This is a genomic window from Klebsiella sp. CN_Kp104 (genome assembly GCF_040064515.1).
In the GTDB taxonomy this organism is placed as follows: domain Bacteria; phylum Pseudomonadota; class Gammaproteobacteria; order Enterobacterales; family Enterobacteriaceae; genus Klebsiella; species Klebsiella aerogenes.
On record NZ_JBEAII010000029.1, the window covers coordinates 229,064 to 280,115 of the forward strand.

45 protein-coding genes, 1 tRNA gene and 1 pseudogene (1 of these 47 only partly in view) are annotated in these 51,052 nt (G+C 54.0%); 28 read left to right on the plus strand and 19 right to left on the minus strand.

Annotation, left to right across the window (positions count from 1 at the left end):
* Positions 1-480 carry the 3' portion of an RNA polymerase sigma factor RpoD gene (gene rpoD / locus ABLU80_RS16030; protein ID WP_015369628.1) on the plus strand. It extends 1,365 nt beyond the left edge of the window, so only the last 480 of its 1,845 coding nucleotides appear in the window; its start codon lies beyond the left edge, outside the window; it ends in the stop codon at positions 478-480.
* 69 nt (positions 481-549) lie between these two features.
* On the opposite strand, the gene mug is transcribed toward rpoD, so the two are convergent.
* Positions 550-1,056: a G/U mismatch-specific DNA glycosylase gene (mug, locus tag ABLU80_RS16035; RefSeq protein ID WP_045359807.1), complete on the minus strand. Its 507-nt coding sequence runs from the start codon at positions 1,054-1,056 to the stop codon at positions 550-552.
* 125 nt (positions 1,057-1,181) lie between these two features.
* Here mug and ABLU80_RS16040 point away from each other — a divergent pair.
* From ABLU80_RS16040 to ABLU80_RS16055, 4 genes are all read left to right on the plus strand, one after another.
* Positions 1,182-1,257 (plus strand) — tRNA-Ile (locus tag ABLU80_RS16040).
* A 360-nt stretch (positions 1,258-1,617) separates the two neighbouring features.
* Entirely contained in the window at positions 1,618-2,550 is a 933-nt protein-coding gene (locus tag ABLU80_RS16045) for a hypothetical protein (RefSeq protein WP_348850184.1), read from the plus strand.
* Positions 2,547-3,101 (plus strand): hypothetical protein, encoded by a 555-nt coding sequence (locus ABLU80_RS16050; protein ID WP_348850186.1) that lies wholly within the window; start codon positions 2,547-2,549, stop codon positions 3,099-3,101. The genes ABLU80_RS16045 and ABLU80_RS16050 overlap by 4 nt, the downstream gene beginning before the upstream one ends.
* Before the next feature lie 139 nt (positions 3,102-3,240).
* Positions 3,241-3,858: a hypothetical protein gene (locus ABLU80_RS16055; RefSeq protein ID WP_348850187.1), complete on the plus strand. Its 618-nt coding sequence runs from the start codon at positions 3,241-3,243 to the stop codon at positions 3,856-3,858.
* A gap of 59 nt (positions 3,859-3,917) precedes the next feature.
* On the opposite strand, the gene ABLU80_RS16060 is transcribed toward ABLU80_RS16055, so the two are convergent.
* From ABLU80_RS16060 to ABLU80_RS16090, 7 genes and pseudogenes are all read right to left on the minus strand, one after another.
* Positions 3,918-4,118, minus strand: coding sequence for a helix-turn-helix domain-containing protein (locus ABLU80_RS16060; RefSeq protein ID WP_348850188.1), 201 nt, complete (start codon positions 4,116-4,118; stop codon positions 3,918-3,920).
* A gap of 107 nt (positions 4,119-4,225) precedes the next feature.
* Positions 4,226-4,819 (minus strand): hypothetical protein, encoded by a 594-nt coding sequence (locus tag ABLU80_RS16065; RefSeq protein WP_348850189.1) that lies wholly within the window; start codon positions 4,817-4,819, stop codon positions 4,226-4,228.
* A pseudogene (locus ABLU80_RS16070) lies at positions 4,816-6,227 on the minus strand (integrase family protein). The gene ABLU80_RS16065 and the pseudogene ABLU80_RS16070 overlap by 4 nt, the downstream one beginning before the upstream one ends.
* Positions 6,228-6,582: 355 nt before the next feature.
* A complete protein-coding gene (locus ABLU80_RS16075) occupies positions 6,583-6,882 on the minus strand; it encodes a DUF1889 family protein (RefSeq protein WP_015369626.1) in 300 nt (99 codons plus the stop codon).
* A gap of 360 nt (positions 6,883-7,242) precedes the next feature.
* Complete coding sequence (locus ABLU80_RS16080) at positions 7,243-8,532, minus strand: anaerobic C4-dicarboxylate transporter family protein (RefSeq protein WP_348850190.1); 1,290 nt, start codon at positions 8,530-8,532, stop codon at positions 7,243-7,245.
* Between the two features lie 185 nt (positions 8,533-8,717).
* A complete protein-coding gene (locus tag ABLU80_RS16085; RefSeq protein ID WP_032709182.1) occupies positions 8,718-9,647 on the minus strand; it encodes a dihydrodipicolinate synthase family protein in 930 nt (309 codons plus the stop codon).
* A gap of 253 nt (positions 9,648-9,900) precedes the next feature.
* Positions 9,901-10,929, minus strand: coding sequence for a LacI family DNA-binding transcriptional regulator (locus ABLU80_RS16090; protein WP_032710029.1), 1,029 nt, complete (start codon positions 10,927-10,929; stop codon positions 9,901-9,903).
* 437 nt (positions 10,930-11,366) lie between these two features.
* Here ABLU80_RS16090 and ABLU80_RS16095 point away from each other — a divergent pair, with 437 nt between their 5' ends.
* The 5 genes from ABLU80_RS16095 (at position 11,367) to ABLU80_RS16115 (ending at position 19,582) form a co-directional block, all read left to right on the plus strand.
* Positions 11,367-12,764 carry an MFS transporter gene (locus ABLU80_RS16095; protein ID WP_348850191.1) on the plus strand — a complete coding sequence of 466 codons (1,398 nt, stop codon included), beginning with the start codon at positions 11,367-11,369 and terminating at the stop codon, positions 12,762-12,764.
* A gap of 125 nt (positions 12,765-12,889) precedes the next feature.
* Complete coding sequence (locus tag ABLU80_RS16100; RefSeq protein ID WP_045364163.1) at positions 12,890-14,230, plus strand: carbohydrate porin; 1,341 nt, start codon at positions 12,890-12,892, stop codon at positions 14,228-14,230.
* Positions 14,231-14,600: 370 nt separating this feature from the next.
* Positions 14,601-15,683, plus strand: coding sequence for a glycoside hydrolase family 88 protein (locus ABLU80_RS16105; RefSeq protein ID WP_348850192.1), 1,083 nt, complete (start codon positions 14,601-14,603; stop codon positions 15,681-15,683).
* 32 nt (positions 15,684-15,715) lie between these two features.
* Positions 15,716-18,199 (plus strand): hypothetical protein, encoded by a 2,484-nt coding sequence (locus ABLU80_RS16110; RefSeq protein WP_348850193.1) that lies wholly within the window; start codon positions 15,716-15,718, stop codon positions 18,197-18,199.
* A gap of 36 nt (positions 18,200-18,235) precedes the next feature.
* Positions 18,236-19,582, plus strand: a complete 1,347-nt coding sequence (locus ABLU80_RS16115; protein WP_080758894.1) for an MFS transporter — start codon at positions 18,236-18,238, stop codon at positions 19,580-19,582.
* A 26-nt stretch (positions 19,583-19,608) separates the two neighbouring features.
* Here ABLU80_RS16115 and ABLU80_RS16120 read toward each other — a convergent pair whose 3' ends face one another.
* The 3 genes from ABLU80_RS16120 to ABLU80_RS16130 form a co-directional block, all read right to left on the minus strand.
* Complete coding sequence (locus ABLU80_RS16120) at positions 19,609-20,649, minus strand: LacI family DNA-binding transcriptional regulator (protein ID WP_032709190.1); 1,041 nt, start codon at positions 20,647-20,649, stop codon at positions 19,609-19,611.
* 387 nt (positions 20,650-21,036) lie between these two features.
* Positions 21,037-21,333: a hypothetical protein gene (locus ABLU80_RS16125; protein WP_015703534.1), complete on the minus strand. Its 297-nt coding sequence runs from the start codon at positions 21,331-21,333 to the stop codon at positions 21,037-21,039.
* Between the two features lie 228 nt (positions 21,334-21,561).
* A complete protein-coding gene (locus tag ABLU80_RS16130) occupies positions 21,562-21,732 on the minus strand; it encodes a hypothetical protein (RefSeq protein WP_015369621.1) in 171 nt (56 codons plus the stop codon).
* Between the two features lie 36 nt (positions 21,733-21,768).
* Between ABLU80_RS16130 and ABLU80_RS16135 the strand changes: the two genes are divergently transcribed.
* Positions 21,769-22,005, plus strand: coding sequence for a hypothetical protein (locus ABLU80_RS16135; protein WP_348850194.1), 237 nt, complete (start codon positions 21,769-21,771; stop codon positions 22,003-22,005).
* Positions 22,006-22,265: 260 nt separating this feature from the next.
* On the opposite strand, the gene ABLU80_RS16140 is transcribed toward ABLU80_RS16135, so the two are convergent.
* The gene (locus ABLU80_RS16140; RefSeq protein ID WP_059444211.1) at positions 22,266-22,958 is read right to left on the minus strand and encodes a helix-turn-helix domain-containing protein; all 693 of its coding nucleotides are present in this window, start codon (positions 22,956-22,958) and stop codon (positions 22,266-22,268) included.
* A gap of 323 nt (positions 22,959-23,281) precedes the next feature.
* Here ABLU80_RS16140 and ABLU80_RS16145 point away from each other — a divergent pair, with 323 nt between their 5' ends.
* The 8 genes from ABLU80_RS16145 (at position 23,282) to ABLU80_RS16180 (ending at position 32,045) form a co-directional block, all read left to right on the plus strand.
* Positions 23,282-24,850, plus strand: a complete 1,569-nt coding sequence (locus ABLU80_RS16145; RefSeq protein WP_087876716.1) for an arylsulfatase — start codon at positions 23,282-23,284, stop codon at positions 24,848-24,850.
* Positions 24,851-24,932: 82 nt separating this feature from the next.
* Entirely contained in the window at positions 24,933-26,228 is a 1,296-nt protein-coding gene (locus ABLU80_RS16150) for an anaerobic sulfatase maturase (protein ID WP_143830311.1), read from the plus strand.
* Positions 26,225-27,223, plus strand: coding sequence for a MoxR family ATPase (locus tag ABLU80_RS16155; protein ID WP_086557637.1), 999 nt, complete (start codon positions 26,225-26,227; stop codon positions 27,221-27,223). The genes ABLU80_RS16150 and ABLU80_RS16155 overlap by 4 nt, the downstream gene beginning before the upstream one ends.
* Positions 27,223-28,125, plus strand: coding sequence for a DUF58 domain-containing protein (locus tag ABLU80_RS16160; RefSeq protein WP_063444759.1), 903 nt, complete (start codon positions 27,223-27,225; stop codon positions 28,123-28,125). Before ABLU80_RS16155 ends, ABLU80_RS16160 begins: the two co-directional genes overlap by 1 nt.
* A complete protein-coding gene (locus ABLU80_RS16165) occupies positions 28,126-28,566 on the plus strand; it encodes a DUF4381 family protein (RefSeq protein WP_348850195.1) in 441 nt (146 codons plus the stop codon).
* A complete protein-coding gene (locus tag ABLU80_RS16170) occupies positions 28,559-29,536 on the plus strand; it encodes a VWA domain-containing protein (protein ID WP_348850196.1) in 978 nt (325 codons plus the stop codon). Before ABLU80_RS16165 ends, ABLU80_RS16170 begins: the two co-directional genes overlap by 8 nt.
* Positions 29,533-31,056 carry a VWA domain-containing protein gene (locus ABLU80_RS16175; protein WP_348850198.1) on the plus strand — a complete coding sequence of 508 codons (1,524 nt, stop codon included), beginning with the start codon at positions 29,533-29,535 and terminating at the stop codon, positions 31,054-31,056. The genes ABLU80_RS16170 and ABLU80_RS16175 overlap by 4 nt, the downstream gene beginning before the upstream one ends.
* Positions 31,053-32,045: an oxygen tolerance domain protein gene (locus ABLU80_RS16180; protein WP_348850199.1), complete on the plus strand. Its 993-nt coding sequence runs from the start codon at positions 31,053-31,055 to the stop codon at positions 32,043-32,045. Before ABLU80_RS16175 ends, ABLU80_RS16180 begins: the two co-directional genes overlap by 4 nt.
* A gap of 112 nt (positions 32,046-32,157) precedes the next feature.
* On the opposite strand, the gene ABLU80_RS16185 is transcribed toward ABLU80_RS16180, so the two are convergent.
* From ABLU80_RS16185 to ABLU80_RS16195, 3 genes are all read right to left on the minus strand, one after another.
* Positions 32,158-33,153 (minus strand): HAD family hydrolase, encoded by a 996-nt coding sequence (locus tag ABLU80_RS16185; protein ID WP_045414279.1) that lies wholly within the window; start codon positions 33,151-33,153, stop codon positions 32,158-32,160.
* A gap of 36 nt (positions 33,154-33,189) precedes the next feature.
* Positions 33,190-34,452, minus strand: a complete 1,263-nt coding sequence (locus ABLU80_RS16190; RefSeq protein ID WP_348850200.1) for an anaerobic sulfatase maturase — start codon at positions 34,450-34,452, stop codon at positions 33,190-33,192.
* Positions 34,453-34,523: 71 nt separating this feature from the next.
* Positions 34,524-36,212, minus strand: a complete 1,689-nt coding sequence (locus ABLU80_RS16195) for an arylsulfatase (RefSeq protein ID WP_015369607.1) — start codon at positions 36,210-36,212, stop codon at positions 34,524-34,526.
* A gap of 516 nt (positions 36,213-36,728) precedes the next feature.
* Here ABLU80_RS16195 and ABLU80_RS16200 point away from each other — a divergent pair.
* The gene (locus tag ABLU80_RS16200; RefSeq protein ID WP_015369605.1) at positions 36,729-37,424 is read left to right on the plus strand and encodes a helix-turn-helix domain-containing protein; all 696 of its coding nucleotides are present in this window, start codon (positions 36,729-36,731) and stop codon (positions 37,422-37,424) included.
* A 10-nt stretch (positions 37,425-37,434) separates the two neighbouring features.
* Here ABLU80_RS16200 and dhaR read toward each other — a convergent pair whose 3' ends face one another.
* A complete protein-coding gene (gene dhaR, locus ABLU80_RS16205) occupies positions 37,435-39,366 on the minus strand; it encodes a dihydroxyacetone kinase operon transcriptional regulator DhaR (protein WP_348850201.1) in 1,932 nt (643 codons plus the stop codon).
* A 113-nt stretch (positions 39,367-39,479) separates the two neighbouring features.
* Positions 39,480-40,577 (minus strand): glycerol dehydrogenase, encoded by a 1,098-nt coding sequence (locus ABLU80_RS16210; protein WP_007372182.1) that lies wholly within the window; start codon positions 40,575-40,577, stop codon positions 39,480-39,482.
* Positions 40,578-41,133: 556 nt separating this feature from the next.
* Here ABLU80_RS16210 and dhaK point away from each other — a divergent pair.
* The 4 genes from dhaK (at position 41,134) to ABLU80_RS16230 (ending at position 46,000) form a co-directional block, all read left to right on the plus strand.
* Positions 41,134-42,204, plus strand: a complete 1,071-nt coding sequence (gene dhaK, locus ABLU80_RS16215; protein WP_032709201.1) for a dihydroxyacetone kinase subunit DhaK — start codon at positions 41,134-41,136, stop codon at positions 42,202-42,204.
* A gap of 10 nt (positions 42,205-42,214) precedes the next feature.
* On the plus strand, positions 42,215-42,847 hold the full coding sequence (gene dhaL, locus ABLU80_RS16220; RefSeq protein ID WP_007372179.1) for a dihydroxyacetone kinase subunit DhaL: 633 nt from the start codon (positions 42,215-42,217) through the stop codon (positions 42,845-42,847).
* A gap of 10 nt (positions 42,848-42,857) precedes the next feature.
* Complete coding sequence (dhaM, locus tag ABLU80_RS16225) at positions 42,858-44,276, plus strand: dihydroxyacetone kinase phosphoryl donor subunit DhaM (protein WP_348850202.1); 1,419 nt, start codon at positions 42,858-42,860, stop codon at positions 44,274-44,276.
* A 74-nt stretch (positions 44,277-44,350) separates the two neighbouring features.
* Positions 44,351-46,000 carry a glycerone kinase gene (locus ABLU80_RS16230; RefSeq protein ID WP_348850203.1) on the plus strand — a complete coding sequence of 550 codons (1,650 nt, stop codon included), beginning with the start codon at positions 44,351-44,353 and terminating at the stop codon, positions 45,998-46,000.
* 103 nt (positions 46,001-46,103) lie between these two features.
* Here ABLU80_RS16230 and ABLU80_RS16235 read toward each other — a convergent pair whose 3' ends face one another.
* Positions 46,104-46,877 carry a siderophore-interacting protein gene (locus tag ABLU80_RS16235; protein WP_348850204.1) on the minus strand — a complete coding sequence of 258 codons (774 nt, stop codon included), beginning with the start codon at positions 46,875-46,877 and terminating at the stop codon, positions 46,104-46,106.
* A gap of 229 nt (positions 46,878-47,106) precedes the next feature.
* On the opposite strand from ABLU80_RS16235, the gene ABLU80_RS16240 reads away from it, so the two are divergent.
* Entirely contained in the window at positions 47,107-47,625 is a 519-nt protein-coding gene (locus tag ABLU80_RS16240; protein ID WP_020077887.1) for a PadR family transcriptional regulator, read from the plus strand.
* A 263-nt stretch (positions 47,626-47,888) separates the two neighbouring features.
* The gene (gene ygjG / locus ABLU80_RS16245) at positions 47,889-49,268 is read left to right on the plus strand and encodes a putrescine aminotransferase (RefSeq protein WP_020077886.1); all 1,380 of its coding nucleotides are present in this window, start codon (positions 47,889-47,891) and stop codon (positions 49,266-49,268) included.
* Between the two features lie 42 nt (positions 49,269-49,310).
* Here the strand turns inward: ygjG and ABLU80_RS16250 are convergent, their stop codons facing one another.
* Positions 49,311-49,643: a tRNA-binding protein gene (locus tag ABLU80_RS16250; RefSeq protein ID WP_020077885.1), complete on the minus strand. Its 333-nt coding sequence runs from the start codon at positions 49,641-49,643 to the stop codon at positions 49,311-49,313.
* A 207-nt stretch (positions 49,644-49,850) separates the two neighbouring features.
* On the opposite strand from ABLU80_RS16250, the gene ebgR reads away from it, so the two are divergent.
* On the plus strand, positions 49,851-50,834 hold the full coding sequence (gene ebgR / locus ABLU80_RS16255) for a transcriptional regulator EbgR (protein WP_348850205.1): 984 nt from the start codon (positions 49,851-49,853) through the stop codon (positions 50,832-50,834).
* A 27-nt stretch (positions 50,835-50,861) separates the two neighbouring features.
* Positions 50,862-51,052: hypothetical protein (locus ABLU80_RS16260; protein ID WP_348850206.1), on the plus strand; the 191-nt coding region annotated here is incomplete at its 3' end.

The following is a 51,052-nucleotide window of genomic DNA, read 5'->3' on the forward strand; positions in this document are numbered from 1 at the left end:
CATATGATTGAGACTATCAACAAGCTCAACCGTATCTCCCGCCAGATGCTGCAGGAAATGGGTCGCGAGCCGACGCCGGAAGAGCTGGCTGAGCGCATGCTGATGCCGGAAGACAAAATCCGTAAGGTGCTGAAAATCGCCAAAGAGCCTATCTCCATGGAAACGCCGATCGGCGACGATGAAGATTCGCATCTGGGTGACTTCATCGAGGATACCACCCTCGAGCTGCCGCTGGATTCTGCGACCACCGAGAGCCTGCGTGCGGCAACGCACGACGTGCTGGCGGGCCTCACCGCTCGTGAAGCGAAAGTGCTGCGTATGCGTTTCGGTATCGACATGAACACCGACCACACGCTGGAAGAAGTAGGTAAACAGTTCGACGTTACCCGCGAACGTATTCGTCAGATCGAAGCCAAGGCGCTGCGTAAACTGCGCCACCCAAGCCGTTCTGAAGTGCTGCGTAGCTTCCTCGACGATTAATCGTCGCGCTGCAAAGAGAGTAAAAAGCTCCCCGCGGGGAGCTTTTTTATGCCTGCGATTCAGGTGTCATCAGCGCCCTCGCCCCGCCAGCGCCTCATCCAGTTCGCGATAGGCTTCAACCAGCTTGTCCAGCGTCGCCCGGTTTAAACCGCTGGGATTGGGCAGTACCCAGATTTCGGTTTCACCGATGGTCGCTTCCTGCTTTCCCCACTTTGCGCCACGCACCCTGAACGCCTGCTCATAGGCCTGCTTGCCGAGTACCGCCAGCACCTGCGGCTGATAGTCCTGGATTTTGCTTATTAGCTCCTGCGCGCCATTACGCAGCTCCAGCAGGGCAACCTCGCTGGCCTGTACCGTCGGCCGCTCAACCAGCATGGTGATACCGCAGCCGGTATCCAGTAGATGCTGCTCCTCTTCCGGCTTCAGCTGCCGCTCAGTGAACCCCGCCTGGTGAATGACCTTCCAGAAACGATTGCCGGGATGGGCAAAATGAAACCCCGTATGCGCGGAGGACTTCCCCGGATTGATCCCGCAAAAGACCACCCGCAGCCCCGGCGCCAGGATATCGCTAATCATAATTTCTCCGGCTGAATGACTAAAAAGCTGATTATAAAGGATTGAAAATGCATTGTTTATAAAAACAGCAGCCGAGCGCTTTACGCTGGATTGCAGCGTGCAGTTACATTATAATCCCTCGCCACGGCCCCTTAGCTCAGTGGTTAGAGCAGGCGACTCATAATCGCTTGGTCGTTGGTTCAAACCCAACAGGGGCCACCAATTAAAACAAGGAGTTACGACAAAATGCGTAGCTCCTTTTTGTTTTAGGGATATGCCAGGGATATCGCAGACAGGGATTGATGGTGATTCATGAGGTCGTCAGGCAAGGCCACATGTGTAAAAAAGTAAGTTACAGATGTTCTATAGTGTGATTTTGCCTATCGATTCTCAATTTCAGATTCTTTCCCAGCGCTTAGCTTTACGCCAACTCATTATGGTGTAATCTTCCTTAAAACTATCTAGCCTGATAACACATATCATTTGGGTGACAGCACTCGGGCGGTAGCATTTCCTTTCTCGCTTTATGTTCCCAAAAATTCATATAATTTCCGATATTTTCAAGAAAAGGGTTAATTTTTTATGCACAGCGTTAATTTCTATTCTTTCAGAATTCTGACCCATAAAGGTAGTAGACAAAGTAAAAAGCTTGGAACTCTAAATTTAAGCAATAAGAAAACAGCATATGACATACTTGAAGAATACTTAATAAAACATAAATTCAGCCCAATAGAATATGGGTTGTCTAAAACAAAAATATCTTTGGAAGGACATAAAAAACTAACTTTCAATAAATCTAAAGGTTTAGTGCATGGATACATAAAGGTTGGTAAGTACGGTGAAAGTAGTGAAATAAAAGATATTAAACTTAAAACAACTCAATATACTACCAAGGTTGATGACGTCACATTAAGAGAACGTTATGTCCTTATTTATCTACCTAACTCTTTAGAAGAAGGTATTATAGCCTTCCATTCCTCAGATAATGTTAGTGCTAAAGGAACTATATCTGATGCTTTGGTCGAGTATTTTAAAAAACAATACCAACTTGAAGCCCGAATAAATCCTCTTTGTCATAAAAACATCCCACAATACATACTTGACTCAGAAGTAAAACAAATCAAAGCCCTCGGATATGAAGCTCCCAAAGATATAGCCGACTCCTTCGGCACAAATAAAACCAATGTTAAAACTGACTTGGTCATAAAGTATAACGAAGGATATATGGGTAGCTTTAGAGATTTAAAAAACAAAAAAATATCTAATGTAATTGAAATTGTTGAAGATAAATGCGAACAAATAAAGGTTACGTTACAATTAGGTAATAGAGTTGTTGTTTTCAAATATGACACTATTCTCAAAAAAGGAATTTCTGTTGAACTTGAAGATAGTACACTCAAGATTGATGCATCTACCGGCATCCCTGAGTTAAAAGCACTACATGACACAGTGCGCTCATTGACTAATGATATACTCTTAGAGATCCATAGCGGAAACAAAGGGGTTAGGATATGAATAAAATAAATATATGGCAAGTGCTCCTAAAACATTACAGAACCATGACGGATCAACGAGGAGTGACATTAAGACAGGATATATTTATACACTTCATCCTGCCAGGAATAATATCCATCGTCGTTTGTTTACTTTATGGGACAATGAAACCAACCATTTCAGCAGTTTTTGTGAATTTTGGAGCAATCACGACAGCTTTACTAATGAGCGCTGTCATTATGATATATGATCAAAAGCAAAAAACTATTTTTAAAATATCTGACATTGTAGATAACAACAAACCAACAACTAATTTACCTACATTGGAGAATAATAAAAAAGTATATGAGCAATTATGTCACAATGTGGCATATGCTATATTAACATCGGTGATATTAGTCATTGCATCTGTAATAATATCCTTTTTCCCAGAGAAAAAAGAAACTCTTGAACTCCTATATTTCTCAGTTCCCGCCTATCTGCTCAGTTTCATAGCTTATACTGCATTTTTCACCACAGTGATAACATTTTTAATGGTTATTAAGCGATTCAGCTTTATTCTTGACAATTAAACTTCTACAGCTTCAAAACTACTGGCCTACAAAATCAGTAGGCCATACTCACTGACTCACCATTTATATTTTCTACTTGGGAATCATTACAACACTTAGTCTAATAATAACTAAATTCACATTGACGTAAGGGATAACAATGTCAGCTCGTATCGTAACCATCTGCGCAGTCATGGGTTTATTGATTGCTGGAGCAACCTTCTATTTTCAGTTTCGCAACGATATCTACGACAGTCTTTATCAGAAAAATTTTCTCACTGGTAAATGGTCCAATGATGCTGGCCTAATTATTAACAGCAAGGATCTCGGACTGAACAACGATGAACCATTAGTAACGATACAGATGGATGTTGATGATGACGGTTCTATTGATGGTGAAATTATTACCGAAGGGTTATGTGATGGTATGCCTTTAACATGGAATATTACGTTCAATAGTGAGGCCCCATCACTCAAGAATTTTGTGCTTGCTCGAAAGTTTCATGTTCGCCAACTCGTTGACGGTGCAATGGACAAAAGTCCAGTAGTCGCAACATTGAAACTAATTGAGGAAGATCCCAAACATAAATCAATCACCTTTGAAGTTGTTGACGATCCTGCGGGTATGCTGCCTAAAAAATTTACTGTTGCTAAAGGCCTGCCAAAGTTTGAAGACAATTATAATTACTTACAGGAATACTGCGCTAATTCGACGCAGGAATTTTTCAAAAAAAGAGATATCGAAAAAAAATTAATGGATAACCCAAATCCATCTTAAACCGAGTCTTCCGAGCCTTAGAAACATGATCTTGCCTGACAGACTGAAGCTACTGTTGATTAAGCACCCTGACGAACTGAAACCAGATACGCATCGAGATCTGATTTCAAATAGATGGTTTTTTTACGACCGACTTTATAGAAAGGAATTTTTACGCGGCCTGAGCTATGCCAATTTGCCAACGTTCGTGGGGCAATTCCTAGATAGCTTGCAGCTTCTGGCCGAGTCATTTTTTCTTTTAAAATAGGTAATACATTCATAACGCTTCACCGTGTTTTATGGTTAACAACGATGAAACTATGGAACGAAATGATATCAGCGGGAAGATTGCAGAACGATTTTGCACCTTGCATAGCCGCTATGCCCCCTATTTAGAGGTTGGAAATATAAGCGTTATTCGTTCGTACTTTTTTGGTTTAGGTGGCTGCAATGCAGACTCTTTGATCCAACGTTTTATACTATCCTCACTAACCTTACTCTGGTAATGAGCCATCAGTTTTCGGATTAACTCTTTCTTACTTCCAGCAGGATATTTTTCCCACGTGGCTTGTATGACTGCCATTATCTCATTGTAATTTTGATTTCTAGGTCCTGATGCAGCTTCTCTGTATTTATTCTTAACTGACAAATCCACAGCTAAGCACCTGTTATTTCTCTCGATATTGAACATTCTACGAGCCATAAAAAGCTCTCTCGCTGCTTGATCATAACCATTGAGCATTAAAATCATCGCGGATTTAAACATCGCGTTTTGTATATAATCTTTTTCATCATCCCATTCACCGTCAATTTTTAGATTCTGAATTAAACCTGCAATAGTAGTGTTTTCTTCAGTAGACCTTTCATTTCTTACGCCCAATAAAATCTCAAATTTTTCTGATGGGATTTTACCTCTGGAAACAGAAACCATATCCAAAAGTTCAAGCATGAAAGCTGTTTGGTCTTTTTTTCCATTATTCATTTTGTTTTCTTCTCCTCCTGAGAAGTTAAAAAATAGTGAAGCAACTTTCGTTTATCATCTTCAGTCATTTTTTCATGACCACTCTTAACTGTTTATCAATGTCCGTGTTTTTTTCAGCCAACCTAGCGTGCTCTAGAATCGCGTGTTCTATCTTTGCGGCAGGTTCTAGCAACTCGTCAGCGGAGAAATGGAGATAACCTTGTGTAACGTCAGCGCTTCGCATGGTCTTATGGTTCATCAGGCGTTTCAGTATGTACGACCCGACCCCCACCAGCTCGGCAATGCTGCCGAACGTGCGCCTTGCATCATGGCAGCTGAATGCTATTGGAGACTCAGCCCCGTTTTGCACAGTTGCCTCACTTATCTGCTCTATCACCCTTCGTGGGTCGGTAATAATGCCACCCTGAGCTGCTGGAAATACATACGGGTTGTTATCGGAGCGCACGGCCTTTCGACGCTCAAAGATGGCGTAAAGCGTATCAGTGATCGGCAGCTCCAGCGGGTCACCGTTTTTTGTTTTGTCGATCCAGAAATAACGCCCTGAAGTTTTCACCCGATCCCACTCCAGCCCGAATACCTCAGAACGACGCAGCCCGGTGAAAAGTGCAAGATCGAGCGCATCACACACCGACACGGCGAAATCATCACGAATGCTGATGGAGTGCTTCCGAACGGCATTAACAGCGCTCAACCACCGGGAAAGTTCATTATTGCGTATGCGGGAAGTTTTGCGAGTAGTACCGTGCCATTAGCGCTTTGTGCTCAGTACCATAGTTGGAGGGTCGGGTAAAAGCCGGTTGCCCTCGTTGTCGCGGTAATGATCGTGTGAATAGCGGTAAACAGCACGCAGCACCCTAGCCCATAAATCTGCCTGCGCCTTGCTTCCTGCCGCCACACCTGAGCGCTGCGGCTTATTACCGAACCATACACCACCATCAGTGATCGCTTTATGCCTAGCCTCCACACGTTCGCGATCAATGGCCGCCAGAGGTGTATTAAGCCAGTCTCCGGAGAAATTGGTTAGGATGCTTTGATACTGCTCTTTCGTCGTCTGTTTGATGCGTTGCGCGCGGGATTTGAGATATTCACCCAGTGCGTCAGAAAGGGTAACGGATTTATTTCTGTCGGCCTGCCGTCTGTGGTTGGGATTTTGTCTTGTAGCAGCAACATCACCGATTATCTTGGCTGCGAGTTCACGGGCTTGATCAACGGTCAGATCTGGGAACTTACCCAACGTAACTCTAATAAATTTGTGATCACGGTATCTAGCTACACAAAAAGATTTTACACCTGCAGGAGTTATGCGTATGCGCAAGCCTGGCAAAACGCTGTCAGCATACTCAATCCTTTTGTGGGGGTCAGGAGCTATAGACAGTAATGTTGCTTTAGTAAATTTTAGTGTTTCCATATTACCTTACGGGTTTCTAGGGATATCCTGGGGATATTCCAAAAAGGTCATCTGAGGTAATAATAGGACATTATTCGCAACCAAATCATGACCTAAATGCTTGTTTTTCATGAAACGGTAATGTTAGTGAATTATTTCACCTAAAACTCATAATCGCTTGGTCGTTGGTTCAAACCCAACAGGGGCCACCAAATATCAAGGGCTTACGAGTAATCGTAAGCCCTTAGTCTTTTCCAGGATACCTACAGAATACGGCAGGCAAGTACTGCGGAGTATAAACGCGCCGGGTTAGAAGCTTGCAATATAGCGAAAGCGCAACGCATTCCAGTCCGCTCACGGTTGAGCAGAGTTCATCTTATACCAGAGCCCGCAGCTCCTCGCGCATGTATGAAGAAAAGTACTCAGGATTCTTAATAACTATACGCTCGCCGGACTCAATTCGTTCCGCCCATCCCGCTAACGTTTTAGTAAATTCAGGATCCCAGCCCTCTTGAGTGCCCCGGGCATATACATCAGCTGCGCTGGCCGGAGCTCCTAACTCATTAAGATACTTGAAAATGCCTTTAGCCGTACTTTCATCCATGGTGTGCGGTGCTGAAGATGACGTGTTCATGCCATTAATAAAATCCAGTGCTTTATCAATTACTGCTGACATATTCTTATCCTTAAAATATCCATGTTCGGTACAAGGCTATAATATGGACTATATTTTGCTTAAGTATCAAAAGGTTTATCCATTTAATTATTCAAATGTGAGCTGTGTACAAATGGCTAAATTTTTCTGCCTGGCAATCAGCACGGTAGTTAACATTATGCAAAGCGTGATTCTGGATATACATTGCTGGCGATGCCCTTCTGAGGCTACCACGTAAGCCAGCGCCAAAAACCCGACAAAGCCAGCCATCTTCATGCCCCAACAGGTGATGATGGGGTGACAATTAAAAAAGGAGTTAAATCATCTAACTCCTTTTTGCCCAGCCGTCCGCCTTTATCACTGCGCCACTGCTCATATCATTCACTGAATCAAAAAAGCCAGTCCGGCCGCGAAAAGAATAGAAAGCAGCACCGATGCCAGACCGGGCAGCAGAAAAGGATGATCGATAATATGCCGCCCCAGTTTAGTCGAGCCGGTAACATCCAGTTCTACCGCCGCCAGTAACGTCGGATAGTTTGGTAAAATAAAAAGCGAAGCGGTAGCCGGGAAGCAGGCCACCAGAATACCGGGGGCAACGCCCATACTCAGCGCGGCGGGAAATAAAATTTTTGTTGAAGCCGCCTGAGAATACAGGAAACATGACGCCGCCATAATAATAATGGCCAGCATAATGGGTGAATCCAATAAATGTGACGAGAGCGTACTTTGCAACCACTGTTGATTGCTGTCCATAAAGGTTGACCCCAGCCAGGCGACGCCGAGTATACAGATACAGGAGGTCATCCCGGTTTTAAATACCGAGCCGGACGGGACTTTTTGTACGTTAACCCGGCAACTCACCAGAATCAGCAGCGCAACGCCCAACATCACCCCTACCCGCGCCTGCCCGCTGCTCATGACCGGATTGGTAATCAGCCCTAATTTGGGGCTGGTGACAATCGCATAGCACAGCACCACCACCAGCCCGACGATAAAGATCAGCACCGAACGAGCGGCATAAGGCGGGCTCTCCCGCTCAGTCCGTGCCTTCACCTGCACCGGATTGTCATAGAGCCTATCCTGCCGGCGAATTCTGTCCCAGCACAGGTAAAACACGGAGGTGACCAGTAACGCAAGAAAGGTGGAAGGGATGGATACCGCAATAAGCTCAATATAGCCCCAGCCAGAATGGCTCTTTTCCAGAATCCCCGAGAAGAAAATCACCGCCGCGGAAATGGGCGATGCCACAATGCCAAGCAAAGAGGCGCTGACGGAGAGAGCAAGCGCCCGGGTGGGTTTTATATTGTTCTCTTTCGCCACGCCGACAATCACCGGCATACAGGCAAAAGAGACCTGTCCGGTGCTGGCCATCATGGTTAATAGCCAGGTGGAAAGCGGCGCGGTGATGACTAACAATCGCGGATAGCGACGCAGCAGGCGCTCGGTGAGGTCAACCAGATATTCGATACCGCCGGCCTCCTGCATGGCCGCAATCGCCACGATCACCACCATGATAAACACGATAACCAGCATCGGCATATCCCCCGGCGTGGCGCCGAGCGCGCTGAGGACAATCACGCCAGCGCCGCCGGCAAAACCTACGCCAATACCGCCAACCCGCATGCCGATATAAAGAAACAGCAGCACGACCAGAAACTGAACTAATACCATAATTTGCCTCCACGGCTCCCTGTCCGGCATTAACCCTTTACATAATGAAATGACCTGCTAGTTCTGGTAGCCGGGTGTGCCGGTCAGGATGACATCTCCCGGAGAGCTCGCGCTGAACGCGCCGATATCCGCAATACAGCAAGACATCTTTCTGCATTGCGGATTAACAACAGGCTCAGCATAAATTAACGCACGAGGCCCAGCTCAGCAGCGCGCATGGCGTCGTGGATCTCTTTTTCAGCCCCTTTTTCGAGCGGCAAAAGCGGAGAGCGGACGGTGGCATGTTCAAGGATCCCACGCGCGACTAAAGCATGTTTAAGCGCCACGGTACCTTCCATATGAGAACCGCGGTGGTATACGCTTTTGGTCACCGGCAGCAGTCGATCGTGCAGCTCACGCGCTTTCACATAATCACCCGCTTTACCCGCCTTAATCATTTCAATTAACGGTTCAGGCGCGATATTACCGTAGCCAACCAGGAAGCCATCGACATCAAACGCGGTGTGCAGCAGATATTCATCGTGGCAGCTTAAAATTTGCAGATCCGGACGCTCGCGGCGAATAACCGGAATTTCAGTATCCCAGCGGCGCATATTACGCACGCCATTCTTCATGGCGAATACACCAGGCTGTGCGGAAATATCCAATAGCGTTTGCAGATTGTAGGTGGCTTTAGTGACGTCCGGATACTGGAAAAGAATCAGCGGCAGGCCACTTTCTTCATAAACCACGCGGTAACGATCCTGAGGCGCGCCATCCTGATAGCCAAAACGCAACCAGCCGTGAGAAGGATACAGCAAACCAGCGGATGCGCCGGCGGCAACAGCACGCTTAGCCTCCAGCGCAGCGACTTCCGTCCCTTCTCCGGTGATACCGGCAATAATTGGAAGCTTGCCATCTACAGACTTCACAAATGCGCGGATCACATTCGCCTGCTCTTCCTGAGTTAGAAAAGTCCCTTCCCCTGCGTGTCCCAGAACCACCAGACCTTTTACGCCGTCAATGCTGCCCAGCCAACTACCGAGACGCTGGATGGCATCATAATCTACGCGCCCCTCACGAGTGAAGGGTGTAACCGGAGCCGGAGTCAAACCTCTGAGATCGATGTTAATCATAAGTATCCCCTTGATGAGTAAGCGTATATTTGCAGGCTAGCGATCGTTTGAAACGGACATGAAATCGTTTCTGCAATCGTTTTCACGTAGTTGACATTGAACCTCAAAAATAAAACCGTCAACGCCGGGTTGGTTAAAAATGCAACGAAGATCACAAACTAAACAGCATTCCGCATCCGGGATGAGATCCGTTATACAAAATTCAATCCTCCCCGCTTTCACCAGCAAAGCCAGGAGGATCGCCGACGGATTATTAACGTGGGGACGAGGTAGACTTACGAGGAATAAGGGAAGGCGTGGTAATCCGCATATTATTATTTACTTCTGGATTCAATAACATATCAACCGCATTACTGGCGATATGCTCCAGTGGCGTTCTAACCGAAGTCAAGGCTACGGGCAGCCTGCTCACCAGAGGAATATCATTGTATCCCACCAGAGACAGATCCTCGCCAATCACCAGCCCTAGCTGATGGGCGGCAGCGAGCACGCCAATCGCCAACTCGTCATTGACGGCAAACAACGCACTCGGGCGATGGGGCTGGCTGAGAATTTTCATTCCCTGCTGCTCTCCAGAGGCGATATTAAAATCAGAATGGCAGCACCATTCCGCTTCGATCCTTAGCCCGGCCTCCTGCATTGCCCGCTCAAAGCCTTTACGCCGGTTAAGCGCATTGGAGGCAAAATCGGGACCGCCGATCAAGCCAATATCACGATGGCCTAAATCTATCAGGTGTCGGGTTGCCAAATAACCGCCAAGCTCATCGTCCCCGACCGATGAAGGACTAAACCCATCGGTGCGCAGCGCCAGAACATGGGGCACATCCCGTTCACGCAGGGCTTGCGGCAAAGGATCGTCCAGCCGGCAGGTTGACATAATCAACCCATCCACACGACGATCCAGCAGTGATTCAACGGCGTTCTTCTCCTGCTCCTTGCTATCTCCACAGGTCGCCACGATCGCGAAATACCCTCTCCTCGCCGCAGCCCTGGCTATCTCTTCGAAAAGCATCGCCGTGACGGCATCGGTCAGCCTCGGAACCAGGACGCCAAGCGTTCCGGTGTCGCCACGGCGCAGGCTGGAAGCAACATAGTCCCGACGGTAGCCCAGCTCTCGGGCCACCTGGCGAATTTTATCTGCCGAGGCGCTGCGTGAGGTGGGTAATCTTTCATCGAGTACGCGCGAAACGGTCGAGACGCTCACGCCCGCAGCGCGAGCAACGTCCCGCATTGTCACCAGCTTTTTTTCCGGAAAATCGTTCAGTTCACTTTCTTGATCCATCTGCTGCTCCAACTCATCAATGCGGGTAAAAATCCGTGTTGCCCGTGCAAGGGATACCATCGTGCAAACCGTGGGGTGAAAGGATCTTACGTCAAACCTCGCCCGGACAAAAGGAATGGTACTTAACTTTGCCGGGTTCATTCGACGGGCCGTTAATTCACATTTCTTATTCGTTTTAACCTGTATTCCTCACTTAGCTTTTTTGCGCGTGAGTTTATTGAGATTGTGAACTGTTCGACATTTATACAACGAGCGTAATTGACTTAGCGCCAAATCCAGCAAAGGATTAGCTGAACGTGAAATCGATTGCAGTAACGTTACCACAAACCAATCAAGACAGCATTATATGCAGCACGTCTATGAATAAGGGTTCGTTGCCCTGAGGTTATTCAGAAACTTACGTGTATGCCCCAGATAACGTTTAACAGGGTAATACTATGTCAACTCAGGCCATTGCATCAGATTACGCCATTGCCAGCGGAACGCCGTCAACACCAGACGCGCTGCTGGCGAGGCTGGAACGCCTCCCCATCACCCGAAGGCTGAAAGCGATCCGCGTTATCGTCGGCTTATCAACCTTTTTCGATGCCTATACCATTATCGCTATCGCTTTTGCTCTGCCGCAGCTTACCCAGGAGTGGGGTTTAACGCCGACGTTTGTCGGTCTGATTATTGCGGCCAGTTACGTAGGCCAGTTGTGCGGTGCGCTATTTTTTGGTTCGCTGGCGGAAAAAATAGGACGCATTGGCGTATTACGTATCACCATCATCATGTTCGTACTGATGGATGCAGCCTGTCTTTTTGCCTGGAACGGTTGGTCCATTCTTATTATTCGCTTTTTGCAGGGAGTGGGAATCGGCGCGGAGGTTCCCGTTGCCAGCGCCTATATCAATGAATTTGTCGGGGCAAAAAAGCGAGGGCGTTTCTTTTTGTTGTATGAGGTGATTTTCCCCATTGGCATGATGTTTGCCGGGTTGGTGGGGTATTTTCTGGTGCCCATCTATGGTTGGAAGGTCATGTTTTTAATTGGCTTAGTTCCTTCCGCGTTGACCGTTCCCCTGCGCTGGTTAATGCCGGAATCACCACGCTGGCTGGCCGCAAAAGGTAGACTAAAGGAAGCGGATAATATCGTATCTACGCTGGAATCAGAGGTCATCAGGCGCGGCATGACGTTACCCGAGCCTGAAATGAAAGCCCCTACGGTGCAAAAACCGGCTCCGGAAGGCGTAAAAGCCCTGTTTGGCGGGATCTATAAATCCCGAACCTTTATGCTGTGGGGACTGTGGCTGACGGTTTATAGCGTCAACAACGGCATGATCACCTGGTTTCCAACCCTCTATAAAACCTGGTTTAACCTCTCTCTCGATACCAGTCTGGCCTACGGCTGGATCACCTCTTCCTGCGGCGTCGTGGCTTCGGTGATCTGCGCCTTGCTGATCGACCGCGTCGGACGCAAGCGTTGGTACACATGGGCTTTTTTACTGGCGATTGTTCCGCTGATTACGCTTTCTATTCTGGGCGCAAAGTCTGCCGTTGAAATTCTGATTCTGGGAAGCCTGACCTACGCCATTTTGCAGACCATCGCTTTCTCGCTTTATCTGTACGCGGCAGAGCTTTATCCCACCCGACTGCGCGCCATTGGCACTGCCTATTCCAGCGCATGGCTCCGCGCGGGGTCATCCATTGGCCCATTGATGGTGGGCTTTATCGTCAGCGGCTTCGGGATCCGTTTTGTGTTTATCACTTTCGCGGTTATTGCGCTGATTGGCGGCTTAATTACCTGGTTTTTTGCCATTGAAACCAAAGGAAAATCGTTAGAAGAGCTGTCGCCATAGGCGGCCTGTGGCCGCGGAAAGCACGGGGCCACCTCTGGCAGAACGTTGGCGCAGTCGGCTGACTTAGCTGTGCGCCTTACCGGGAATTATTCATAGACCTGGATCATCAACGGGCGGTGAAAAACATGAACAAATTCATCAAAAGCGGCACGATGCTGCTGGCTTTACTACACCCTTTCCTCGCGCAGGCCGACGATACGCTTTTTTCTCCAACGGCAAAAAACATGACCGGAGAGTGGGGAGGAATACGAACAGACCTGCGGCATCGTGGTTATAACTTTACGCTGGAATATAGCTCGATGACGGCCACTAATGTTTCTGGCGGTTACGATCGCGATAAAACCCTACGTTATAGCGACCAGTATATTCTCGGCATCGATATGGATCTGGAGACGATTTTCGGCATTCACGATGGGGAATTTAAAGCCTCGCTAAACGATCGTAACGGGAGAGATTTGACTCAGGATCGCCTCCAGGATCCGCGCGCTCCGGTCATCGGCTCGGGTGTTCAGAGTAACTACGGTCGGGGACAAACATGGCACGCGACGCAATTCTGGTTCAAAAAAACCTGGCAGGATAAAAAGTGGGATCTCAAGGTCGGTCTCATGCCGCCAGGAGAGGACTTTGATAATAGCGGCTGCTATTTTCAAAACCTGTCGTTATGCGGTTCGTTAGCCGGGCACGGTAGCGGCGTCTGGTATAACACTCCCATAGGCCAGTGGGGTGGCCGCATTAAATACAGCCTTACTTCGGCGCTTTATCTCCAGGCCGGCGGATTTCAGTACAATCCTAACTACGCCACCCGCCACGGAAGCTTCGAGCTGGATGGCACTGGGCATCTGGGATACATGTATATCTTTGAGCTGGGATATTTACCTGCCGCAGGCACGGCAATATTCCCTGACACCTGGAAAATTGGCGGCTGGTACAACACAGCGGATGCCAATGATGTACTGGATGACGACAATGGCGATCCCTATGTCCTCACACATCAGGCTGCCCGGCAACACGGTGGCCGTTACGGAGGTTATTTCTATGTCAGCCAGCAGCTGACCCACTCGGGCAGCCAGCGCCAAAATGGCCTCAACATTTTCGGGCATCTGGCCATAAATGATAAAAATACGGCGACAATGGACTATCAGATCCAGGCTGGCGTCATTTATAAGGGCCCTTTCGCCAGTCGCCCGCAAGACTTTATCAGCTTTGGCGTAAGTAAAATGCATGCCAACGCCAAAGTCGCTCGTCGAGCGCAACTCCAGAACCAGATGCGAGGGATCGATGATTATGCTGATCCCTTGTATGTCCCGGTTCGCAGAAGCGAGTATGCCGCAGAGCTGCATTATAGTTTTCGCGTTACACCATGGTTGACCTTGCGGCCTAATCTCCAGCTACTCGCCCATCCGGGAGGAATAGAAGAGATTAAAGATGCATGGGTTATCGGAAACCAGGTGACCATCAAACTTTAATAAAACAGGCCGCGCCGTGTGGACCAGAAAGGAAACATAACTAACAAAATCATATAATTAAGCCACTCCGCTGAGTGGCTTTTTTTCTGGATTAAGTAATGAGGGTTCGATGGTTTCCAGCCATTTTGCTGTTTACGCAAAAAATTTTTGCGCTTCCAAAACCAAAAATGAAACAGCGTTCCAACAACCTCTTGTTTTATCAACAATTCCTGCCTGTTTTTTGCAAAAAACGACGTCCTCGCAGGGCAATAAAATATCGGCAAGGCTCACAAAATATAAACGCAAAATTTTTTCGTATTGCGCATATGAAATGCGTAGTGATTTAATTCTTATAGCCAAATCATCCTTAGAGCTAGAATGAGAATAAAAAATGGAAAAGCGTTCACTGAATAAAAATATTGATTTACTACTGCGCGGATTTACTGAATTAAAAGATAACGGGCGGTTTAATGAACCCAATCTTGACGGTAGCGCCGGAGATTATATTTCATTTTCCAGTTGGGAATGGCCGCAGGGCGTAGGGCTATTTGGTCTGGTACGTTTATGGGAAAATACGAAGTCTGATGAGCTATATAAAATTATCGACCAGTGGTTTCAGGGAAATATCGAAAAAGGTCTACCAGGCCTCAACGTCAATACCACCGCGCCGATGCTTCCCCTTTCGCTTTTCTGGTCCCATAACAGCCAACCGCACTACCAGCAGGTGCTGGATCGCTGGGCAAATCGCGTGATGACGGAACTACCACGCACGCCGGAACAAGGCTTTCAGCATGTGGTTTCCGACGGTATTAACGACATGGAGATCTGGGACGATACGCTATTTATGGTAGTACTGTTTCTCGCGCACTACGGCACGGTATCCGGGCGCCAGGAGCTGGTAGATGAAGCCGTTCGGCAGTTCCTGCTGCATGCGCGCTATCTCAACGATCCGCAAACCGGCCTGTGGTACCACGGCTGGAGCTTTGTCGAGAACAGCAACTTCGCTAAAGCCCGCTGGGCGCGCGGTAATGCGTGGATTACCGTCGGTATACTCGAATTACTGGAACTAGCCGACGTAGGCGCGGGCGTTCGGGAGTACCTGATAGAGTGCCTGAAAAAGCAGGTTAATACGTTAATCGACCTGCAGGCCGCTAATGGCGCCTGGCACACCCTGCTCGACCATCCTGACTCTTACATCGAAATTTCCGCGACTGCCGGTTTTGGCTATGGCTTATTAAAAGGCGCGCGTCTTGGCATTGGCGATGAACGATGGCTACAGGCGGGTATGAAAGCGCTGGAGATTGTTCAGGATAATATTGATGCCGAAGGAACGGTACACAATGTTTCTTATGGCACGCGAATGGGGCGCACCCTGCAATTTTATAAAGATATTCCATTACAACCTACCGGCTATGGACAGGCATTAGCAATATTATGCCTGAGCGAAGGTTTGCGCCTCGCTGATAAAAAATAAAATACCGCCCTTCTCTTTTGGAGAAAATAATAATGGCTATCGAATATAGTATTTTTAATTTAACGGCGGGTAACGCCGTGCGCTACTGGCAGCTATCCGATATTACCAGTTTACGCTATGACACGACGGACACGCCGATGGCTGGCGAAATGGACCCGTTTTTCTTTTTAAGTAAACATAAAAACTTCATTCCTCATACCTACCCGTGCCGCGACGATTTTCGCCAGCACTTTGCTGAAAAAAAACCGCAGCCTTTCGCCAGCGCAAACTACTCTCGCTGGTGGTTCCCTTTTGCTTCCGACAGAGTCGATCTCTCCGGCTTTTGGTTTCGCCCAACCCGCGTCGGCGCCTGGGCCAGAACGCTTCTCGATTGCCCACAGGCTGGCGAGTATCGTTTTCGCCTCGCCACCTGCGGAGGCGCGCTGCTGAAGCTGAACGGCGAAGAAGTACTCTGGATGGCGGATTATCAGCGCAACCTGGAAAACCAGCGTGAATTCAGCCTGTCGCTACAGGCGGGGAAAAACGAGCTGGAGCTGTGGTTTGATGACTTAGCCGAACGCGATATTCGCTTCTTTTTCCAGCTCGACTACCTCGCCGGTGAGCCGCTGCGTATTGCGTTGGCAACGCCGCTCACCGACGCGCAGGTCAAAGAAATGGAGCAGTTACTGGACGGCGTCTCCTTTGAACATCCGGTATATAACCGCGGCACCATTCGCCTTGTCTTTCCTCAACCCGCGTCGACGGACTACAGCCTGCACGTCAACGTGCTGGGGGATTTTATCTCGCTGGATGAACCGGTCACGCTCGATAGCCGACTCTCCGCCGGCGAGTCGCTGGTCGCCATTGCTGAAAGCGAAGCTATTCCGGCGGACTTCCGCAATTTCAACATCACGCTGCAGCGTGAAGGGTTCAAGATAAGCCGCACGCTGGGCGTCGAAATCTGCCACGCCGACCGCCAGACGGCGATCCCGGCAACGCTGGAAGCACGGATTGTGGAAGCGCTGGAGGTGGTCGCTCATGAAGGTGAATACAGCAGCGTCAAAGCGCTGGCGCGCCTGGCCTGCGGCCTGAACGATGAGCAAACCCAGCAGATGCTGGATGGGGTCCTGCCATCGGTGCTCGACTGTCACGATTGCGCCGACTTTACGCTTGTGCCGCTGCTGTGGTGCCGCACGGTATGGGGCGACAAGATCGACCCAGAGGTTCGCGGGCGCATCGATGACGCGATTCTGCGTTTCCGCTACTGGATGGACGAACCCGGCAACGATGTACAGTGGTACTTCTCTGAGAACCACGCCCTGCTGTTCCACACCGCGGCGCTGCTGGCGGGCAACCTCTTCCCTGACGCGACTTTCACCCGCTCCGGGCGCAGCGGGCGCGAGCAGGCGGCGACGGGTAAAGCACGGGTCATCAGTTGGCTGGACCATTTCGAGCAGTGTGAAATGGCCGAATGGAACTCAGCGCCCTACTTCCCTATTGATTTAAAAGGTCTCACCGCGCTGGCGGCACTGTCCGGCGACGCGCAAATAAGCCAGCGCGCCATCGCGGCAATCACGCGTTTACTGGCGCAGATTGCCCGCTCCGCCCACCAGGGTTTTCTGACCGCCTCGCAGGGACGTTCTTACGAACACACCCTACGCGCCGGACGCTCTCTGGAACTGGCGGCGATTTCGCGTCTGCTGTGGGGCAAAGGTAACTATGGCTGTCGTTTCCATGCGCTACCGCAATTAGCCCTGCTGCTGCGTGATGGCCTGCTCACCCTTCCGGCGGAACTAGCAGAAGTTGCCGCCTGGCAAAAAGAGAGCGCTATCGAGTGGTGTTTTGCCCAGGGCGCTAACCGGATCGCCAAACTCTATCACTACAAAAACCGCCATGCGGCTATGGGGTCCATCGCCGGCTATCGCTGGGGAGAATGGGGCTATCAGGAGACGCCGTTCCATTTACGTCTTGGCAACCAACCCGAAGCGCAGATCTGGATAAACCATCCAGGCGAGACCCTGCACGGCGGGTTCGGTCGCCCCTCTTACTGGGGCGGGTGCGGCACGCTGCCGCGCGTGCAGCAATATCGCGGGCTGGCGGTGCTGACTTTCAATCTGCACGCCGATCAGCCTGACTTTACTCACGCCTGGCTGCCGCAAAGCCAGTTTGATGAGGTCGTTATTAGCGGCCAGCGCGCGGCGGTACGCAGCGGTGACGGTATGGCGCTGCTGATGGGTAATCAGCCGTTTGAAACGGTGAATACGGGGCCAACCCGCGGCTGCGAAATTCGCCTTAACGGGCAACAAACCCGCTGGCTGGTTCGTATCAACGATCGGGTCGATAGCTCCCTGGAATCCTTCAGCGCATGTTTCAGCGGCCTGACCCTCATCCAGCACGACGACGGCAGTATTGAAGTAAACGATCCGCTGTACGGTACGGTGCGCTTCCTGGCTGATGGACGAGTGAGCGCCGAGAACCGCACGCTGGACCCACAGCAGTGGAGCGTCGTGGGCAGTAGCCGTGAACTTCCTCTGTAACCAACGCCCGGCAGAGACCGGGCAAGGAAAATAATAATGGATACGCAAATCGACAAACAGGCTGTGCCTTCCGGGCAGGCCGCTGATGATGTAAATCCGAATACGCTGCACAATCCCGCTCGCGAAATGGCTAAACCGAAAAGTAACTATCGCTGGGTCATCTGCTCCATGCTGGTGTTTGCCACAACGGTCAACTATATGGATCGCCAGATCCTCGGTCTGCTGGCGCCGATGCTGCAAAAAGATATCGGCTGGACGCAAATGGAATATAGCTGGCTGGTCAATGCGTTTACCGTCGCGTATGGCGTCGGCACGCTGGTATGCGGGCGAATTATTGACAAACTGGGAACCAAAATCAGCTATGCGGCGGCGATGGTCGTCTGGAGCGTCGCGGCGATGGCGCATGCCGTCGTCGGGTCGGTAGCGGGATTCGCGCTGGTTCGCGTCCTGCTTGGGCTAGGTGAATCCGCTAACTTCCCGGCGGCGATGAAGGTGATTGCCGAATGGCATCCGAAAAAGGAACGTACGCTGGCGACCGGCATTCTTGGCGTCGCGGTCAATATCGGCGTGGTTATCTCGCCTGCGCTGATTCCGCTTATCGCAGTGCATTACGGCTGGCACGGCGCGTTTTTAATTCTCGGCGCCATTGGTTTACTGTGGCTGATTCCCTGGTTCATCGCCTTTGGCCCGGTGAAAGCGAAAGCCAGCGCCGAAGAGCAGGCGTGGATTGCTCAGGATAAAGAAGAAGCCGTCAGCGTTTCGGCCATTAAATGGACGCATCTGCTGGGCTATCGCCAACTGTGGGCCGTGGCATTAGGCAAAATGTTGACCGACCCAATCTGGTGGTTCTTCCTCTTCTGGCTACCGAAGTGGCTCAACGAATCCCGCGGTATCAACATGGAAGGTCTGGGTCTGCCGCTGATCGTTATTTATCTCTTCGCCATTGTCGGCAGCCTCGGCGCAGGCTGGTTACCAGGCAAACTCATGAGTAAAGGATTTAGCACCGCCAGCGCACGTAAACTCACGATGCTGATCTGCGCCTGCCTGGTCCTGCCGATTTTCGCCGCCACCCAGGTCGAAAATCTGTGGGCCGCCGTCGCGCTGGTCGGGTTAGCTGCGGCGGCGCACCAGGGGTGGTCTGCCAACATTCTGACCTCGGTATCCGATCTGTTCCCGAGCGCAGCCGTCGGTTCGGTCGTGGGGATTGGCAGTACCTTCGGGATGATCGGCAGCGTGATCTTCTCTACGGTGATTGGCGCCGTGCTTGAAGCCTCTGGTAACTATTGGGCGCTGTTCGCCATCAGCTCGGTGGCTTATCTGCTGGCATGGGCGATTATGTATCTCCTGTTAGTGCCGAAGATGGAGCGAGCTAAATTCGACTAACCCGCTCTCTTTAGCGGTGGCCCGTATCAGGCGATACGGGCCACCGATTGACGTTCGACGATGGCGCACGCCAGCTCAACCCGCCTTGGAATTTCGACACTACCCGCAATCATATCCTGCAGCAGCTCCAGCGCCAGCGTGCCGATTTCGTGCACCGGAAGGTGAACGGTAGTTAACGGCGGTGTAGCAAACTCCGCCTGCGGCAGGTTATTCATACCCACCACCGAGATATCTTCCGGCACGCGCAGTCCTAAGGCCCGCACGCCGTTGATCGCGCCGATCGCCAGCGAATCATTGGCGCACAGTATCGCCGTACACTCGCGCGGATTATCACGGAAACGCGCGATCACCGCCTGCTCCGCCAGCTCCGGTAGCCAGTCGGTTACCGTCAGGATCCGCGAATCGTCGCACAACAGCTGGCGAGCGCGCATCGCTTCCCGCCAGCCATCCTCACGCTGTTCAATGGTTCGCCTGCCAGGGTGGGTTAAAAAAAGAATGTCGCGGTGGCCGCGCTCGAGCAAATATTCACAGGCCATGCGCGTGGCCGAACGGTTGCAGGGCAGCACGCTGGACAACCGCATTAACGGATCGTCAGTATTCACCAACACCGCCGGTTTTTTCAGGTTCGCCACCGTATTCAGAAAGCCGCTGTCATCTACCGTCAGCGCCAGCACGCCACCTACGTCCGCTTCTTCCAGCAGCGCCTGCAGAGCACCATTGTCATTATCACTGAGCTGATGAGTAATGAGATCAACGCCCAGCACCTTCGCTCGCTCTTTTAACCCTTGCAGGACGTACCAGCTAAACTGGTAGCGGTTGTAATCCAGCATCGCCACTTGTGAAATAGCCAGCACAATTCGCGCGCCGCCCAGCTCCTGAGCCGGCGTATATCGCATGGCCCGCGCCACTTCCTGAATACGCGTGCGCAGTTCGTGGCTGACCCCTTTTTCGCCCGATAGCGCCCGCGACACGGTACTGAGCGAGGTTCGACAACGGGTAGCGATATCCTCCAGCCGCACGCGGCGATAGCCTGCATCGCGCTCTGTCTGATTATCTGATTTACTCATCTCTCATCCTTTATGACACCGCGCGCCACTCGGCGTAATAATGAAAATCGCCGCGACTGGCGAATAATAGCCAGCAGTCAGTGTAGCCATTGATGCTACCCGAACGGCTTCGCGCACCACGGCACGATAAGCCATTTTTTACCCGGCATCGATTAAGGATTGCGGATTTGTGATCGTCAGCCGCACTATCCTGCCGTTGCTACCACGCACTCGCTAATCCTGTAACAGCATCAAAATTTTGATATTGATGATTATATGTTTATTCAATTAGGGTGTGGATTATTGTATTGTTTAAAAAATTACCATCGTATTTATAAATATAATATTTATATAATCAGCTCTAAAGATTATCGAAACACCCGATGCGCTATATTTAGCATCGTTCACTCACAGTGCTTCCCACATATAAAACCAGTGGGTGGCGTCCCGACAAACGGTGCGGAACATGGCAGCGGAGACCAGCTGATAGCGGCGGTCCTGAGATTTCGCGGGTGTATAAGCGCACACGTAGCGCCCGCTATTGGCGTCGGGCAGCCCCTCTTTAACCGACATCCAGGGGAGAATCAGTTGCTCCGGCGGAACGCCCGCCGAAATGGTATCGATCACTTCATGCGCCAGCGCCCGGGCATCGCGGCTATAGGGGCCAACGGCAACCTGTTCACAATGTCTGAGTAAATGTTCCATTAATTATCGTTTCCTTTTTTGAGTCTCTATTTTCCCTTAATTATTGCAAAGATATCATTGGAAATAACTATTATTTAATAGGATTTAATGGTACTTATTTACTTAAAAATAAATTTTTAATACGAAACTATAATGACTCGTATTTATATCTCATTGATATAAAAAAGCCATTATCCGCTATCTCCGTATCAACATAGTTGGATAATGGCTAATTCAGGCAATAACGCACTATGCGCAATTGGCCGTGAACTCTACCGGCAAGTCGCCATAAAACCAGCCATCGTCCTGTTGGGTGAGATCGACGCGGATGGTCTTCTTCTCGCCAAACAGAAACTGCTTCACCAGTACCTTACGAGTAAAGACGCCGCCGACGTTAATACGCACGCCGTGATGTTCCACCTTCTTAACCCGGATGGTTCTGGTGGAATAATCTATTTGAATATCAACATGTTCTCCGTGACGAGCGATAAAAGCCGCGATCCTGACATGCCCCCCATTTTTGGAGAAAGAGATAAACGGCTGACTCTTTCTACCGCGCCTTCCCTTTTCTATATTAACGAAATTGTTTACGTCAGAGCGCACTGCACCATTGAACACAAAGAAGCCTCCCTTCTCAGCAAAATCGTATCCCTTAAAACGAAAAAACAATGGTTTATTTCACTAGCAGGATGAATTTATGACAGAATAATTAACTGCATTTTAGATATAACCACAAATAAAATCAAACCTACAAACGGTCATTGTAGAGCAACTATCTCCCCATTCTCATCGCGGTAAGAGAAACACGACGGGCTAGATTCCGCACGGCAACTGGCTTCGGCAAACATGATTCGTCGCCCAGCAGGCAAGCGTAATAAAGAGTAAAGTAATCCCAGGATCTGTTAGACGGCCTCTGCGCCACTGAAATGACGTTCGCGCCCAGTCACAGGAGGTTAAAATTTCTCCGGCAGTTCGTGCGCAATATCGATCAGTTCACCGTTCTCCATTTTGATATATCCCCCTTCTTTAAGCTCAGCAAGAATTTTGAAAAGGTAGCTGCGCGACATTTTGGTTCTTTTCAGAATAAAGCTAGCCAGGCTTCTATCATGTAATACTCCCGCATCCTGCTGTTTTTTGTAACGGTAAATCATTGATTTAATCGTATCGTAGCGTGAAGGTAAATTCTTTTCGTGGTGTGCATCAATAATCAGCGATAGCTGAAATGCCATAATTTCCATCAGATAAGCAAAGCGCTCACGTTGAATGAAATAGTGTTCAAACGCTTCTTTACCGCAGGTCACTATTTTGACATTTTTCTTTGCCGTATATTTTAGCGATAGCGCCGGACCATAGTTTTCAATAATACCTAAAATCATACCGCGGATCCCTTTGCCGACCTGCAGCATATCTCGCGTTTTGCTCAGGACACCGCGTTTACCAGCGGAGCCAAAACCCACATTGTATTCCACTTCTATCGCAATAATGCCTTCAACTACAATGACGACTTCGCCAGGCTCAATTCTGAAAACGCCATTGTCTTTGATGATTCGTGGCTGATTTGCCGAGATCAGCGGCTGAATCAACTCAAGGTCGCTGGCGACAACATGGTTATATTGATCAATAACGTCGGAATAAGTCGTTTTCATGCTGCCTCATTAATTACTATTTATTTAAGCATCTCGAAAAATAGTCTGCCAAAGTTAAGCCTGTCAATTAAAGGTAGCATTTTTAGTTCATCCTGCCATTTATTTCAGTCCGTTTAGAGACTCCCCCCTCGTATCGGTAGATTCAGCTTAATAGAATGCCGACACCGACGAGAACCGTTAAACGTTTTCTCGCCCATTGAAGCGTCTAATTTATTTTTAATAAAAAAACACCCTTGCTAATTTAAAAATAAATTAGGCGCTTCGTTAACAATATATTTTTCCAGATCATTAAGAACTCCGGAAAAATAAAAGGATAGCGAACTATGTTTAAAAACATTCCCTTTAAGAGAACAATGTTAGCCAGCATGCTGACATTAGCCTCCGGCGCGGTGACCGTTGCTCACGCTGCCGACGCCGCAGCGACGAAGCAGGATGCTAAAAAGCCTAACATCGTAGTTATTTTTGGCGATGATATCGGCTACCTGAACCTGAGCACCTACAATCAGGGTCTGATGGGCTACCAGACGCCAAACATCGACAGCATCGCCGCCCAGGGCGCGAAGTTTACCTCCTACTACGCCGAGCAGAGCTCCACCGCGGGTCGTTCCGCCTTCATTACCGGCCAGATGCCGTTCCGTACCGGGATGAGTAAAGTCGGTATGCCGGGAGCGCCGCAGGGTCTGCAGAAAGAAGATCCGACCATCGCCAACGTCCTCAAGCAGTTGGGTTACGCCACCGGGCAGTTTGGTAAAAACCACCTGGGAGACCGCGATGAATTCCTGCCGACCGCGCACGGTTTCGATGAATTCCTTGGCAATCTCTATCACCTGAATGCTGAAGAAGAGCCGGAAAACCCGGATTACCCGAAAGATCCCAACTTCCGCAAACAGTTTGGCCCGCGCGGCGTGATCAAGAGCACCGCTGACGGCAAGATCGAAGATACCGGTCCGCTGACCGTGAAGCGTATGGGCACCGTAGATGAAGAGACTCTGGCCGCCAACAACGACTTTATGGCGCGTCAGGTGAAAGCCGGTAAACCATTCTTTACCTGGTTCAACACCACTCGTATGCACAACAAAACCCACCTCAAAGACGACAGCGTTGGCGTCACCGGGCTGGGAACCTATGCCGATGGCATGGTTGAGCACGATAAAATCGTCGGCCAGGTGCTGCAGAAAATTAAAGATCTCGGCATCGAAGATAACACCATCGTTATCTACACCACCGACAACGGCCCGATGACCGCCACCTGGCCGGACGCAGGCGAAACTCCATTCCGCGGTGAGAAAAACACCGGCTGGGAGGGCGGCTTCCGCGTTCCGGCAATGATCAAATGGCCGGGCCACATCAAACCGGGCACCGTGGTGAGCGACATGTTCGCCAGCTACGACTGGTTCCCGACGCTGGTTGCCGCTGCCGGCGACAGCAACATCAAGCAAGAGATGCTGAAAGGTTATAAAACGCCGTCCATCACCTACAAGGTTCACCTTGATGGCTATAACCAGCTCGACTTCCTGCAGGGCAAAGGAAAAGACCAGCGTAACGAATTCTTCTACTGGAGCGATGACGGCGATCTGCTGGCAATGCGTCAGGGCCGCTGGAAGATCCACTTTATGATCCAGGAACACACCGGTCTCGATCTGTGGCGCTATCCGTTCACCAAACTGCGTGCGCCGATGATCTTTGACCTTGCCGTCGATCCACTGGAGAAAGGCGACCAGGGGATGGGCTACCAATCCTGGTTCTACGATCGCATGTTCCTGATGGGCGGCGCGCAGAAGTCGGCAAAAGAAATGCTGGCGACGTTTAAAGAATTCCCGCCGCGTCAGAAACCAGGCTCCTTCACCGTCTCCGATGTCAGCGCGATGCTTGACCAGGGCGCGCGCAAATAACCCTGTTATCAACTCCAGGGCGGTTCGCCGCCCTGTTTTTCTCCTCGCTTTACCCTCGACCTGACTAATCCGGGAGTTATTTATGAAACACAGCACCACCGTGCCTGTTAACGCATTACCTTCGGCAGAAAAGTACGCGGGTAACGGCCCCGCCTACCAACGTCGCTTTCATGTGATGGCGAAACCCACCGGCTCCGCCTGTAATCTCGATTGTAGCTACTGCTTCTACCTGCACAAAGAACACTTACTCCAACAGGACAAGCGCTGCTACATGAGCGATGAAACGCTGGAAAACTTTATCCGCCAGTACATCGATGGACAGGATGGCGAACAGGTGGTCTTCTCCTGGCAGGGCGGCGAACCGACCCTGATGGGACTGGAGTTTTTCCACAAAGTGGTGAAATTCCAGCAGCAATATAAAAAGCCCGGCCAGCGGATCGAAAACGATCTGCAAACCAACGGTATCCTGATTAACGATGCCTGGGCTGAATTCCTCAAAGCGAATCAATTCCTTGTCGGCCTGTCGATTGACGGCCCGCGAGAGTTGCACGACCGCTATCGCATCACCCGCAGCGGCAAACCAACGTTTGATAGAGTGATGGCCGGCGTCGACGCCCTGAAGCGCCACGGCGTTCCATTCAATGCGCTGGTCACCGTCAACCGCACCAACGCCCGTTTCCCGTTAGAGGTTTACCGCTTTGTTACCCGCGAACTGGGGGCGACCTACGTGCAGTTTAACCCCTGCGTCGAACCAGTGGACTTTACCCAGACCGCGCCTCATTTCTGGCGTGATGACAGCATCCCCACCGTCGGTAGCCGCCGCGCGCGCCCCGGCGATTTAGACTCCATCGTCACCGACTGGTCGGTCGACCCGGACGATTGGGGACGCTTCCTGATCGCCACCTTCGAAGAGTGGGTGAACAACGACCTTGGCCGCGTCCAGGTCAATCTGTTCGAAACCGCCGTCGCCCAGATGATGGGCATGCCGGCGCAAATTTGCACCACCGCGGAGTTTTGCGGCAAAGGGCTCGCGGTTGAGAAAAACGGCGATGTTTTCTCCTGCGACCACTACGTCTATCCGGAGTATCAAATCGGCAATATCGCCGATAACAGCCTGGCGCGAATGGCTTTCTCCGAACGTCAGCAGGCTTTCGGTATGGGTAAATGCGACACGCTGCCCCAGCAGTGCAAGCAGTGCCCTTACCTGAAGCTTTGCCACGGCGAGTGCCCGAAAAACCGTCTGGTGCTCACCACCGACGGCGAAGCCGGTTTGAACTATCTCTGCCCGGGCATTAAAGCCTTTTTCAACTATGCCGAGCCGATTCTGGCGGGCATCGTCACGCTGGTGAAACGCGATTTTAAAGGAGTTAGCCGATGAATCTTCGCGAGAAAATGCTACAGCTGGAGCAGCGCATGAATGCGCAGGTGCTCGGCCAGGAAAACGTCGTTCGCATGCTGCTTATCGCCCTGCTCTGCGATGGGCATATCCTGCTCGAAGGGCTGCCGGGGCTGGCGAAGACCCGCGCCGTCCGCGAGCTGGCGCGACATATCGCCGGCGAGTTTCGCCGTATCCAGTTCACTCCGGATCTGCTGCCCTCGGATATCACCGGCAGTGAGATTTATCAGCAAAATGCCAGCCGCGAAGAGGAGCAGTTTCGTTTTCGCCCAGGGCCGGTATTCGGCAACGTGATTCTGGCGGACGAAATCAACCGCGCCTCGGCCCGCGTGCAGTCGGCGCTGCTGGAGGCGATGGAAGAGCGCCACGTCACCGTGGCGGGCAAAAGCTGGCCGCTGCCGGGCGTGTTTATGGTGCTGGCGACGCAGAACCCCGTCGACCAGGAAGGCACCTGGCCGCTACCGGAAGCCCAGCTCGACCGCTTTCTGATGAAAGTACAGGTCGACTATCCATCAAAAGAGCATGAGCAGCAGGTGATGCAGCTGGTTCGCACCGAGCAACAGGCGAAATATGGCGTAGCGGCAAAAACCGCCCCCGCGCCAGAAGCGGAATCACTGCGGTTCAGCCAACATGAAATTGCCTCCTGCTGGCGGGAAATTAGCGCCATCCACGTCGCGCCGATTATCGAAACCTGGATAGTCGAACTGGTCAACGCCACCCGCCAGCCGCAGCATATCAGCGAGCAATTAGCCAGCTATCTGGCTTACGGCCTGAGCCCGCGAGGCACCTTAGCGCTGGAGCGCTGCGCCCGCGCGCAGGCCTGGCTCGCGGGACGTGACGCGGTTCGCCCGGAAGACGTGCGCTTTATCGCGCCGGCGGTAATGCGCCACCGCTTGATGCTGAGCTATCAGGCCAGCGCCGATGGTTGCAGCGCCGACGATGTGATTACCATGCTGCTGAACGCCGTGGTGATCTAATGAACGAACTCTGCGTGAATCGCCAGATGCTGCTCGACCTCGGGCCGCAGGCGCGGTTGATGGCTAACCCGCCGGGGCAGATCCCACCAGGGGCGTTATCCGGCGAACGCGCCTCCCGCCAGCAGGGCCGTGGGCTCAACTTCGACAGCCTGCGTCGTTATCAACCCGGCGACGACATACGCATGATCGACTGGCAGACGACCGCCCGTCTACGTACGCCGTGGGTGCGCCAGTACAATGAAGAGCGCGAGCGCCCGGTCTTTTTGCTGGTCGACCAACGATTAGATATGCATTTCGCCACCCGCGGGCAAACTAAAGCCAGCGCCGCGGCCAAAACCGCCGCGCTGCTGGCCTGGCGTAGCCATCACGATGGCGATCGCCTCGGCAGCCTGGTATTTAACGATACCACGTTGGCGCTACACCCCTGCCGCGCCCCGCGTAGCACTCTACCCGCGCTGCTGGATGATCTGACGCATTACAACCAGTTGCTGGCGCAGCAATATCCTCTCGAGCCGGAGCGTACGCAGACGCTTTCGCAGGCGCTACAGCGCGCGGTCAGCACGATTCCGCGCGGCGCCTGGGTCGCTATCCTCAGCGATTTTCACGATCTCGACGCCCAAGCGAAGGCCATGCTGGCGCATCTGCGCCGTCGCTGCGAGGTCAGCGCATTTGTGCTGTTCGACGACTTACACCTTCGCCTGCCGCGCTCCGGCACGCTGGCCGCCTGCTACGGCGGGCGCAGCGCCAGCGTCACCCTCACCTCCGCGCTCAGCGCCGATATTCGTCAACACATCATCGGTCGGCTGGCGCGTCAGCAGCAGCAACTCAACCAGTTGGGTATTCGGGTCAATCATCTGACGGTAACTCAGGACCTGCTGCGCCAGTTACAAAAAGGGCTTTAAATGTTTGAGAAAGGCTATGCGGTGCCGGAGCTACTAACGCCCGCGCTGCCCCCCGCCCCCAGCTGGTTTCCGCTACCAATCGGCTGGCTGATTCTGCTCGCGATTGTCGTAGGCCTGGCGGCGCTGTTCCTGCTTATCCGCTACGCCCGCTGGCGGCGCAACCGCTGGCGACGAGAAGCGCTGCTGGCGCTCAATCATCCGCATACCATCGATAGCTGGATGCAGTTGATTAAACGGGTGCAGCTGGTCCACCAGCCGCGCCAGACGGTTAGCCAAACGCTGGCGCCGGAAGCCGTGCTGGCGTCGTTGACGCTGGATGCTGACCTGCGCGACCAGCTCATCGCCCGCTACTGCCGGGCCGACAACGCCCTGAACGACCAGCAGACGGCGCGGCTTCGCGCTCAGCTGGCGCAGTGGCTAAAGGAGCTTCCACATGTCTGAATGGCTCGCCCACATTGATTTCGCCTGGCCCTGGGCCGCGCTACTGCTGGCGCTGCCGCTGCTCACTCGTTTTCTCCCGCTACCGGCAAAAACCACCGACGAGCGCGTGCGGGTACCGTTTTTACCCTCGCTCATTGACGCGCTACAGCTCGATACCCGGCCAAAACGCGGAAGTGGGGCCAGCGCCGTACTGTTCTGGCTTATCTGGTCACTGCTGGTTTGCGCGCTGGCGCGGCCGGAATACCTGACGCCGCCACAATATATTACCAGGCCGATGCGCGACATCGTGCTGATCCTCGATGTCTCCGGGTCAATGGCGAAAAATGACGTCCAGGGCGGTAATACGCGCCTGCAGGCGGTACAGCAATCGGTGCGCAAGTTTGTCGCCGCCCGCCAATCCGACCGCATCGGCATGGTCATCTTCGCCAGCAAAGCCTGGCCCTTCGCCCCGATAAGCGAAGATAAACAGGCGCTGCAAACGCGCATCAATCAGCTGGCGCCGGGCATGATTGGCCAGCAAACCGCTATCGGCGATGCGCTGGGCGTGGCGGTTAAGGTGCTGGATAATGGCCCCGATAAGCAGGCCGATAAGCTGGCGATTTTACTCACCGACGGCAATGATACCGCTTCGCAGCTGTCGCCTGAACTGGCGGCAAAGCTTGCTGCCGACCACCATGTCCGGGTTCATACCATCGCCTTCGGCGACCTCAGCGATACCAGCAAAGACAAAGTCGATTTGCCGCTACTGCAGCGCATCGCGAAAACCACCGGCGGCCAGAGCTGGACCGCCGCGCATTCCGGCAGCGCGCTGGATAGCGTCTGGCAACAAATCGACGCCCTCACTCCGGCGCAGGTCAAAAGCCTCGGCTGGTCCTGGCATCAGCCGCTCTATCCGTGGCCGCTCGCCGCCGCGCTGTTACTGTTACTGCTGGCCGCCTGCGGCCGTGTCCTCAGGGAGAAAATGGCATGAGCGATTTTCACTTCCTCTATCCGTGGCGCTTAACTGCGCTGCTGCTGTGTGTGCTGGTGGCCTGGCTTCCTGGCTATGGCGCTTCCGCATGGTCAACGCTAATGGATAAACCTTTTCGCGCGTTGATTATTCAACGCCGTCGCAGGTTAACCCGGCTGCTGCCGTGGCTACTGGCGCTCGGTGTCATCGCACTGGCGGGCCCAAGCTGGCAGCGCGAACTCCCGGCGGCGCTGACGCCGCAAAGCAACGTGATGGTGATTCTGCAGCAGGATCTGGCGATGTATGCCCAGGATCTTCCCCCCTCGCGTCATCAGCGCATGCAGCATAAAATCGCCGCGCTGATGCAACAGCAGCCCGGTTCGCATTTCGGTCTGGTGGTCTACAGTAGCCAGGCCTTTCTCACCACGCCGTTAACCCAGGATCCGCAGTTTTATCAGCTATTTCTCAACGCCCAGTCGCCCTCTTTGCTGCCGGAAGGTAGCGGTTCCGCCCTGCCGCAGGCCGTCGCACTGGCGTTAAAAAATCTGCCTACAGACAAAGACAGCCCGCGTAGCCTAATCCTCGTTGCCGATACCCTGTCGCCTGCCGATGTCACCTGGCTGAAAGGGCAACATCTACCGCTGCAAATTTGGGTACCCGGCACCGCCGCGGGTGGAACGCTGCCGGATAAGTATGCCAGCCTCGGCATCGATACCCGGCTGAACGTCGATCGTTTCCGCCAGTTGCGCGACGCCGGGATCCCGGTGACGCTGGCCAGCGATGATGGCGACGATCTGCCGATCATCGCCAGCCACATTCAACAATCGGTGACTCAGCAAAATAACGCCCGCGAGGATCTGCACTGGAAAAACAGCGGCTACCTGCTGATCGCGCCGATGCTGTTCCTGCTGCTGTTCTGGCGACGCCAGTTACTGATGGTAGCGCTACTATTTCCCGCGCTGCTGTGGTCGCCGCACAGCGATGCCGCCTGGCTCGATGCCTGGGTTCGCCCCGATATTCAGGGGCAGCACGCCTTTCGCCGCGGCGACTACGCCGCTGCCGCCGGGCATTATCGCTATCCGTTATGGCAAGGTATCGCCTGGTATCGGGCGGGCGACTATCCTGCCGCCGCCAGCGCGTTTCGCGCCGCGCCGCCAACCGCGGAAACCTTGCTGTGGCTGGGCAACAGCTATGCTCAGCAAAAGCAGTGGCAGCAGGCGCTCGACAGCTACGATCGCGCCCTCTACCTACATCCTGACTGGTCCATGGCGCTGCAAAATCGCGATAAAATCTCGCAGATTGTGATGGGCATTCGCCAGCAAGAGCGCGAGCGCCAACAGGCGCAGGGCGATGCGATGGACGACGGCCCGGATAAGCTGGTCCACGACCTGCAGAAAAACCAGGGCATCGATCAGCAGCAAATCGGCGCTATTGCCGGGGAGAGTCCGCAGGTTAATCAATGGTTTGATGCGCTGGATGTTTCGCCAACGGGGCTACTGAAAAGCCTGTATCGCAACGGCTCGGGAGATACCACGCCATGAACAAAGCGCTACTTTTTCTGCTGGCCGCCACCCTGCCGGCGCATGCGGCGATGGACATCACCCGTGAACTGGAAGCGCCGGCGCAGATCGTCCCCGGCCAGCCGGTTCGGGTGGCGATCACCTGGTGGACCGATAGCTGGTTTAACCCGCCGCCGCAGTGGCCCGAGTTTGCCGTCAAAAACGGCGAACTTCTGAATACCGCGTTGCCTTCACAACTGGTGACGCGCAAGAAGAACGGGATCGTCTGGAGCGGCATTCGCCTTGAACGTCAGGTCAGCGCCTGGCAGCAGGGCGTGCTACGCCTGCCGGCGATCGACATTACCGCGACCTCCGCCAATCAGGCGCCGGTCACGGTACATCTTCCGGCGCTGGAACGCCCGGTAAACTGGCCGGCCAATACCACTCAGGCGGACCATTTTTTACCGGCCAGCCAGCTGACGCTCAGCCAGCAAATTCAACAGTACCACGCGGGGAAAGACGCCACGCTGCGGGTTGGTGATGTCGTTGACCGTATCGTGACCGTCGAGGCGCAGGATGCGCTACCGGGGCAAATTCCACCGCTGCTGTACGCCATTAGCGGTAGCGAAAGCCAGCGTCTGGCGCCGGTCAGTGAGGCATTAAAAAGCGAGCGCGGCGATATCATAGGCGCTCATCGGGTGGAGCGGCTGCGTTATCTGCCCAGCCATAGCGGCACGCTGACGCTACCACCGATTAGCTTGCGCTGGTGGGATACCGTTAATCATCAATGGCAAACGGCAAAGCTGGCGGGAGAAACGTTGAACGTCGCCGCGGCGCGACAGGGCGGCGCGGAGCAAGCGCTGCGCGGTACCACGGGAATGGTCACCTGGCAGAGCCTGATGTGGATAGTGATTGCCGCTGCCGGTGGGGGATGGCTTGGCCGCCGCTGGTGTTATCGAACGCTTCTCGGCATTAGTCGACGCTGGCGGCGTTTCTGGCAGCCGCAGCCGTTACCACCGCTGGCCCCTTAGACAAAGCACTTCCCGGCGGTTGACCGGATACGATTCGTAGGCCGGATAAGGCGCAGCCGCCATCCGGCAAAAATACGGTTCCGAACTCACCGCCATTGCCCGGCGGCGTTTTTTATTTCACCTGACACTGCGCCGGGTCGTATACCGTCTTCCAGTCCTGCTGCATATCGACAACCGTCCAGCCCTTCTGTTTCGCCTCGGTCAATCCTTTCACCAGCTTGCCGCTGGCGGAAGGATGGCTGTCGTAGGCATACTCCCGCGCCGCATCGGTATGGTGTACCAGCAGCTCGAAGGTTTTATAGTTCGGGTTGGCTGCGGTGTACTGTAGCATCGCCAGATCGCCGTCGCTGTTGCCGAAAGCCGCAACCGGGCGCTGACCCATAAACAGGTGGATCGCCACCGGCTTGGCCGCGGCGTCATCATTAAATGCGCCTTTCATCGTTTTGCGAAGCTGGGTGCCATTGTCCGTCAGACTAAATTCGCTGAGCGCGAACGAACCGATAACCTGCTCCGGAGGGATACCGTACATTTTCTCCGATACCACGCGCATGAAGTCAATTCCACCGCCGGAAACGATCCACGTTTTAAAACCATTGGCGCGCAGATAGTCCAGCAACTGGCGCATCGGCTGATATCCCAACTGGTCGTAGCGACAGCCGGTACGTTTATCCTGATGGCTGTCAAACCATGCGCTGACCCGCTGACTAAACTCTTCGGTGGTCATGCCGCTATGGGTTAACGCCAGCAGCTTGAGCAACCCTTTTTCGCCGCCCGCCGCTACCGTTTTCAAATCGTTGTTCAGTACCGCCGCCACCAGCGGATCCTTTTTCCACTCCGGATGTTCGGGCACCAGCCGTTTCACTTCATCCACCGCGAACTGTAGTTGGAAAGTCAGCGGCGCTTCCGGCCACAGGGTGCCGTCATTATCAAAAACCACGTAGCGCTTATCCAGCGGAATAAAGTCCGCCCCGCCTTCACGCGTCGCCCCCTGCACCCATTGCTCAATCGCCTGTTTAGCAGGGGTATCTTTCCATGCCGGCAGCATATCGGTGGCTGCCGCGCTGGTGAAGCTCAATAGCAGCATGCTGAGCAGTACTGTTTTTTTCATTGTTTTTCCTTCTTATTCCACCGCCAAAAACCAGACCTACTTCAGCATGGCGGCAATCTTCTCAAGCGTCGGTTTAACCGTCGCGTAAAAATGGCGAAAGCCAGGACACAAATAATTGAGCCCTTCTTCGCCGTCCGGGGCGCGCACGATGCGGTTTTTCGGGCATTCGCCCCAGCATAAATTCAGATGCGGGCAGCTTTTGCAGTAGGCGGGCAGCGTCTCTTTCTTGCCCATGCCAAACACTTTCTGCCGCTCGGAAAAGACCATATGCGCCAGCTTATGCGCCTTAATATTGCCAAGCTTATATTCCGGGTAGACGTAGTGATCGCAGGAGTAGACGTCGCCGTTTTTCTCAATCGCCAGTGCCTTGCCGCAAAACGGCGCGGTGATGCATAACTGGGATGGAAGCCCCATAGTCTGTACCACGGCGGTTTCGAACAAATTTACCTGCACGCGGCCCAGATCACAGGTCACCCACTCATCAAAAGCTTCGGTCAGAAAATGTCCCCAATCGTCCGGATCCACCGACCAGTCGGTGACGATTGAATCCAGATCCCCCGGTTTCGCCCGGCGGCTGCCGGTGATGGGGATCGTCTCTTCGCGCCAGAACTGCGGCGCGGTGGTTTTAAACTCGGCGGCCTCTACGCAGGGCGTAAACTGGATATAGGTGGCACCGAGTTCGCGGGTAAGAAAACGATATACCTCGCGCGGGAAACGGGCATTCACCCGGTTAACGACTGCCAGCGCGTTGAACGGCACGCCGTGGCGCTTCAGCGCCGCGACCCCTTCCATGACCTTATCGAAGGTCGGCTTGCCGCTGCGCGTCACGCGGAAGCGATCGTGGATCTCGCGCGGGCCATCGATCGATACCCCGACCAGGAAGTTATGCACCTTTAAGAAGGCGGCCCACTTATCGTTAATCAGCACGCCATTGGTCTGCAGATCGTTCTCAATGCGCTGGTGCTTCGGCTGATATTTCTTTTGCAGCTCAACGACCTTTTCGAAAAACTCCAGTCCCATCAGGGTTGGCTCGCCGCCCTGCCAGGAGAAAATAATCTCTTCGCCGTCCTGGCTTTGGATGTACTGACGAATGAAATTCTCCAGTACCTCGTCGCTCATTCCTTTGTCGTGCGGCTGATGTAAAAGCTGCTCTTTATGCAGATAAAAACAGTATTGACAGTCCAGGTTGCAGGTGGAGCCGCTGGGTTTCGCCATCATGTGATAGCGGCGTTTATAGGCGGGCAGATAGCGCCCCTGGTTCTGTAATGGCGTTAATGGAATGGTGGTGCTTTTTTTCATCGACCAGAACCTATCTCTAGAATGCTCAAAACAGCAAAAGGCCCGGACATCTCGCCCGGGCCAACGTCATTTTAATTACCGGTCGGCATCGCCAACTGGAACCCTTCTTTTTGTAACTGCTCGCGGATATTACTAAAGCGTTGATACTGCGACAGGGTAATCGGCCCACTGTAGGCTTCGCTCTGCGGCTTACGCGGCGGATACTCGACGTAGGTTTTCATCAACTTAGTGATGGCTTCATTGAAGGTCACCAGCGTCCAGGTATGCTCGGTATAGTTGTTCATAAAGATATCGTAGCGTTCCTGCGGATCCTGCCAGAGGTCGAAAATCTGCGGCACCGTTGCGACATACGACTCCGGCCCTTTCCAGCCGAGGTTGGAATCCACCGCCAGGCCGCCGGTTTTCGCGCCGTTATCGCCGCGCAGGTTAAACACCGCCTTATAGTGACCGACGCGCGCCGCCCCCGGGGTCAGCTCATTTTCAGTGAAGTAGAACCAGGAGGTACGCGGATCTTTACCGGTGCCAAACAGTACCGGTGAAATATCGTAGCTATCGAAGATAATCGGCTGCCCGGCACGATCTTTGGTGGGTAATTTAATCCCGGCCACCGAAGCAAAGGTCGCCATTAGATCGAGGCCGCCAACGATATCGTGGTTACGGCTATGCTCTTTAATCTTGCCCGGCCACCAGGCGATAGCCGGAACGCGGCTGCCGCCCTCGCGGTCGGTGCCTTTGGTGCCGCGGAATGGCGTATAGCCGGCATCCGGATAGACGTCCTGCCAGGCGCCGTTATCGGTGGTCCATACCACAAGGGTGTTTTTATCGATCCCCAACTCGCGCAGCTTATCCATGATATGGCCAACGCGGGCATCCATTTCCACCATCGAGTCGGCGTATTTGCTCTTCGACATCGACTTGCCGACGTAATCCGGATCCGGCATGTTCGGCTGGTGGTTCTTCATAAAGTTGATGCTCATGAAGAACGGTTCGGAAGATTTTGCGTTTGCTTCGAGATAGTCCAGCGAGGCCTTCTCGACGTAGCGGTCGAAGAATGGGATCCCGACCACGCCCTCTTTGCCATCAACGACCGGGGTATTCACATACTGGCCGTTAATTTTGAACTCTTCCTTCGGCGCTTCGCCCGCCTTGCCGGAGAGCGCGCCGCGGGTGACACGGGTAAACATTTCACGCAGTTGCGGATCCATATCCGGGAACCAGGTCGGGTCGGCATAGGTATAGGCGTTCAGGTGGTAGAGGCCGACGTATTTCATTTCGTCGTAGCCCTGAGCATTAGGTAACGCGTAATCGGCTTCGCCGAGGTGCCACTTACCGGTAAAGAAGGTTTTATAGCCGCCGGTTTTCAGTACCGAGGCCAGCGTCCACTCTTCTTTCGGTAAACCGCCGCCCTGCCCCTGGAAAGCCACGGTGGTCATACCGCTGCGGTTGGGAATGCGCCCGGTCTGCATCGCCGCGCGGCCCGGCGTACTGCTCGGCTGGCCGTAGAAGTCGAAAAAGGTCATCCCCTCATCGGCCATTCTGTCGAGGTTTGGCGTCGGCATACCGCGGCCTTCGCCGCCGCCGTAGACGCCGAGGTCGCCATAGCCGGTATCGTCAGAGACGATCAGGATAATATTGGGCTTCTTTGCCGCACCATCGCTGGGGCCAGCCGCATTTTGATCGGCGGCATTGGCCGTCGCGCCGGGTAATAACGAACCGGCGGCAAAAGCCAGCACGCCGATACCCTTGTATTTTTTATTCATCTTCAAACCTCATTGCTCAGCATGCGCCTGATTTAACTTACGATTTGGCTAATATCAGGCAGGCATTGTCAGATTAGATAAGTCTCAATATGAGATGAGCGACATCGGCAAATGTTGTTGTCGCTACTGAGGCGATTCCGCTTAAGTGAAGTAGAGAAAGCAATAAAAATCCACAGGTTCTGGTTTTATTTTTTAATTAATGCAAAGCGAATCACTATCACCGTTTCGCTAAAGAAACCCGCCGCAAAAGCAATATTATCATTCAATATTTAAGTGGATTCTTAGTTACTAAAAAAAGAAGCCCAACTACCCACTAAAACAGTCTAAGTGAGTGTTTTAAAAAGAGCGATAGATCAGTCCGTTAACGGACTCTAAAAGTGTCGCCTGCTATCTGGCGCCAGCATTTAAATTTAGATATTTTGTATCAGGCGTAATTTCGCGCCATCAAAATATAAAGTATCGCCACTGCAAAATAGCAAAGAGTAATAAAGCGGTAGAGTTAAGCCCGGAGAGAAGATGAGTCGTATTCAAACGCCCTATTCCCACATCATCGATGAATATAATAAGATGATTTCAAAGAATATAAAGGCGATAGACTCATTAAGTCATAGCAGTAATATACGCCAGATTGCCGATGATACGTCTTTCACCCTGAGTACAGGCGAGATTATTATTGTTCTTGAGGGCGTTATTGCCGTTGAGATGCAGGAGCACAACTTTATTCTCGCCCCAGGAAAAGCGAAAACACAGGCGAAAAAGTTGTTTCAGGTCGGCAAAGGCATCAAAGGAATGTTTTTTGGTATTGTCGAAAGTTATGGCCCGGGTATTCAGCTGCACTATACCGCCAAAAAAAATGTCAAAGTGTTCAGCTGTAATCTCGAATACTTTGAGAAACATTTTACTCAGCCCGATAAATTCACCTTCCTGATGAACATGATGGCCATCACGCTGGCGTTTTTGCTCGATGCGCATGACGAAAGAGCTATTGGCACCCGCTATTTTGTCATTCGCTCCATGATTTATCGCTATCTCAAGCAGAAAAATGAGGGTGTATTACACGACCCGAGCCTGGCGAACTTTATCCTGCGACGCACAAAAATGTCGCGTAGCTATCTGTTTCAGGTACTTTCCGATCTGAAAAACGGCGGCTATATCACGATGAAAAACGGCGAGCTCGTCGATATTGTCAACGAGCTGCCGGAAAAATATTAACGCCGTTGGCTTAACTCTTATCCTGCCCCCGGCGCTTAAACTGCCCGGCGTCGATATCGTACTGCTTCATCTTGCGCCACAGCGTGGTACGGCCAATATTCAGCAACTGCGACATCTCCTGTACCCGGCCGTTGGTCACTCGCGCCGCCTGGATAATCGCCTCTTTCTCGATGGCGCTGAAAGACAGGCTCGACGGCAGTAGCGATGAGGCCGTTTCGCTACCAGGCCGGGTAGAGAAGAGATGTTCGGGGAGATTGCTTAAGCGGATATGCCCGTTATCGCTGCTCATCGCGATATTCTCAATAATGCTATTGAGTTCAAAATCGTTGCCCGGCCACGAGTAGGCGGTCAGTTGCGCCAGCGCGTCGTCATCGACCTTCAGCCGCGATGAAAAGCGTTTCTCCAGCCGACGCAGACGGCTATGCACCAGCGAAGGAATACTGCCGCGCCGCGCCCGCAGCGGCGGAATGACTATTTCAAACGAATGTAGCGCATAGTACAGCTGGCGGCTAAAGCGGTTCTGCTCCACCAGGTTGGCGAGGTCAACGGTGGTGGTGGCGATCACTTTCACATCCACCGGAATCAGCCGCCGGGCATCAAGACGCGTCAGCACGCCCTGTTTTATCACCTGCAGCAGCGCTGACTGCAGCTCGGGGGCCAGATACTCTATTTTTTCCAGGAACAGCGTGCCGCCGTTAGCCAGCTCAAGGCGGCTGAGGCGGCCATTTTCATCGTCGGTTGGCGCGCTGCCCATAAAATCCTGGCCCAGTACGCTGTCGGCGTACAGCTGGCAGTTAACCGAAATATATGGGCCCGGCGCCCGCTCGCTTTCGTTATGGATCGCCTGGCTCAGTAATTCTTTACCCACCCCTTCCTCGCCGCACAGCAGCACCGGGAAAGCGCCGCGCGCCGCCTGGCGGCCAAAGTGGATCAGCCTGCGGGTTTCCGGGTCATCCGCCGACATCTGTTCGAAGGTATGGCTCACTTTGCCCAATTGGCTGGTCATTAATTGACGCATCTGCTCCACCGGGTGGAGCAGTAAAATAAAGCTATTGCCCTGCTCTTCCACGATAGGCTTCAGGGTGATCACCGCGTCGATAAACTGATGCTGGCTCTCGAAGGTAACTTCCACATGATTAAGGCCGCGGGCCTGTTTAATCGCGCGGCGCAGCAACGCCGGCAGGGTCAGCAGTTCGTTGATATTCCGCCCCTGGCTGGCCTGGGTATCGAGATGCAGCAGTGTGGCCGCCTGCACGTTGAGAAACTGCAGCACTCCCTGCTCGTTCCACGCCATCACCCCGTCATCCATACTTTCCAGCAGGCCGTACATTTGATTAAGGTGGCGGTTAGATTCCGCCAGCAGGCTGTCGGTAAGCAGCGAGTTACCCACTTCGCGGGCGATGGCCAACGTCAGCGACAGATCCGCCGGGGCCCACTCTTCGCGCAGGCAGCATAGCGAAATCGATCCAAACAGGCGGCCATGGTTATCGAACACCGGCGTCGAACTGAACGACCAGCGCCGCAGCGCCTGCTTAAAGTGCTCGTCGCCCGCGGTGTTGACCGGCTGCCCGAGCATCGAGGCCAGCGACAGCGCGCAGGTGCCGATAATGCTCTCCGCGCAGTAGCTGCCGTCGCGAAATCCCAGTTCCGCCAGCTGTTCCAGAGTCTGCGGGTTACCGCAGCGGCTCAGAATACAGGCCGACTCATCAAGGATGAACAGCGCGCAGGAACGGTTGGCCATAAACTCCCACGCATCTTCCAGCGTCGCCTGGCCGATGGTCAGCAGCGCGGTTTTGCGACGGCAGATCGATTCAAAGGTCAGCCCCTGCGCCTGATGCGGCGCCTGCCAGGTTTCACGCTGCATAAATTTGCTGCAGCGATGCCACGACTGGCTGATAACGGCTGAAACTTCATTTTCCGCACCCTGAGTCTGAGCTGTCATATCCCTTTTCCGCTGGAGTTAACACAGTTAAAACGACAAAACCCTCCGGCAGCGGCTGCCGGAGGGAGGAGTTGATGCCGCAATGCGCCGCGGCATAGAGCCATACGAAAAACTTAACGCGCCAGCCACTGCTGCCCAAGCAGGTCCGCGGTCAGGATGGCGGCGTAGACGCTATCCGCGGTGACCGGGAACGGCATATTGTGGATGGTTTCGCCTTCCGCGCAGGTGGCTTTCGCCACCGCATGGATTTTGCTTTCGATACCCTCTTTCACGCCCATCTGCGCAAGGGTGATCGGCAGGCCGACTTTTTCACAGAAGCCCATCACGGTTTCGATCTCTTCCAGCGGGCTATTTTGCAGTACCAGCTGCGCCAGGGTGCCGAAAGCGACTTTTTCGCCGTGATACAGATGGTGGCACTCTTCAAGGATGGTGAAACCGTTGTGAATCGCGTGCGCGCCGGCCAGGCCGCTGCTCTCAAAACCGATACCGCTCAGATAGGTGTTGGCTTCGACAATACGCTCCAGCGCATCGGTCACCACTCCAGCCTGAGCCGCCAGGCGTGCTTTTTCGCCTTCCGCCAGCAGCGTATCATAGCACAGGCGCGCCAGGCTCAAGGCCGCCGCCGTGGACTGCCCGCCCGCCATGCTGGTGGCTCGCGCATCGAAGCAGGCCTTGGCTTCAAACCAGGTGGAGAGCGCATCGCCCATCCCGGCCACCAGCAAGCGTACCGGCGCTTTGGCGATAATCGCCGTGTCCATCACCACCATATCCGGGTTTTTCGGGTAGATCAGATACTCTTCAAACTCGCCCGCCTCAGTGTAGATAACCGACAGCGCGCTGGTCGGCGCATCGGTTGAGGCAATTGTCGGGATCACCACCACCGGCAGCTTCTGGTAATAGCCGATCGCCTTCGCGGTATCGAGGGTTTTCCCGCCGCCGATACCCACCACGCCACGGCAGCCGTGCTGCTTAAGAATGGCGATCAGGCGGTTGATTTCCGCATGGCTGCACTCGCCGTTAAACCGTTCCGCATGGCAGCTAATATTGTGGCTATGCAGGCCGTTCAACACTTTGTCGCCCGCCAGCTTCATCACGAAGTCATCGGCGATAACAAAAAAGCTGTCGGCCAGGTTTTTAGCGTATTCGCCAAACAGCATGGCGGCATCAGGTCCCTGGAGATATTTGGCTGGAGATTGAATAACTTTTAGCATTCCTTTCACCCTCAAATAAGTGCGTATGTTGACACGTGAGCCCAGGCCATCATGCCGCGGCGCCAGATATCAATGGCGCTTACAGCCACGCTGCCGGAGCGATGCATCCACTGTATGGCGAGCAGCGGCGAAAAAAATTTTTCCCTTTTTTGTTCTGTTCTGAAACAGATAAAAAAATAATGCGTTTCACATTGAAACAATGTGACTGAGAAAGCGATGGGATTGCGATCGCGATCGGCTCATTTTGGCAAAAAAGCCGCTATCGTCTCCCCTCTTTAACGCAGAAAATCGCCTCAATGCGGCACAATGGCGAAAAAAATCATCCTTGCCCCATTTCTGATAGCAGAAAAAAACGGACAAATTATTAGCGCTGGCTCGCATTTCTCCTGTTTATCGGCAATTAATGTTCCATAAAGGAACAAAAACTCTTTTCTACGTTCCGTTATGGAACCAATTTTGACGGCATTTTATTTTGTGCCCGCTCAGCCAGAATCACTACATCGCCGGGCTACCCTTATAGACAGGCGACCTCTCCCTACCCTACGGAGCATAAACAATGAAAAAACTGATTAACCGTGTGGAAGATGTACTGAGTGAACAGCTTATCGGCCTGGCGAAGGCGCATCCTGAACTGACGCTGCACCAGGACCCGGTCTATGTCACCCGCGCCGATGCGCCGGTCGCCGGCAAAGTGGCGCTGCTCTCCGGCGGCGGCAGCGGACACGAACCGATGCACTGCGGCTACATCGGCCAGGGCATGCTCTCCGGCGCCTGTCCGGGGGAAATTTTCACCTCGCCGACGCCGGACAAAATGTTCGAATGCGCGATGCAGATTGACGGCGGCGAAGGCGTCCTGCTGATTATCAAAAACTATACCGGCGACATCCTGAATTTTGAGACCGCCACCGAGCTGCTACACGAAAGCGGCGTTAAGGTCGCCACCGTCGTGGTGGATGACGACGTGGCGGTAAAAGACAGCCTCTATACCGCCGGACGCCGCGGCGTCGCCAATACCGTACTGATTGAAAAACTGGTCGGCGCCGCCGCCGAACGCGGCGACTCGCTGGAAGCCTGCGCTGAACTGGGCCGCCGTTTAAATAACCTTGGCCACTCGATTGGCATCGCGCTGGGCGCCTGCACCGTACCGGCTGCCGGACAGCCCTCCTTTACCCTGAAAGATGATGAGATGGAGTTCGGCGTCGGCATCCATGGCGAGCCGGGTATCGACCGCCGCCGCTTCAGCTCGCTCGACCAAACCGTCGATGAGATGTTCGATACCCTGCTGGAAAACGGCGCATACAGCCGCACGCTGCGCCAGTGGGATAACGTCAAGGGAGCGTGGCAGGAAGTGAAACAGAGCAAAACCGCGCTGCAAAACGGCGATCGGGTTATCGCACTGGTCAATAACCTCGGCGCCACCCCGCTTTCCGAACTGTACGGCGTTTACAACCGCCTTGCCCAGCGCTGCGAAGCCTCCGGCATTGTGATTGAACGCAACCTCATCGGCAGCTACTGCACCTCGCTGGATATGGCGGGTTTCTCCATCACCCTGCTGAAAGCGGATGATGACACGCTGGCGTTATGGGACGCCCCGGTCCACACCCCGGCGCTGAACTGGGGAAAATAAGGAGCACGACATGTCACTGAACAGAACGCAAATCGTCGACTGGCTGTACCGCTGCGGCGACATTTTCACCAAACAGAGCGATTTTCTCACCGGCCTTGATAAAGAGATCGGCGACGCCGACCACGGCCTCAATATGCATCGCGGCTTCAGCAAAGTCGTCGAAAAGCTGCCGTCGATCGCCGATAAAGACATCGGTTTTATTCTCAAGAATACCGGGATGACGCTGCTTTCCAACGTCGGCGGCGCCAGCGGCCCGCTGTTCGGCACCTTCTTTATCCGCGCCGCCCAGGTCACCCAGGCGCATCAGAGCCTGACCCTCGACGAGCTTTATCAGATGATCCGCGAAGGCGCGGACGGCGTCGTCAACCGCGGTAAAGCGGAGCCGGGCGATAAGACGATGTGCGACGTCTGGCTGCCGGTGGTGGAATCCCTGCGTCATTCCAGCGAGCAACATCTGTCTATCCCTGCCGCGCTGGATGCCGCCTGCGAAGTGGCCGAGCGCGCCGCCCACGCCACCATCACCATGCAGGCCCGTAAAGGCCGCGCCAGCTATCTCGGCGAGCGCAGCATCGGGCATCAGGATCCCGGCGCGACCTCGGTGCTGTTTATGGTTCAGATGCTGGCTGCCGCCGCCAAAGAGTAAGGAAATCGCGATGGTAAACCTGGTTATTGTTTCTCATAGCGCCCGGCTGGGCGAAGGTGTCGGAGAACTGGCCCGGCAGATGTTAATGAACGATGGCTGTAAGCTGGCGATCGCCGCCGGGATCGACGATCCTGACAGCCCGATCGGCACCGATCCGATTAAAGTCATGGAGGCGATCGAATCCGTCGCCGATACCGACCATGTACTGGTGATGATGGATATCGGCAGCGCCCTGCTCAGCGCCGAAACCGCCCTCGATCTGCTCGATCCGGCGATGGCGGCAAAAGTGCGGCTGTGCGCCGCGCCGCTGGTCGAAGGGACGCTGGCGGCCACCGTCAGCGCCGCCTCCGGCGCCGGAATCGACAAAGTTATCGCCGATGCCATGAACGCCCTGGAAGCCAAGCGGGTTCAGCTGGGTTTACCTTCGCACACGCCTGACGCCGCCGCCCCAACACTTGCTGACGACGGCGACGCTAAATCGGTTTCAGTCATTATTAACAATCACAACGGCCTGCACGTGCGTCCGGCATCAAAGCTGGTCGCCGCGCTGGCGGGTTTTAACGCCGACCTGGTGCTGGAGAAAAACGGCAAATGCGTCACCCCGGACAGTCTGAATCAAATCGCTCTGCTGCAGGTGCGCCGCCACGATAAGCTGCGCCTGCTGGCCCGCGGTCCGGACGCCGATGCCGCGCTGGCGGCGTTTCAGGCGCTAGCCGCCGATAACTTCGGCGAGTCGCCGGAGGCGCAGCCGACTGCGGAACCCGCCATACCTGCTCGTGTTGAAGGCGCGGCGCTGCTTTATCCGCTGGCGCCGATCCAACCGGCGCTCCCCGCCGCCGCCGACGTTGCTCGCGAGCAGCAGCGCCTGCGCCAGGCGATCGACCAGACGCTGGCCGACCTCAATGCGCTCACCGAGCTGGCGGAACACAAATTTAACGCCGATATCGCGGCGATTTTCGCCGGTCATCACACCTTGCTCGACGATGAAGATCTGTTTGATGCCGCCAACGATCGCCTGCTCACCGAACAGTGCTCGGCGGAATGGGCGTGGCATCAAGTGCTGATGGAGCTCAGCCAGCAGTATCGCCAGCTGGATGACGCCTATCTGCAGGCCCGTTATATCGATATCGACGATATTCTGCAGCGCACGCTGCGCCATCTGCAGGGTATAAAGGAGACGCTGCCATTCGCCAGTGAGCCGACGATTATTATCGCCGACAATATTTATCCCTCGACTGTACTCCAACTGGATGCCAGCCAGGTCACCGGCCTGTGCCTGCGCGACGGCAGCGAACAGGCCCACGGCGCGATTATCGCCCGTGCGGCGGGGATCGCCTGGCTATGCCAGCAGGGCGAAGCGCTGAATGATATTCAGCCTGGCGAAGCCATCACGCTCGATATGCGTCAGCAACGCCTTATTCGTCGCTAAATCCACTTTGACCGTTACCACTCCGGAGGCCCGCCTCCGGAGGGTGAGTTTTCGCTTACTGATCAGGAACCACTATGTCTCAATTCTTTTTTAACCAGCGCGCCAGCCTCGTTAACGACGTGATCGAGGGTACCATTATTGCCAGCCCGTGGAACAACCTCGCCCGCCTGGAGAGCGACCCGGCGATCCGTGTAGTGGTGCGCCGCGATCTGAATAAAAACAACGTGGCGGTGATTTCCGGCGGCGGCTCCGGCCATGAACCGGCGCACGTCGGCTTTATTGGTAAAGGCATGCTGACCGCCGCGGTCTGCGGCGATCTGTTCGCCTCGCCGAGCGTCGATGCGGTACTCACCGCGATTCAGGCGGTGACCGGCGAGGCGGGCTGTTTGCTGATCGTTAAAAACTACACCGGCGATCGGCTTAACTTCGGCCTCGCGGCGGAGAAAGCGCGCCGTCTTGGCTACAACGTGGAGATGCTGATCGTCGGCGACGATATTTCGCTGCCGGATAACAAACAGCCGCGCGGCATCGCCGGGACCATTCTGGTGCATAAGGTGGCGGGCTATTTCGCCGAGCGCGGCTTCAACCTCGCCACCGTCCTGCGTGAAGCGCAATACGCCGCCAACCATACCGCCAGCATCGGGGTGGCGCTGGCCAGCTGTCACCTGCCGCAGGAAGCGGAAAGCGCGCCGCGCCATCAGCCCGGCCACGCCGAGTTGGGGATGGGCATCCACGGCGAACCGGGAGCCTCGACGATCGCGACCCATAACAGCGCGGAAATCATGCAGATTATGGTAGAGAAGCTGACCGCCGCCCTACCTGAAACCGGCCGCCTGGCGGTGATGCTCAATAATCTCGGCGGCGTGTCGGTGGCCGAGATGGCGATTCTGACCCGCGAGCTGGCCAATACCCCACTCCATGCACGCATTGACTGGTTGATTGGCCCGGCTTCGCTGGTAACGGCGCTGGATATGAAAGGCTTCTCGCTGACCACTATCGTGCTGGAAGAGAGCATCGAAAAGGCGCTGCTGTCGGATGTCGAAACCGCCAGTTGGCAGAAGCCGGTGCAGCCGAGGGCTGTTAATATCATGCCGTCCGCGCTCGCCAGCGCACGCGTCGTCTTTACGCCATCGGCCAACCCGCAGGTGGGCGATTACGTGGCGCAGGTGACCAGCACCCTCTCCGGCCTCGAAACCCATCTCAACGCGCTTGACGCCAAAGTGGGCGACGGCGATACCGGCTCCACTTTCGCCGCCGGCGCGCGTGAGATTGCCGCTCTATTGCAACGCCAGCAACTGCCGCTCAATGATTTACCCACGCTGTTCGCGCTAATTGGCGAACGCCTGACGGTGGTGATGGGCGGCTCCAGCGGCGTATTGATGTCGATTTTCTTCACCGCCGCCGGGCAGAAGCTGGAGCAAGGCGCCAGCATGGTGGAAGCGCTGAATGCCGGTCTGGGGCAGATGAAATTTTACGGCGGCGCCGATGAGGGCGACCGGACGATGATTGACGCTCTACAGCCGGCGCTGGCGGCGCTGCTGGCCGAACCGGATAATCTGCAGGCCGCTTTCGCCGCGGCGCAGGCCGGCGCGGATCGCACCTGCCAGTCGAGCAAAGCCGGCGCCGGACGCGCCTCCTATCTCAATAGCGAGAGCCTGCTCGGCAATATGGACCCCGGCGCCCACGCGGTGGCGATGGTGTTTAAGGCGCTGGCGGAACGCTAAGCCTCACCCGGTGGCGCTGCGCTTACCGGGGCGACATAACACCATTGAAAGGTAGCCCGGAGAAGGCGCAACGCGCCGCCATCCGGGTTTACCACACTGCCGATTATTTGCTATGCCAGTACGCCTGCGAACGCACCAGTTGCTGATCGATACTCGGCTCCTCAAAGCGCGCCAGCAGCGATTTCACCACGCCGCCTTCTCCGGTCAGCCAGATAAAATAATCTTCTGACGGTACCTTAACCTGCGCCAGCCGCTCGGCGACGAACGCCGGGTTGTGGCCTACCACCCATTCGATATTAAAGCCGTCGAGATCCGCCAGATAATCTTTATACGAAGCATCCGCGACGGTGACGATGGCCGTCACCTGCGGCGTCACCGGCAGCTGACGTAATCCCAGCAGGCGACGGCGCAGCGCCGGCATGCCCGACTCGTCACAGACATAAAGCTGCCAGGCGTAATCTTCCGGCACCACCAGCGAGCCGCGCGGCCCGCCGATCACCAGCGTATCACCCACTTGCGCTTCCAGCGCCCAGCGGCTGGCAATACCGCCATCGTGGATATAAAAATCGTAGGCCAGCTCGTGGCGTTCTGCATCGTACAGCGGCGTGTAGTCGCGGGTCGCCGGGCGCACGCCCTCGCCCCAGTTAATGCCTTCGTCGGTCACTTCCGGCGGCGTAAATACGCTGCCCGCCTGCGGGAAAAACAGTTTGGTGTGGTCGTCAAAACCTTGTGAAACAAAGCCATCCAGCGCCTCGCTCCCCAGCACGATCCGCTGGAACGCCTGGCCGATACGCTCAACGCGCAGCACGGTTAATTCGCGAAAACGTAGTTCGTTACGCACGCGCTGCGGATATTTTGCTTGTTTAATTGTGGTCATCCGTCGTCGCCTTGTTGAAGGGTAAATAGATATATCTAAACTCAGTGCAAATGATAATGATTGCCATTAATGAAAATGGCAAGTTTTTTTTGATATAAATTACAGGAAAGCTTCATCAAAGCTAAAAACAACAATAAATCAATTAATATCAACCAATTATAAATTATACATTGTCTTTTTTTACTATTTAGATATAAATTAGATATATCAAAAATATGCAGGAGAACTGATGCGACATCATCACGAAGAAGGCCACGGCGAACAGGGCCGTCGCGGCGGCGGACGCCGCCAGCGTTTCTTTGGCCACGGCGAATTGCGCCTGGTGATCCTCGATATCCTTTCGCGCAACGCCAGCCACGGCTATGAGCTGATTAAAGAGATTGAGGCGCTGACGCAAGGCAATTACAGCCCCAGCCCAGGCGTTATCTACCCGACGCTCGACCTGCTGCAGGATCAGGGATTGATTAGCGTAGAAGAGGAAAATGGGCGTAAAAAAATCGCTATCACTGAAGAGGGACGCCGCCTGTGCGCCGAAAGCGGCGAGCAGTTAAGCCAAATTCAGACGCGCCTGCAGGAACGCATGATCGGCTGCGAATTGCGCAAAAATCCGCAGATGAAACGCGCGCTGGAAAACTTTAAAGCGGTGCTGGACCTGAAGGTCAACCAGCAGAGCATCAGCGACGCGCAGTTGAAACAGATCATCGGCGTGATTGACCGCGCGGCGATGGAAATCTCCCAACTCGATTAACCTCTCGCACCACAATGGTTCCCAGGCTGCTCCATCACGCAGCGGCCTGCACCACCCCACGTCATACCGCTTCACACCCCAACGGCAGTTTATCTTGCAGCCTCAGGAATAAAACGTGCCAATATTTAAGTTATGAGATTAAATTTCGCACAATTGCGCCTTAACTTTGCGTTTATCCCGATTTTCATCGTCGCTGCCAGGCTGGCGTAATCCCTGCAATACTTAATTCAGTATCATGTGATACGCCCCCCCAGGAGCACATTTTGAACAGGTTACCTTCCAGCGCATCGGCTCTGGCCTGCAGCGCGCACGCACTGAATCTCATTGAGAAGCAATCGCTCTCCCATGACGAAATGAAAGCACTGAACCAGGAGGTGAGAGAATACTTTAAAGAACATGTGAACCCGGGGTTTCTGGAGTATAGAAAATCGGTCACAGCCGGCGGGGATTACGGAGCCGTAGAGTGGCAAGCGGGAGGGTTAAATACGCTTGTCGACACCCAGGGACAGGAGTTTATCGACTGCCTTGGTGGGTTTGGCATCTTCAATGTAGGGCACCGTAATCCAGTTGTGGTATCCGCCGTCGAAAATCAACTCGCGAAACAACCGCTTCACAGCCAGGAGCTGCTGGACCCGCTGCGGGCGATGCTGGCGAAAACGCTGGCGGCCTTAACGCCCGGCAAGCTCAAATACAGTTTCTTCTGCAACAGCGGCACGGAATCGGTGGAAGCGGCGCTGAAGCTGGCAAAAGCCTATCAGTCTCCGCGCGGCAAATTTACCTTCGTCGCCACCAGCGGCGCGTTTCACGGTAAATCGCTGGGCGCGCTGTCGGCCACCGCGAAATCGACCTTCCGCAAACCGTTTATGCCGCTACTGCCGGGCTTCCGCCACGTGCCGTTCGGTGATATCAACGCCATGCGTTCCATACTGAGCGAGTGCAAAAAAACCGGCGATGACGTCGCGGCGGTGATCCTTGAGCCTATCCAGGGCGAAGGCGGCGTGATCCTGCCGCCGGCGGGTTACTTACCGGCGGTCCGTAAACTGTGCGACGAGTTTGGCGCGTTGCTGATCCTCGACGAAGTACAGACCGGCATGGGCCGCACCGGCAAGATGTTCGCCTGCGAGCATGAAAACGTGCAGCCGGATATTCTGTGTCTGGCTAAAGCGCTCGGCGGCGGCGTAATGCCGATCGGCGCGACGGTAGCGACGGAAGAGGTCTTCTCGGTGCTGTTCGATAACCCATTCCTGCACACCACCACCTTCGGCGGCAACCCGCTGGCCTGCGCGGCGGCGCTGGCGACGATCAACGTCTTGCTCTCACAGAACCTGCCGGCGCAGGCGGAGCAGAAAGGCGATCTGTTGCTGGACGGCTTCCGTCAACTGGCGCGCGAATATCCGGATCTGGTGAATGAAGTCCGCGGGAAAGGCATGTTGATGGCTATTGAGTTTGTCGATAACGAGATTGGCTACAACTTTGCCAGCGAGATGTTCAGACAGCGGGTGCTGGTCGCCGGGACGTTAAACAACGCCAAGACGATCCGCGTTGAACCACCGCTGACGCTCACCCTCGAACAGTGCGAACAGGTGCTGAAGGCGGCGCGCAAGGCGCTGGCGGCACTGCGCATTTCGGTCGAAGAGACATAATTCACACCCGACCCTCTCCCGTCGGGAGAGGGTCTTTTCACGTTATACAATCCGCACGCCCGCCGGCATGGCGCGTTCCGGCGTCAATAGTACGCTTTCGCTTTCATCCTCGGTTTCCGCGCATAACAGCATGCACTCAGAAGTTTCGCCACGCATTTTGGCTTTCGCCAGATTACACAGCACCACCACCGTTTTCCCCAGCAGCTCCTCTTCGCTGTAGTAGGGCACCAGACTAGTGACCGTCTGCAGCGTACGGTCGCCGACATCAATTCGCGCGATGTACAGTTTGTCAGCATTGTCATGGCGCTTCACCTCGACAATCTTGCCGACGCGCATCTCCAGTTTGGCAAAATCAGCGTAAGCTACGGTATCCATCTCTCACCTCCAGTAAATTTTTACTAAAAGATAGCAAGTTTTTGCCGTTCGTCTGCATAATGCTGATAATAATGCTACTTCTGTCACGCTATCGCCGGGGAAAACAGCCCTCGCGCGCAGGCGTTTTTTACTGAAATAAGGTGCAGGACGCGACGCTTGCTTTACAATAGATGGGCAAACATGGGCAACGTCCGATAAAGGAAAAAGATGGCAACGCTAAAAGACATTGCGACCGAAGCGGGTGTTTCGCTGGCGACGGTTTCCCGGGTGTTAAACGACGATCCCACCCTGAACGTAAAAGAAGAGACCAAGCATCGCATTCTCGAGATTGCGGAGAAGCTGGAGTATAAAAGCAGCAGCGCGCGTAAAACGCAGGTCCTACCCGTCGGCCATCATCATATCCTGGCGCTGTATAGCTACCAGCAAGAGCTGGAAATTAACGACCCTTACTATCTCGCCATTCGCCACGGTATTGAAACCCAGTGCGAAAAGCTCGCCATCGAGCTCACCAACTGCTATCTCAATAACACCCTGCCCGAGCTGAAAAAGGTCACCGGCGTATTGATTATTGGCCAGCCGACGCGCGAGCTGCGCGAGACCGCCAGCGCGCTGACCGACAATATCTGCTTTATTGATTTCCACGAAGCCGGCAGCCCGTACGATGCGGTGGATATCGACCTGGTACGTATCGCTAAAGAGGTGGTCGACTTCTTTATCCAGCAGGGCGCGTCGCGCATTGGATTTATCGGCGGCCAGGACCAGCCCGGCAAGGCCGATATTCGCGAAGTGGCGTTTGTGGAGTACGGTCAGTTGAAGGGAGTGGTTTCAGCCGATGATATCTGGCGCGGCGGTTTTTCCAGCTCGTCCGGTTACGAGCTGGCGAAGCAGATGCTGGCGCAAGCGGAGTTTCCGCGGGCGCTGTTTGTCGCCTCGGACTCCATCGCCATCGGCGTGCTGCGCGCCATCCACGAACGCAGGCTGGCGATCCCTGAAGATATTTCGCTGATTAGCGTCAACGATATCCCCACCGCGCGCTTTACCTTCCCGCCACTGTCAACGGTGCGGATCCACTCCGAAATGATGGGCAGCCAGGGGGTGAACCTGCTGATCGAGAAGGCCCGCGATGGCCGCGCCCTGCCGCTTAACGTTTTTGTTCCCAGCGTGTTGAAGCTGCGCGGCACCACCCGTTAATCCAACCCCATCCCGGCGGCGCTGCGCTTGGCCGGGCTACCGGTCCTGGCCGGAACGCCATTCCGTAGGTCGGGTAAGGCGAAGCCGCTACCCGCATCCTGTTACCCGGCGGCGCTGCGCCTGGTCGGGCTACCGGTCCTGGTCGGAACGCCATTCTGTAGGCCGGGTAAGGCGAAGCCGCTACCCGCATCCTGTTACCCGGCGGCGCTGCGCCTGGT

Bases quoted from the DNA above. Each gene is read 5' to 3' on its own strand.
- mug (WP_045359807.1), bottom strand. From the start codon at position 1,056: ATGATTAGCGATATCCTGGCGCCGGGGCTGCGGGTGGTCTTTTGCGGG.
- ABLU80_RS16045 (WP_348850184.1), top strand. From the start codon at position 1,618: ATGCACAGCGTTAATTTCTATTCTTTCAGAATTCTGACCCATAAAGGT.
- ABLU80_RS16050 (WP_348850186.1), top strand. From the start codon at position 2,547: ATGAATAAAATAAATATATGGCAAGTGCTCCTAAAACATTACAGAACC.
- ABLU80_RS16055 (WP_348850187.1), top strand. From the start codon at position 3,241: ATGTCAGCTCGTATCGTAACCATCTGCGCAGTCATGGGTTTATTGATT.
- ABLU80_RS16060 (WP_348850188.1), bottom strand. From the start codon at position 4,118: ATGAATGTATTACCTATTTTAAAAGAAAAAATGACTCGGCCAGAAGCT.
- ABLU80_RS16065 (WP_348850189.1), bottom strand. From the start codon at position 4,819: ATGAATAATGGAAAAAAAGACCAAACAGCTTTCATGCTTGAACTTTTG.
- ABLU80_RS16075 (WP_015369626.1), bottom strand. From the start codon at position 6,882: ATGTCAGCAGTAATTGATAAAGCACTGGATTTTATTAATGGCATGAAC.
- ABLU80_RS16080 (WP_348850190.1), bottom strand. From the start codon at position 8,532: ATGGTATTAGTTCAGTTTCTGGTCGTGCTGCTGTTTCTTTATATCGGC.
- ABLU80_RS16085 (WP_032709182.1), bottom strand. From the start codon at position 9,647: ATGATTAACATCGATCTCAGAGGTTTGACTCCGGCTCCGGTTACACCC.
- ABLU80_RS16090 (WP_032710029.1), bottom strand. From the start codon at position 10,929: ATGGATCAAGAAAGTGAACTGAACGATTTTCCGGAAAAAAAGCTGGTG.
- ABLU80_RS16095 (WP_348850191.1), top strand. From the start codon at position 11,367: ATGTCAACTCAGGCCATTGCATCAGATTACGCCATTGCCAGCGGAACG.
- ABLU80_RS16100 (WP_045364163.1), top strand. From the start codon at position 12,890: ATGAACAAATTCATCAAAAGCGGCACGATGCTGCTGGCTTTACTACAC.
- ABLU80_RS16105 (WP_348850192.1), top strand. From the start codon at position 14,601: ATGGAAAAGCGTTCACTGAATAAAAATATTGATTTACTACTGCGCGGA.
- ABLU80_RS16110 (WP_348850193.1), top strand. From the start codon at position 15,716: ATGGCTATCGAATATAGTATTTTTAATTTAACGGCGGGTAACGCCGTG.
- ABLU80_RS16115 (WP_080758894.1), top strand. From the start codon at position 18,236: ATGGATACGCAAATCGACAAACAGGCTGTGCCTTCCGGGCAGGCCGCT.
- ABLU80_RS16120 (WP_032709190.1), bottom strand. From the start codon at position 20,649: ATGAGTAAATCAGATAATCAGACAGAGCGCGATGCAGGCTATCGCCGC.
- ABLU80_RS16125 (WP_015703534.1), bottom strand. From the start codon at position 21,333: ATGGAACATTTACTCAGACATTGTGAACAGGTTGCCGTTGGCCCCTAT.
- ABLU80_RS16140 (WP_059444211.1), bottom strand. From the start codon at position 22,958: ATGAAAACGACTTATTCCGACGTTATTGATCAATATAACCATGTTGTC.
- ABLU80_RS16145 (WP_087876716.1), top strand. From the start codon at position 23,282: ATGTTTAAAAACATTCCCTTTAAGAGAACAATGTTAGCCAGCATGCTG.
- ABLU80_RS16150 (WP_143830311.1), top strand. From the start codon at position 24,933: ATGAAACACAGCACCACCGTGCCTGTTAACGCATTACCTTCGGCAGAA.
- ABLU80_RS16155 (WP_086557637.1), top strand. From the start codon at position 26,225: ATGAATCTTCGCGAGAAAATGCTACAGCTGGAGCAGCGCATGAATGCG.
- ABLU80_RS16160 (WP_063444759.1), top strand. From the start codon at position 27,223: ATGAACGAACTCTGCGTGAATCGCCAGATGCTGCTCGACCTCGGGCCG.
- ABLU80_RS16165 (WP_348850195.1), top strand. From the start codon at position 28,126: ATGTTTGAGAAAGGCTATGCGGTGCCGGAGCTACTAACGCCCGCGCTG.
- ABLU80_RS16170 (WP_348850196.1), top strand. From the start codon at position 28,559: ATGTCTGAATGGCTCGCCCACATTGATTTCGCCTGGCCCTGGGCCGCG.
- ABLU80_RS16175 (WP_348850198.1), top strand. From the start codon at position 29,533: ATGAGCGATTTTCACTTCCTCTATCCGTGGCGCTTAACTGCGCTGCTG.
- ABLU80_RS16180 (WP_348850199.1), top strand. From the start codon at position 31,053: ATGAACAAAGCGCTACTTTTTCTGCTGGCCGCCACCCTGCCGGCGCAT.
- ABLU80_RS16185 (WP_045414279.1), bottom strand. From the start codon at position 33,153: ATGAAAAAAACAGTACTGCTCAGCATGCTGCTATTGAGCTTCACCAGC.
- ABLU80_RS16190 (WP_348850200.1), bottom strand. From the start codon at position 34,452: ATGAAAAAAAGCACCACCATTCCATTAACGCCATTACAGAACCAGGGG.
- ABLU80_RS16195 (WP_015369607.1), bottom strand. From the start codon at position 36,212: ATGAATAAAAAATACAAGGGTATCGGCGTGCTGGCTTTTGCCGCCGGT.
- ABLU80_RS16200 (WP_015369605.1), top strand. From the start codon at position 36,729: ATGAGTCGTATTCAAACGCCCTATTCCCACATCATCGATGAATATAAT.
- dhaR (WP_348850201.1), bottom strand. From the start codon at position 39,366: ATGACAGCTCAGACTCAGGGTGCGGAAAATGAAGTTTCAGCCGTTATC.
- ABLU80_RS16210 (WP_007372182.1), bottom strand. From the start codon at position 40,577: ATGCTAAAAGTTATTCAATCTCCAGCCAAATATCTCCAGGGACCTGAT.
- dhaK (WP_032709201.1), top strand. From the start codon at position 41,134: ATGAAAAAACTGATTAACCGTGTGGAAGATGTACTGAGTGAACAGCTT.
- dhaL (WP_007372179.1), top strand. From the start codon at position 42,215: ATGTCACTGAACAGAACGCAAATCGTCGACTGGCTGTACCGCTGCGGC.
- dhaM (WP_348850202.1), top strand. From the start codon at position 42,858: ATGGTAAACCTGGTTATTGTTTCTCATAGCGCCCGGCTGGGCGAAGGT.
- ABLU80_RS16230 (WP_348850203.1), top strand. From the start codon at position 44,351: ATGTCTCAATTCTTTTTTAACCAGCGCGCCAGCCTCGTTAACGACGTG.
- ABLU80_RS16235 (WP_348850204.1), bottom strand. From the start codon at position 46,877: ATGACCACAATTAAACAAGCAAAATATCCGCAGCGCGTGCGTAACGAA.
- ABLU80_RS16240 (WP_020077887.1), top strand. From the start codon at position 47,107: ATGCGACATCATCACGAAGAAGGCCACGGCGAACAGGGCCGTCGCGGC.
- ABLU80_RS16250 (WP_020077885.1), bottom strand. From the start codon at position 49,643: ATGGATACCGTAGCTTACGCTGATTTTGCCAAACTGGAGATGCGCGTC.
- ebgR (WP_348850205.1), top strand. From the start codon at position 49,851: ATGGCAACGCTAAAAGACATTGCGACCGAAGCGGGTGTTTCGCTGGCG.